The organism is Natrialbaceae archaeon AArc-T1-2 (assembly GCF_030273315.1).
Lineage (GTDB): Archaea > Halobacteriota > Halobacteria > Halobacteriales > Natrialbaceae > Tc-Br11-E2g1.
Window position 1 is genome coordinate 732437 of the sequence record NZ_CP127174.1, and the last position, 57671, is coordinate 790107.

The window sequence follows — 57671 nt, forward strand, 5'->3', positions numbered from 1 at the left end:
TCGTCCGGAAGGCCTACGGCGCGGGCATCTACGCGATGGCCGGTCCAGCCTACGACCCAGAAAGCGTCATCGCCCTTCCCTCGGGCGAGATTGCTATCATGGGTCCCGAAGCGGCGATCAACGCCGTCTACGCGAACGAGCTCGCAGCGATCGACGACGAGGACGAACGCGCACGAAGAGAACGGGAGCTACGCGAGGAGTACCGCGAGGACATCGACGTCCACCGGATGGCGAGCGAGGTCGTCATCGACGAGATCGTCCCTCCGTCGACGCTACGCGAGGAACTCGGGGCTCGCTTTGCGTTCTACGAGACGGTGGAGAAAGACCTGCCCGAGAAGAAACACGGCACCATCCTGTAACCATGACCGGTCAGTACTACGAGGAGTTTACGGTCGGAGAGACGATCGAACACGAACGCAGACGAACGATCAGCGAGAGCGACAATCAGCGATTCTGTGACATGACGATGAATCAGCAGCCGCTACATCTCGACGAGACGATCGCTGCCGACACCGAGTTCGGAAAGCGGCTGGTCAACGGCATCTACACGATGGCACTCGCCGTCGGCATCTCGATTCCGGAGACGACGGACGGTACGATCGTCGCGAATCTCTCCTACGACGATGTCGAACACCCCGAACCCGTCTTCCACGGCGATACGATCCGGGTCCAGTCGACGGTGACGGACAAACGGGAAACGACAGACGGCGACCGCGGCGTCGTGACGATGCACGTCGAGGTCTTCAAGGTAAACGATCCCGACGAACCACTTGTCTGTGAGTTCGACCGGACTGTTCTCTCGTTGAAACGTCGAGCGTCGAGCGAGTGAGACCGCTCGCCGGTCTCGTTCGACGGCTCCGCCGGGTGCCCGTGTCGGTCATCGACGCTCGGCGCTACAGACGAGGACAGGACGGTCGGTTCCGAGAACGACGTCCTGGGTGACGCTCCCGAAGATGGCCTTGCCCGTCGGCGATCGCTTCCGTCCGGCGACGGCGATCATCTCGGCGTCGTGGTCGTCCGCCGTGTCGATCAACTCGGGCGCTGCGTCGCCGCTTGTCCCTTCGAGTGTCACCTCGACGCCGTGGTCTTCGAGGATCTCGCGCGCTCGCCGGACCGAGGCCACCTGTTCGACGTCCGCATCGTCGGGGTTCTCGTCGAAAACGTGAACCAGAATCGCTTCGAGGTCGTCCGTCCCGGGGATCGTCACGATTCCCTCCGCGAGCGCCCGAGCCCGATTCGTGTCAGCGTCGGTTCCTGCGACGATAGTCGCCATACAAGGTGAACGGCTCCGTCGTGAATAGGTGTGTCGGCACCCACACCAGTCGCGCCTGGCTTTCGAAGTCGACCGCTGACTCGGACGGTCGGTCGGTACGCCCGGTGTGTCATGCTGTCGGCTGCACGTCGTGTCCGATTCTCGCCGCGACGAGGTGACGAGGATCTTCAGTGACAGTCGATACCATCAGGAGTAATCGACGTTCACCTGCACGACGTTTGCCCCACGCTGTACCGCGGTAGCGATCTCCTCGAGTCGATCATCGTCGACCCGGTGTGACGGGCTACAGACGCAGACGGCGGCCCGAACCTCGTCGTTTCGATCGAGAATCGGTGCCGCGATACACGTCATCCCCGACATCCGTTCACCTCGATCGACCGCGTACCCGCGTTCGCGGATCCGTACGACGTGGTCGTACAGCGTCTCCCGGTCGGTGATCGTGTTCTCCGTCAGCTGCTCGAGACCGTATCGATCGATGATTCCGTCGAGGCGGTCCCGTGGTAGGTGTGCGAGAATGGCCTTCCCAGCTGCGATCGTGTGAAGCGGCATCCGAACGCCGCGAAACGAGTCGAGATCGATCGCCTCGGCGCCAGTCTCGAGGTCGACCACTACGCCCAGTCCGTTCTCTTCTATCATGAGAGAGACGTGCTCGCCCGTCTCAGCGGCGAGTTTCGGGAGCGTCGACTCCGCAGCGCGGACGACCGTCATGCGCTGTCGCCGTCGCTCGCCGACCTCGAGAAAGCGTGTCCCGGGTCGGTAGACGGTGCCGGTGCGGACGACGAACCCGGTTTCGGTGAGCGTGTGGAGGTAGTTGTGGGCGGTGCTGACCGGAATGTCGAGTTCCGACGCCAGCTCCGACGCCGTCTGGCCCCCGTTGTGCGACAGCGACTCGACGATCTCGAACGCGTTGGCCACGGATTGGATGGTTCCGTCGTCGCTCATAATCCGTGTTACACATAGTCCAACATGATAGTTTCGGACATACGGGAACGACGGCAGATCGATATCGTACCGATACCCCCCATATGACGACCGAATAGCCGATGGCACTGTACCGGTTCATCGATTTTCACGATGCCGAAAAAATTCGCTGGTGTGTGCAGCGGGTACGGACGTCGCGTGCCGATATTCGGCGAATATTGCACCGTTATCATCCATACTCCGGAAACCACGTCGTCGCGATCGGTCACGATGACGGTTCGCTCGAGACGTACAGCCCCCGTTTCAGCAATGTCGAAACTCGTGTTACGGACGTATACGTGTAAGCCAGCCGAATGGCTCGTTGCAAGCGGAGAGTACTGGAAGCAGATTGCAATATCGAGGTCTACGAAACGCGAATACACTGGCAGCAGCTTTCCGTTACTGTTACACGGATACGCGTGTAACAGGAATGAAAGTAATTAAGGCAGTTCAGGCTCAAACCAGTAGCAATGAGTAAACAGCGAACGACTGGAGTAGAGCTTCGAGTGCAAAATATTGGCGGCATCGATTCGACGTCGGTCACGTTCGACTCTGGAATAACCGTTCTCTCCGGCCGGAACGCAACGAACCGGACGTCCCTGTTGAAGGCGACGATGGCTGCGCTTGGCAGCGACGAAACGGCACTGAAAAGTGACGCAGACCGGGGCGAGGTAGAACTCGCGCTCGACGGCGAAACGTACACCAGGACGCTAGCTCGACAGGGAACGACCATCCGAACGGACGGCGATCCCTACCTCGAGGACCCCGAACTCGCAGATCTATTCGCGTTCTTGCTCGAATCGAACGAGGCTCGCCAGGCGGTCGCCCGCGGCGACGACCTCCGCGAGATCATCATGCGTCCCGTCGACACGGACGAGATTCAGGCCCGTATCACCCAGATCCAGGCCGAACGACGCGACCTCGAGGACGAACTCGACGCGATCGACGAGCAAGCCGACCGCCTGCCTAGACTCGAAGAGCAACGGACCGAGCTGCAATCGGAAATCGAGTCGACGCGTTCCCAGCTCGAGGAACTGGAAGCGGAGATCGAGGAGTCAGACGTCGACGAGACGGCGACGGAGCAAGACGACGAACTCGAGGCGACGCTTGCGGAGTTGCGCTCGACGCGTGAATCGCTCGAGGACGTCCGGTACGAACTCGAGACCGAACGCGAGAGCCTCTCGTCGCTTGAGGACGAACTCGAAGGTCTCGAGGTCGACGACGTCGATCCCGACGAGATCGAAGAGGAACTCGAGTGGCTTCGAAGCCAACTCGACCGGCTGCGCTCTCGAAAGGGTGATCTCGACGCGCGACTCGACGACTTACAGAGCATCATCAGGTTCAACGAGGAGACACTCGAGGACCGCGATCCCGACGTTTCGCTCTCGGACGAGAGCGGGTCCGTCACGGAACAGCTCGCCGCCGATCGGACCGTCACCTGCTGGACCTGCGGGACGGACGTCGAGCGCGACCAGATCGAGTCGACGATCGGCCAGCTTCGCGAGCTGCGCCAGGATCTGCTGGGTGATCGCAAGGAGATCCAGGCCGAGATCAACGAACACAGCGACCGACGACGGGAGCTTCAGTCGACGCTCGACGAGCGCGAGCGGACGATCAACCGCCGGGAGTCGCTGCAGTCAGAGAGAGAAACCCGCCAGGACCGCATCGACGACCTCGAGGAGCAAGCGACGGAGCTCGAGGCGACGATCGACGAACTCGAAGCGGAAGTCGATACGCTCGACACCGACGACCGCAGCGAGGTCGTCGACAAACACAAGCAAGCGAACGAACTCGAGTTCCAACTGGGCCGGAGTCAACAACGGCTCGAGTCCGTCGAAGAGAAGATCGAGACGATCGAGAAACGGCTCGAGGACCGCGAATCGATGACCGACCGCGTTGACGAGATCAACGACGAACTCGAGTCGCTTCGTACGCGCGTCGAGGACATCGAACGCGAGGCAGTCGAACAGTTCAACTATCACATGGACGAGTTGGTCGACGTCCTCGGATACTCGAACATCGAACGGATCTGGATCGAGCGGCTCAAACAGGAGGGAAGACGAGGAACGCCGGAGTCGTCGTTCGAACTCCACGTCGTTCGGGCGACCGACGACGGGACGACCTACGAGGACGTCGTCGACAACTTGAGCGAGAGCGAACGGGAGATCACCGGATTGGTATTTGCGCTCGCCGGCTACCTGGTCCACGACGTCTACGAGACGGTTCCGTTCATGCTGCTCGACTCGCTCGAGGCGATCGACGCCGAACGAATCGCGACGCTGCTCGAGTACCTCGCCGACTACGCCGAGTACCTGGTCGTCGCCTTGCTTACCGAGGACGCTCAGGCCGTCGACGAGAGACACCAGCGCATCGAGACGATCTAGTACCTTCCAAGCGTCGATTACAGCCGTGGACCGTCACTAGCGGTATCGACGCCCGATCCGGTACGATCGACGTCCGATCTGACGCGTTGGTATGCGAACGAGCCAGACGATTTCGCTCTCGTCGGATCTCTCGACCCACTCGTCGAACCAGCCTCGGTTTCACTTCGACCATATCTACCTTCTCAAAATAATACTTTGTAAACAGACATGTGTGAAACATCTCATATTTATACAGACCAAATCGGTATTTGATACGAGAGTCAAAAGTTGACAAGTGAGACTCTCTATCCCCCAATGATCCTACATTCGATCGTCGGTTTCGCTTCGACAGCTACTCGGAAGTCGTTCGCAATGCTGCCAGATCTATCAGTCGTCGACGGCTCGGGGACCGCTCGCCTGCTGTACGATGCGACGGCACAGTCCGTGAACCGTCACGGCCTCGTTGTATCCAATCAGAATTAGCATATGAATAAATACAATTTAGATGTGAAGACACTTCTGTGATATTATTCTCGAGACGGCAAGCGCTGTCGCCGGAGTCGATCGTACGTGGTCGTGGCCGACGGTCTGACGGCTGGGCCGGCGTGAGAGTCGGAAACGACCACCAATATTTATAACATGTCGGCTAATACGGTAAATGGCCGCAGGAACGACACACCACGCGGCGACCGATCGCACTAGCGATCCAGGGAAACGCAGGGACACGGCATGCCGTGTCGTTTTTTGGCCGGGCGACGGACAGCGGTCCGTAGCGGGAGTCGATCGCCGACTGGCGCGAGGTCGTCGTCGTGACGGCACACGGGCGATTCCCGAGCGTATTTCGACAACCGTTTTAGGGCGTACCTGCTTGGGTCGAATAGATGGGTAACTGTATCATCTGCGGCAAGCCCGTCGATGGCTTGGTCTGTGCGACCCACGAGGAGGACGTCGTCTTCGAGTTCGACGGCGACGACCCCTCGCAGCTTACCCCCGACCGGTACTATCGGGGGGTCGTCGACGGATACGCCGACTTCGGCGTCTTCGTCGACCTGGGCGACCACGTCACCGGGCTGTTGCACCGAAGCGAACTCGACCGCCGGCTCGAGAGTTTAGACTGGGAGCCCGGCGACACCGTCTACGTACAGGTACTGGACGTCAGAGACAACGGCAACGTCGACCTCGGCTGGTCGATCCGTCAGGACGACCGCGAGTTCCGCGGGACGTTGATCGACGCCCCCGACGGCGAGTACCGTCTGGACGACGTCGAGGGAGAGGAAGACGAATACGAGACAGACGAGTCGACGCCAGCGGAATCGCCCGCCGACGAACCGGCTCCCGACGAGTCGGCCACCACCACGAACGGTGGGGATACGACGCCGGCCGAAGAGGGAGAGAGCGAGCCCGCCACGCCGACGATGGAGATCGAAGAGCCCGAGCCGCCGCTCAAACGAACGACGATCGACGCCCTCGCCGAGCAGGTCGGCTCCGTCGTCCGCCTCGAGGGCGAGATCACCGGCGCACGCCAGACCAGCGGACCGACGGTGTTCGAACTCAGCGACGAGACCGCCACCGTCGAGTGTGCCGCCTTCGAGGAGGCCGGCGTTCGCGCGTATCCGGCCGTCGAGGTCGGCGACGTCGTCCGTCTCGAGGGCGAGGTCGAACGCCACCAGGGCGATCTGCAGGTCGAGACCGAAACCCTCGAAATCCTCGAGGACGAGGATCGAGAGGACGTCCGGGCTCGACTCGAGGACGCCATCGAACAGCAAGCCCGCCCCGAGCGCGTCGAACCACTCGCCGGCCACGACGCCATCGTCGCGATCGAAGACGAACTCGTCGAGGCGGCGACCGCGATCCGCCGGGCCGTCACGGAGGCCCGTCCGATCGTGGTTCGTCACACTGCCACTGCCGACGGCTACGTCGCCGGCGCGGCACTCGAGCGAGCCGTCCTGCCGCTGATCCGTGAGAAACACACCCGCGACGACGCCGAGTACCACTACTTCGAACGGCGACCGCTCGACGGACAGGTCTACGACATGGACGCCGCCACCGACGACGTCACCTCGATGCTCGAGGCCCGCGACCGTCACGGCGAACAGCTGCCGCTCGTCGTTCTCGTCGACGCCGGTTCGACCGTCGAGTCGGCGGACGGCTACGACCTGCTCGAGGTCTACGGCGCGGATCGACTGGTGATCGACGACAGCCACGCCGACGAGGCGATCCTCGAAGACGTCTCGCTCGCGGTCAATCCGACGCTTGCCGACGCCGGCGACGTGACCACCACGGCGGTGGCCGTCAACGTCGCCGTCCACGTCAACGACGAGGTGTACGAGGATCTCGGCCACCTCCCCGCCGTCAGCTACTGGGAGGACACGCCCGAGGTCTACGCCGAGCTCGCGGCCGAGGCCGGCTACGACGAGACCGACATCTCCGAACGCCGCGAGGCCGTCGCGCTCGAGGCGTACTACCAGTCTTACAAGGACAAACGCGAGCTGATCGCGGACCTGCTGTTCGACGACGCCGGCGACCTCGCGTCCCACGTCTCCGGGCAGTTCCGTGACAAACTCGAGACCGAACTCGAGACGGCCCGAGAGAACTTGGAGACGGAGTCGGTCGGTGACGTCACCGTCGCGGTGCTTGACACCGAGGCGTTTACACACCGGTTCGACTTCCCGCCGACGGATCTGTTGCTCGACGAGTTACACCGTCGCGACCGCGAGGGCGACCGGTTCGTCACCCTCGGACTCGACGAAGACGAACTCCACGTTCGTTCGACCACGTCGGTCGACGTCCGCGAACTCGGCGAGACGATCGCCGAGACGACTCCCGACGCCGGCGTCCGCGTCGTCGGCGGTCACGACGGCTACATCGAGTTCCTCGCGGGCGAACGCGACGCGGTTCGGGAAGCCGCACTCGAGGCGCTCGGCGAGACGCTCGCGTAGACGTAGAGTCGGGTCCATTCTCCGGTCGCCGATGGCTCAGTGGCGAGTCCGACACGCTTATTCACGAACGGCGACGAAACACCGATAGTGAGTACCGAGTCGTCTGATCCGACCGAGACCGAAGCGTTCGAGAAGGTCTGTGAGACGCTCGTCGAGCGCATTCTGGCGGGTGAGATCGAACGCGACGAGGTCGAAAAAGCCAAACTCGAGGCCTGTTCGGAACACTCGGCACCGAAGGTACCGAAGAACTCGGAATTGCTGGACTACGCGCCCAAGGAGTACCGCGAGGACTTAGAGGCGGTGCTCCAGCGCAAACCCGTTCGTACGGCCTCGGGCGTCTCGCCGGTCGCGATCATGACCTCGCCAGAGCGCTGTCCCCACGGGAAGTGTCTGTACTGCCCCGGCGGCCCCGATTCGGAGTTTTCCTCCTCGCAGAGCTACACCGGCGAGGAACCCGCCGCCGCTCGCGGCGTCCAGAACGATTACGATCCGTACGGGCAGGTGACCCTGCGCTTAGAGCAACTCCGTGAGATCGGCCACCCGGTCGACAAGGTCGAACTCATCCTGATGGGCGGGACGATGACCGCCCGTTCTCACGACTACCAGGAGTGGTTCGTCAAGCGGGCCTTAGAGGCGATGAACGACTACGACGTCGAGAAAGCGCCCGAGCCCGCCGAAGGAGTCAGCTTCGCCCAGGACCCCGAGGAGTACGAGTTCAAATACCTCGAGGACGTTATCGCCGAAAACGAGCGGGGCGACGTTCGCAACATCGGGACGACCTTCGAGACGAAACCCGACTGGTGTGATCCCGAGCAGATCGACCGGATGCTTGAGCTGGGCGGGACGAAAGTCGAGGTCGGCGTCCAGACGACCTACGAGCGGATAAACCGCGAGATGCACCGCGGCCACGGCGTCGCCGAGTCGATCGATGCCAATCACCGGCTTCGCGACGCCGCGTTCAAGGTCGGCTTTCACATGATGCCGGGCCAGCCCGGGATGTCGACGGAGATGTGTCTCGAGGACTTCCGGCGGCTGTTCGAACACGAGCAGTGGAAACCCGACTACCTCAAGATCTACCCCACCCTCGTCGTCCGCGGGACGGCGACGTACGACTGGTGGTACAGAGACGAGTACGACCCCCTCGACAACGAGGAGGCCGCTGAACTGATCGCCGAGATCAAGGAGATGATTCCCCGTTATACGCGTCTTCAGCGCGTCCAGCGGGACATCCCCGCCGACTTCATCGACGCTGGCGTCTGGAAGTCGAACCTCCGCCAGCTCGCCCGAAAGCGAATGGACGAACACGGCTGGAACTGTGAGTGTATCCGCTGTCGTGAGGTCGGGATGAACGACGCCGAGCCAGAGACGGTCGAACTCGACGTGATGGAGTACGAGGCCTGTGGCGGTACCGAACAGTTCATCTCGTTCGAAGACTTCGAGACGGACCTGCTCGTGGGCTTCTGTCGGCTGCGTTTTCCGAACGAGCCGGTACGACCCGAACTCGAGAACGCCGCCTTGGTCCGCGAACTACACGTCTACGGCTCGGAAGTCACCATGGGCGACGAGAGCGAGAGCGGCCAGCACCAGCATCAGGGGTACGGTCGTCAGCTGATGGAACGCGCCGAGGAACTCGCCGCCGACGCCGGCTACGACAAACTCAGCGTGATCTCGGGGATCGGTGCCCGGGAGTACTACCGCGAGAAACTCGGCTATCACCAGGACGGGCCGTACGTGAGCAAACGGCTTTGAGGACTGCCGTCGAAGGCCGTTGTCCCCTCGAACCCCGACCCTCGCGTCGGGTCGAGTGGACGTGACGGAAACCGCTATTACGCAGTCGGCCGAACGACGACGACAACCCGTTGCCAGCATGTCTCGAGTACTCGTCCCGTACGACGGAAGCGAGCTCTCGACGGCGGCACTCGAGTTCGCACTCGAGGACGCAGTCGAGACGGACGCGACCGTCGTCGCTCTGTACGTCGTGGAACCGTTTCCGGACCACACCGACGCCGCCCTGACCGACAGGGAAGGAAAGTGGCAAGACCGGGTCGAAGAGCGTGCCGAGGCGGTGTTCGAGGTGATCCGAACGGTCGCGGACGAGACCGTCGACGACGACGTCGACCTCGAGATGGAGTGGCGCTACGGGAGTCCACGGTACAAGATCATCGACGCGCTCGAGGGCGAGGACGTCGACCAGGTCGTGATGGGGAGTCACGGCCGCGACGGGATCGAACGGCTCATTCTGGGAAGCGTCGCCGAGCACGTCATGCGTCGTGCGGACGTCCCGGTCACCGTGGTCCGGTGATCGATCGACCGCACGCCGTTCGTGACTCCCGGATCCAGCAGCTATTTGCCCCTCGAGCGGTCCCAGTTCGGGTATGGATCCGGCGTGTGGCCCGCCCGAAGAGATGGCCGAGAAACGCGACGAGCTGACGCCGATGATGCGCCAGTATCACGACCTCTGTGCGCGTTATGACGACGCGATCGTCCTCTTTCAGGTCGGGGACTTCTATGAAACCTTCTGTGGTGCGGCCGAACGCACCGCTCGCCTGCTCGAACTCACCCTCACGAGTCGCGAGGACTCGACGGGCGAGTACCCGATGACGGGGATCCCGATCGACAACGCCGAGTCCTACATCGAGGGGCTGCTCGAGGCGGGGTATCGCGTCGCGGTCGCGGACCAGGTTCAGGATCCAGCGGAGACGACGGGCGTCGTCGACCGTGCCGTGACGCGGGTGATCACGCCCGGGACGCTCACGGAGGACGAACTGCTCGCGAGCGACGACAACAACTTCGTGGCGGCGGTCGCCCGCGACGGGGACGAGCTCGGACTCGCCGTGCTCGACGTCTCCACCGGCGACTTCCTCGCGACGAGTGCGACCGACGCGAGGACGATCGTCGACGAACTCAGCCGGTTCGATCCCGCCGAGGCACTCCTGGGACCGGACGTCTCGAGCGAGCTGTTGCCCGATGACGTCGTGGTGTCGCCGTACGACCAGACCGCGTTCGATCGCGAGCTGGCCGACGAGTACGTCACGGCCTACCTCGGCGATTCTGACGCGACCCTCGCGAGCGCGGTCGAGCGTCGTGTCTGTGGCGCGTTGCTCGCCTACGCGGAGTACGCTCGCGGCGGCGTCAGCGAGGACGAACCGGCCGACGCGGGCGAACGCGATCCGTCCGACGCCGACGGTCCGACGGAAGACAGCCGCCTCGAGTACATCACCCACCTCCGGCGGTACGATCCCCGGGAGTACCTGCTGCTCGATTCGGTCGCCGTCGACAGTCTCGAGCTGTTCGAACCCCGCACCGTCCGGGGGACCGAGGAGGCGACGCTCGTCGGCGTCCTCGACGAGACGGCAAGCGCACTCGGCGGACGCACACTCAGAGACTGGCTCCGTCGGCCGCTGCTCGAGCCCGACGCGATCGAAGCCAGACTCGACGCCGTCGCCGAGTTGACGACTGCAGTCCGGACTCGCGAGGAGCTTCACGAACTGTTGTGTGAGGTCTACGACCTCGAGCGCCTCATCGGCCGGATCTCCCGCGAGCGGGCGAACGCCCGCGATCTCAGATCGCTGCAGGATACCCTCGCCGTCGTCCCCGACGTCCGCGAACTGCTCACAGACGCCGAGAGCGACCGTCTCGAGCAGCTTCACGCCGAGCTCGACCCCCTCGACGACGTCCGGGAGCTGATCGACCGGGCGGTCGTCGAGAATCCGCCGATGGAGATCACCGACGGTGGGGTGATCGCGGAGGGGTACGACGACAACCTGGACGCGCTTCGGGAGACCGCCCGCGAGGGCAAACGCTGGATCGACGACCTCGAGGAACGCGAACGCGAGCGAACCGGCATCGACTCGCTGAAGGTCGGCCACAACTCCGTTCACGGCTACTACATCGAGGTGACGAACCCGAACCTCGAGGCGGTCCCCGAGAACTACGAGCGCCGACAGACGCTGAAAAACTCAGAACGGTTCGTCACGCCCGAGCTCAAAGCGCGGGAGGACGAGATCGTCAGCGCGGAGGGACGAGCCGACGAGTACGAGTACGAGCTGTTTCGGGAGGTCCGGAGCGACGTCGCCGACGAGGTTGAACGCGTCCAGGCGCTGGCCGAGGCGCTTTCGGCGCTCGATGCGTTCGTCTCGCTCGCGACGGTCGCTGCCCGGTACGACTACTGTCGTCCCGAGATCCGTGAACACGGGGACGGCGGCCTCGGCCTCGAGATCGACATCGAAGACGGTCGCCACCCCGTCGTCGAGCGCACCCAGTCCTCGTTCGTCCCGAACGGTGCCGCCTTCGCGCCCGACCGCCGACTCGCCATCATCACGGGTCCGAACATGTCCGGGAAGTCGACGTACATGCGCCAGGTCGCGTTGATCGTCCTCCTCGCCCAGGTCGGCAGTTTCGTTCCGGCGCGTGCGGCGTCGATCACGCCCGTCGACCGGATCTTCACCCGCGTCGGGGCCAGCGACGACATCGCCGGCGGACGCTCGACGTTCATGGTCGAGATGGACGAGCTCGCGACCATCCTCGAGGAAGCCGACGAGCGGTCACTCGTCGTGCTCGACGAGGTCGGCCGTGGCACCTCGACGGCCGACGGCATGGCGATCGCGGGCGCGATGGCCGAACACCTCCACGACGAGGTGGGGGCGACGACGCTGTTTGCCACCCACCACCACCCCCTGACCGAACTCGCCGACGACCTCGAGGCCGCCGTCCGGCTGCACTTCGCGGCGAGCCAGGACGACGGCGAGGTCGTCTTCAGCCACGTACTCGAGCCCGGCGCGGCCGACGGCTCCTACGGCATCGAGGTGGCGACGGCCGCCGGCGTCCCCGGACCGGTTCTCGAGCGCGCTCGAGAGCTCGTCGCCGATCACGCCGACGACGATCCCGAAACGGCCCTGGCAACGTCGGTAGCGGCCTCCGACGGCGGCTCGCCTACCTCTCACTCGGGCGAACTCGACGATCTCGCGGCCGTCGCGAGCGAACTCCGCGAACTCGAACTCGCCCACATGACGCCCGTCGAAGCGATGACCGCGCTCGATCGGCTGAAACGGCTGCTCGAGGAGTGACAACGACGGCTATGCGTCGTTACTCCATGTAGCCGAGTCCCTTCAGCCGATCCTCGACGTCCGAGAAGTCGTCGTCGACGTCGTCGCCTCCCGTCGCGCGCGAGACGTCGGCGCGTTCGACGCCGGTGGTCGCCGGGGGCGAGCCGTCACGGAACGCGTCGAACAGCACGCGCCCGTCGGCGTTCGAGGGGACAGGTTCGCCGATGCCGTGTAACAGCGTGGGGGCGACGTCGACGACGCGAGCGCTCCGGAGGTCGCTGCCGGGTTCGATCGCAGGCCCCCGACAGAGCACGACGCCTTCGCTTCGGTGACTCGCAGTGTACGTTCCCGTCTCGCCGAACGGCTCGTCGGTGAGGGCGGTCCGGATCTCGCGGGCGCCGCGACCGTTGACGACCAGATCCGGCGAGCCGTCGTCGGTCGGAAACAGCTCGTCGCCGTCGAAGACACACAGCGCCTGCTCGCCCGTTTCCGGATCGACGACGGACTCGAGCAGGTCGGTAAGCTCCCGTTTGATCCGTGGCACCTGCTCGGGTGGAACGATCCCGCGCTCGAAGCGGTCGACGTCGTTGACGTACAGCGAACCCGCTCCGTGGACGAACGCCGTCGTCTCCTCGTAGTCGACGTCGTAGAGCTCGTGATCGCCCGGTAGCTGGCTGGCGACGGAGTCGACGAACTCCCGTGGCAGCATCGAGACGAGTTGTTCTTCGGAGATGCCAACCGCGTTCAACACGCGCCTGACGGCGTCCCGCGAGACGCCGAGACTCGCGAGCGCGCCACGGGTTCCGTCCTCGTCGCGACGTGTCAGGTAGCCCTCACGCTCGAGGATCCGGTTGACGTAGACGAGTCGCTCGAGCGGACCGAAGCCGTGGTCGGAGACGACGTAGAGGTCGGCGTCGTGGTCGTCGGCGTAGGCGATAGCGTCGCCGACGATCTCGTCGAGCTGGCGGTAGTGTGCACGGAGCGTCGTCTCGTCCCAGATCAGGTGCTGGAGGCGATCGGGTGCGGTGAACACGAAGAAACACAGCTGCCAGTCGTCGGTCCGGTCCATCAGCAATTGCATGAGTTCGCGTCGGTTCGCGAGTAGCTCGTCGATCGCGACCTGAAACTCCTCGAGGCGGTCGGCGTACTCGGGGTACTCGAGGCTGATCTGGTAGTCGGGAATCTGCCGCTCGATCTCGTCGGCGAACGCCGGCGGGTGGGTAAACTCCGCGTCCGTCGACGGCGTCATCATTCCGGCGACGACGGTCCCGTCGATCTCGGTCGGCGGATACGTCATCGGCACGTTTCCGACCAGCGCGGGCGAGAGCTGTTCCCACAGTGGTGGCTGCGTACAGTCCCGACTGGTGTGCATTCGGTGGGTGTAATCCGAAGCGAGATTCTGGAAGCCGTAAATCCCGTGTTTATCCGGCCAGACACCGGTCGCGATCGACGGCCAGGCAAGCGGCGTCGTCGGCGGCCGCGTGCTCTCGAGCGGGCCGGCGGCACCCTCCTCGCGCAGCCGCGCGAAGTTGGGCAACTCGCCCGCGTCGGTCCATCGCTCGATGAATCGCCACGGTACGCCGTCGATTCCGAGTACGAACGCTCGGTCGGACGAATAGGTAGATCCACTCATGATTGCCGTCGAGTCAGGGAGGCGTCTCGCACGCCTGCTGTCGAGGGCGTCGTGAGGTGACCGCTTTGTTATGGATCGACTTTGGGGCCGAAATCGTCACGAACAGCGGACACTCCGTCGGTGCTGTCGGTCGGATCGCCGGGACGGTTCGGATCGACTGACGGCGACCGACCGTCCGTTCGGAGGCGAACGGACGGAAAAGCCATCCATAACAAAACCGTCGGTCGGGAAACGACACAGCACGCATGTCAACCGATGACGGGAGGGGTATCCCATGGGAAGTGTAGTGGTCTCGCTGGATGCCGAACTCGGCTGGGGGTTTCACGATCTCGCGGATCCGCCGACCGACCGCATCGAGAACGCACGCCGAGGGTGGCAGACGCTGCTCGAGCTGTTCGAGCGGTTCGAGGTGCCGGCGACCTGGGCCGTCGTCGGTCACCTCATGCTCGAGACGTGCAACGGTGAACACGCCGACCACCCGGCACCGGACGGCTGGTTCGAACGCGAACGAACGAGCTGGCGCGACCGCGAAGATCTGCGATTCGGTCCCGACCTCGTCCGGGCAGTGCTCGCATCGGACGTCGAACACGAACTTGGCTGTCACTCCTTCTCGCACGTCCTCTTCGGCGAGGCAGACACCTCGAGCGACCTCGCTCGCGCCGAACTCAGACGCTGTCACGAGCTCGCCGCCGAGTGGGGCCTCGAGCTCGAGTCGTTCGTCTATCCGCGAAACGACGTCGGTCACCGCGAAGCACTTTCGGAGGCAGGGATCAGGGCGTACCGAGGGTCGACACCGACGCCCGAGGGCGTTCGTGGCGTACTCGGAACGCTCGCCGGCCAGTCGTTGCTGGTCGAGCCCCACGTCGACGAGTACGGACTCGTGAACGTACCGGCGTCGACGTTTCTGTTCGGGTTCGAGGGACCGATCCGGACCGTCGCGGAGTCCGTCTGGGAGGATCCGATGGTGGCGACGGCGCGTCGGGGCATCGACCAGGCGACGGCAAACGACGGCGTCTATCACCTGTGGCTCCACCCGAACAACCTCGTCGACGACCGCGACCGCGAGCGCATGCGTGCGGTTCTCGCGTACCTCGCCCGACGGCGGGACGAGACCGATCTCACGGTCGAGACGATGGGCGAGGTGGCTCGCCGGGTCCAGAACGACTCGAGCGTTGACGGTGGATCTCCCGTCCGTCGACCCGTCTCGCGGTGAAGCGAGCCCGACGTCGGCACTCGGACCGCGTAGCGGTCGATCTCAGACCGATCGATCGTCAGTTTCCGATCGGCGTCACGTTTCGCATCTCGCCCCCGCAGCGCGGACAGGTGCTGAAAAGCGCGTTCGTCGACGTCTCCCGGCGTCGACACTGGAGACACTCGTACTCGATCTCCTGGTGTGCGCCCATAGGTAACTGTTACCAACGTAGTGTGTTAACTCTTTGCACAATCGCAGGGGTTGCGGTAGTAACCGCGGACTCGCCCGCGGACGCGTTCCAACGACGGCCGTGAGTCGGTACCGGTGCGATCGAGACGGTTCGCGGTTGTACGCGAATACAGTCGTATCAGGCGTGGTCCTCGAGGAACGCCTCGATGCGAGCCAGCGCCTCCCGGAGGTCGGCAAGCCCCGTCGCATAGGACACCCGGAGGTGGCCGGCGCCGCCGTCGCCGAAGACGTCACCAGGGACGGCCGCGACGCCCTGTTCGTGCAGCAGGTCCTCGGCGAACTCCGATGCGGTCCAGCCCTCGGGTACCTCGGGGAAGACGTAGAAGGCGCCTTTGGCCTCGAAACAGGGCATGCCGATCTCGGAAAAGCGCGAGAGAACGAACCGGCGGCGACGGTCGTACTGGGAGACCATCTCCTCGACGTCGTCGTCACAGGAGGCAAGCGCCTCGAGGGCGGCGTGCTGGGCGGTCGTCGGCGCAGAAAGCATGCCGTACTGGTGGATGCGGTTCATCGCGGCGATCGCGTCGGCGGGGGCGAGCGCATAGCCCAGCCGCAGGCCGGTCATCGCGTAGGCCTTCGAGAAGCCGTTGAAGACGACGGTGCGTTCGCGCATCCCCTCGAACGTCGCGATCGAGGTGTGTTCGCCCTCGTAGGTGAGTTCGGCGTAGATCTCGTCGGAAAAGACCGTCAGGTCGTGCTCGCGGGCGAAGTCGGCGATCGGCTCGAGGTCGTCTTCGGGCATGATCGCACCCGTCGGGTTGTTCGGATAACAGAGCACGAGCGCGTCGGCCTCGGCCGCGCCGGCGTCGGCGAGGGCGTCGACGGTGAGCCGAAAGTCGTCTTCCTCGAACGTCGGCACCGGCAGCGCCTCGCCGCCGGCGAAGATGACGCCGGGCTCGTAGGAGATGTACGACGGCTGGGCGATCGCGACGGTGTCGCCGGGATCGACGAACGCCCGGAACGCCAGGTCGACGGCCTCGCTCGCGCCCGCGGTGACGAGGATCTCCTCGTCGGGGTCATAGCCCAGATCGAATCGGTCGGCGACGTACTCTGCGATCGCCTCCCGGAGCTCGCGCATGCCACGGTTCGCGGTGTAGGAGGTCTTGCCCTGCTCGAGAGAGGTGATCGCAGCGTCGCGGGCGGCCCACGGCGTCGCGAAGTCGGGTTCGCCGACGCCCAGCGAGATAACGTCGTCGCGTTCTTCGGCAATCTCGAAGAAGCGACGGATACCCGACGGCGGAACCGCCTGGACACGCTCGGACGGCTCGAGCGTCATGGCGAGATCGAGAGCCGGTCGTCGTCGTCGCCGTCGCCGAGTTCGACCCCGCTTTCCTTGTAGGAGGTCATTATGTAGTGGGTGACCGTCTGTGTGATCTCGGGCACCGGCGCGACCTTCTCGCTTATGAACTGGGAGACCTCGCGGATCGAGTCGCCCTCGACTTCCATGTCGAAGTCGTAATCGCCGCTGACCAGCCGGAGCGCACGGACCTGCGGGAACCGGGCGAGCCGTTCTGCGATGTCGCCGTAGCTCGTCTCGCGGTCGAGTTTCACGTTGAGTTCGACCTCCGCGCGGACGCGCTCGTCCTCGAGTTTGTCCCAGTCGACGACGGCCCGGTACCCCCGGATGACGCCTGCCGACTCGAGTTCCTCGATCACTGCCTCGACCTCGTCTTCCTCGAGGTCGGTCATCCGCGCGATGTCCGCGACGTCGTATCGCGCGTTCTCCCGAAGCAACTCGAGCACCTCGCGTTGGCTCATATCCTGCCCCAGCGCGAGCGCAACCAAAAGGATTTCCTCACGAGCAACACTCACACATTTGATACATCCGTCACGCGGCGGGTGTCGACAGTAGACGAGCGGCTCCGACCGCCGGCTCAGGGCGCAAGCGCCTCGATCGTCGTCCGGACCTCCTCGGACGAAGCGCCGCGAGGGAAACTCACCGCGATCGCGTCGAGGCCGTCGACCGCCTCGAACCGCGCCAGTTGCTCGCGTGCCCGGTCGGGCGTGCCGGCGGCCCCGAGTTCGTCCAGCAACTCGGCGGCGAGGGCGCTCGCCCGCTGGCGGTCGCCGCTTCCCCACGCCGTCGCGATCTCGGTCGCGACGTCCTCGTACCCTTGTCTGGCCAGCGACTCGCGGTAGTACGTTCCCATCGCACCCACGTAGAAGGCGACGTGTCCGGCGACGAGTTCGCGGGCGCGCTCGCCGTCCTCGAGGGCACACGCCGTGACCGACAGCGTCGTTCGCACGTCGTCGGGATCGCGATCGCCGAGCGTTGCACCGCGACGGAGGTCCTCGAGTCGGTCCCGGAGCCCGTCGGGCGTGAAGACGGTGGCGTGCCAGCCGTCGGCGAATCGGCCGGCGAGTTCGACCGCCGTCGGTCCCATTCCCGCGACGTCGATCGGGACGGGTTCGTCGGGGGGATCACACCGCAACCGGAAGCCACCGAGCGTGAAGAGCTCGCCGTTGTAGTCGACGGTCTCGCCGCTCATGACCGCCCGCATGACCTCGAGACACTCGCGGGTGCGACGCAGTGGGCGGTCGAAGTCGTCCCCGTGCCAGCCCTCGATCACGGCGGGGCCGCTGGGGCCGATGCCGACGCGCAGGCGTCCGTCGGCGATCTCTTGCAGCGTGGTCGCAGTCTGGGCGAGCAACGCCGGCGAGCGCGAGTAGACGTTACAGATGCTCGGCCCGAGGCCGATCTCGTCGGTTTCGGTGGCCACGCGCGTCAGGACGGAGACGGCGTCACGACCCCAGGTCTCGGGGAGCCAGACGCGCTCGTAGCCACAGTCTTCGCCACGGACGGCGTACTCGAGAAGCGTCTCGACGCGTGGCTGTGCGGCGACGGGGAGGTGAAGCGTTCTGTCTGTCATGATCGAGGTGGGGAGCCGGCCGCCGAACCCGCAGTTCCGGCTCGAAACGCACAGTCGGGGTGGACGGGAAAAGAGGTTCGGACTGCCCCTTTCAGACGAACTGGCGCTCGAATCGACTCACGCTCTCGTCGGTGCCGGCCAGTACGAGTTCGTCCTCGACCACGAGCTCGAGCGTGTCGGGATCGAACTCCGTACGCACCTCGTCATCTCTGACGATGGCGAGAACGGTCGCGCCGGTCTCGTTGCGGACGTCGGCGTCGACGATCGTTCGTCCCGCCAGTTCGCCGGCGGGCGTCGTCACCACCCGGATCTGCTTGTCGAACCCGAGCGCTGCCTCGTCTTCGAAGACAGTCGCGGCCAGCATGCGGCCGCTGACCGTCGCCAGCGACTGGACGTCATCTGCGCCCGCCCGGTAGAGTTTTGCCACGTCCTCCTCCTGGACCGCCCGGACGAAGACGTCGACGTCCGGGTTCAGATCCCGGACGATCAGCGTGGTGAAGATCGCAGTCGTGTCGTCGCCGACGGTGACGATCACCGCGTCGGCGTCCTCGACGCCGGCTTCCTGTAACGTCTCGGGATCGCGGGCGTCTCCGACCACGTCCACGCCCGGCCGGTCCTCGACGTCGAGAACGGTCACCGCCGAACTCGTGTCGGCGAACGCCTCGACGGCTGCTGCCCCCGACTCGCCGTAGCCGGCGATCAGCACCTCCCGAGGCGACAGCTCGCGAACCGTCGACAGCGCCGTCGATCGGAGATCGTCGACGCCGTCCGGATCGCCGGCGGCGAGCAGTCGGGTGCCGGCGTCTAGCTCGAGGTCGGGACCGACCGGACTCACGAACTCGCCGTCGAGCCAGGCGCCGACGACCGTCACTCCGAACCGGTCCTGGAGGCGACACTCGGCGACGGACCGGCCACAGAGCTCACATCTGCCCGTGATGGAGACCTCGACTAGCTCGAGGTCCTCGCCGAGTTCGACGCGTTCGTCGGCCGCGGTCGTCACGGCCGTCGGCACCCGTTCCGCGAGGCTCTGACCGAGTAGCTGGCGTGGTGAGAGCACCTCGTCGGCACCCGCGATCCGATGATAGGCGGCCAGCTCTTCGTCCTCGACGACCGTGACAATCCGGACGTCCCCGTCGACTTCCCTGGCCGAGAGCACGATGCTCGCGTTCTCGTCGTCCGCCGCGTCCGCGACGACCGCCGTCGCCCGTTCGGTCCCTGCCCGCTCGAGGACGTCGACGGATTCGGGGTCGCCGTGGACGACGTCGATCCCGGACTCGTAAAGCTCGGTCGCCGTCTCATCGTCGGATTCGACGACGACGAACTCGTAGTCTCGAGATGCCAGCTCCGTCGTGAACGCCTCGGTCCGGGGCGTGTAACCACAGACCACGACGTGGTTCTCGACGGCGACCGCTTCGGTCGGCGGCGACGCCTCGAAGGCAGCCCGGATCAGCGGAACGGCGAATGCCTGTATCGCCGCCACGATCAGCCCGATCCCGGCCAGTTGCATCGCGATCACCAGCACGTTCATCTGGAACGTCTCCCAGGGGGCGTCCTGGCCGTACCCCGTCGTCGTGAAACTCTGGAAGACGACCTCGAGAGAGCGAATCAACGACTGGGGACGCCCCTCCCAGATCGCCATACCGAGATTGTACGCGACCGTAAAGACCGCCGTCGTCAGCGCGACCAGCGCGAGGTAGTTGAGAGTACGACGGGACCGCCACAGCGCCATGCGTGTTGCCACGTGTGTCCGGATGTAGAAGCTGTTGGTCGGACTCTCATCGCTGGTCGCCGTGGCGGTCTCGTCGGCCAGCGCTCGATCGACGGCGGGAGAAAGCGTCAGGGGGACCGATTGACCGGCGAACTCGAGCGTTCGTTCTCGAGACCAGCCCGCTGTCGGGGTATCGCCCTAGAAGAGCGCGTCGAGCTCGCCGCCCGTGTCCACCAGGGCGGCGGTTTCGTCCCGACTTCGCGCGCGGATGTCCTCGGTCGTCTCCTTGGCCTCGATGGCGACCTGCTGGAGCTGGTCGACCCGTTCGACGTCGGTGACGCCCGAGAGGAGGACGATCGACTTGACCTCGTCGTGGCCGGGAAGCGGGTAGTCCCCGCCCCGGACCTCCATACTGCTCGTTTCCTCCTCGAGCCACGTCCGACCGCGTTCGATGCCTTTCCGGTTCAGCTCGTTCGGCGGACCGGCAGCGACGACCAGCGCACGGCTGGTACTCGAGACGTTACAGGGAAGCGTGAGCCGTCCGAGCGTCGCCTTCCGGACGAGACTCGTCATCCGATTCGTCTCGGTGACCTCCTGTTTGTTCGAGGTGTCGTCGCTGCCGAACCGCGAGAGCAAGCCGCCGCTTTGCTCGACCGTCTCGGTCGCGTAGCCGACGGTAGAGATGCCCCCACCCTCGAGCGTGTTGATGATCTCGGAGGAGTCGACGATGCTCTCGGCGACGTGATCTTGCGAATCGACCTCGCCGGCCGCGAACAGGCGACCGAACCGTTCGACGATCTCCTGGTTGATCCGATCGTAGCCCGATCCAACCGATTCGCCGTTGCGTCGCCAGACGTCGTTGTCGAAGACGAGCAGGTTGTCGACTTCGCGGACGAACGTCTGGAACGAGCGCGCGGCGTTTAACGTGTAGATGCTTCCCTCGTCGGTTCCGGGGAGGATACCGAGTCCGTACACCGGTTCCGAGTAGATCCGTTTCAGGTGCTTCGCGAGGACGGGTGCGCCGCCCGAGCCGGTGCCACCGCCCATCCCGGCGACGATGAGAAACGCGTCGAGTTCGTGAACCGGCACCGCGTCGACCGCGTTCTGGATCTCGTCGATGTCCGCCTCGGCGATCTCCGCGCCGAGTTCGTTGTCCGCGCCGACGCCGTGACCTTTCACGCGTGCGCCGCCGATCAACACCTGTTTTTCCTGCGGGACGTGTTCGAGCCCCTGTAGATCGACGCTCGCGGAGTTGACCGCGATCGCATCGCCGACGAAGCCACCGTCGATCGCCTCGTCGTACTCGATGAACGCGTCGACGACCTTTCCGCCTGCCTGACCGAAGCCGATGAGTGCGAGTTTCATGGGTTCTCACGTGTACCGCGTCCCTTTCCCCGCCGCGTCGTCGCCCCACGACGGCTCATCTGCCGGGGTCCGGGAACGGATACCACGTCCGGTCACAACTCGATCAGAGCCATTGTTATGCCCCAGTTAGTGACTGTCATGGGACCCATACTTTCACGTTAACTGATCACTGTCTGTTCCTAACAGGTGGCTACTGTATCGGAGCCCGACGGCGGATCCGCAAAAACCGGGGCCGTTCAGAACGTTTACGTGATGGGGACGCGGACGTCTCGCGTATGGAAGCGGAGACCGATCACGACTCGGCGGCCGACGTCGGACACGACCTCGAGGCCGACAGAACCACAGCACCGATGAGCGAGTATACGGTCCGTGACGTCGCCGTCGGCGTGGTGATCATGGCCATCGGACTGGCAGTCGCGTTCGGCGTTCCGGTACTGATCGGGATCTAAGGAACGGGAGACGTGAGAAAGGCTAGAAGACGTACTCGTCGTCGTGTCCCATCATTCCGTCGTCTTCGAACCCCGGTTCCTCTTCGTCCTGTGGCCCGCTGGTCTTGTACGCTTTGATGCCAGTCGAGAGAAGCTCTTCGACGGCTTCCTCCCGATTGACGAACTCGCCTCGCTCGACCATCTGGGCGATCTGCATCTCGAGATGTTCCGGTATGGTGATCTCTACTTTCGGCATCTGGTTCGGCTTTCGGTGAGGGGGTATTTAAGTTTGACGGGGATAATACCCGGCCGGGAAAGAAAAACTTCAGAATGTAAAAGAGCATTCGCCGATTCCCGCTAAATTGTTCGAGGGAAACGGCCGGTTCGGAGGTCAGAACGAACTCCCTGGTCGGTAAGGCGAATATCCGATCGGATTCGTCTCCCCGTCGCATGCGCCATCGCGAACAGGCGCTATCGGTTGCTACCGGTTACCCATCATCGAATCGATCGCGTTCTTGAGCGTCGTCCCCGGCCGTGTGAGCGTCTCGAGTTGCTGGCGCATCTTTCGCTGGTTGATGTAACTCGCGAACGCGAGGATCGTCGGCGGCCAGAGTCCGACGAACAGCCCGCGCTGTTTCTCGCCCCGGATGAAAAAGTAGTACCACGAGAGGCCGACCGACGCCGCCGACACGAGAAGGGCAGGGCCAAACGCCTGTTCGCTTACTTCCTGTGCAGCCTCTCCGGACACGTCTCGTTCCGCTAGCTGTTGTCTACTCGCCATACACGACGGCAGTCGGCAAGCGCACACTTCGTTATAGCGAGGGTATCAACTGACGCCGGCGCTGCCGATCGATCGATAGACCGTTACGCTCGGTTTCGAGGCGCATCCCGTCCCTGGAACTGGAGGTTTATCTGACGGCGATCGTGGAAGTCGTCGCATCATACGGATTGCTGTACCGATGTCCCGGTGCAACCGCAGAACGGTCGCTGTTTCGCCGGGACAGACGGACAACGGCCCGTATCAGAACACTTCCGCGTCGGGTGGACTCGTGATGGGGCAAAGGGTAGGTGGTGAAACGAGTATCCCGTTTGCGCGCCCCACCAGTCGAGCCTGTTGCCCGACAGGATAGTACCGTTATTGGTTCGTCTCTCGAATCGAACGCAAGAACCTCCGAACACCGACCGAAGCGGCCCTGGCCGTTGGCTCGCGTGACGATCCAGAGACGGGTACAGATAGTTAGGCTGAAGGCGGCGGCGTCCCGAGTCCGGTCCAATGGATCGAGCGTCGGGCGACGGACGGCTTGCGGGGGGGCCGGAGTTGGATGGGTCGCTCGTGAGCCGAAGCTGTGAACTCGAGGACGTCTCCTTCGGTGCCGTCCTCGAGGTCGACGGCCATCCCCGCGTGCAGTGGGCGACGCCACACGGACTCGAAGCCGCCGGCTGTGGCGTCGCGATGCGATTCGAAACGTCCGGTCCCGACCGGTTCGAGACGGTTCGATCGGCTGCCGCCGACCGGCTCACGGCACTGGAACACGACGGTGCGCCGGCGAGCCGACCGCGGGCCTTCGGCGGCCTCTCCTTTCACGACAGCTACGATCACGACCACGACCACGACCCTGCAGAGCCGTGGCAGGGCTTCGCCGGAGCGTCGTTCGTCGTGCCTCGCGTCCAGGTGACCAGAACCGACGACGGCACGTGGCTGACGGTCGTCGCCGAAAGTGACGCGGCGGCGGCCGACGCGCTCGAGACGTGGCGAACGCGATTCGCGACGCTTCCATCGATGCGTCCAAGCGGCTCCGCGCCCGGAATCGACGCGACTCGACGGACGACGGACCGGGAGGCCTGGACTGACGGCGTCGAAACCGCCCTCGGGCGGATCGAGGCGGGTGACCTCGAGAAGGTCGTTCTCGCACTCTCGCTCATCGCAGACCTCGAGACGCCGATCGACGTCGCTGCGACGCTCGAACGACTGCGCCGGCGGTATCCGGACTGTTATCGATTTATGATCGATCGCGGTGACGACGGTATCTTCTTCGGTGCACCGCCGGAGCGGCTCGTCGCGGTCCACGGCGACCACGTCGAAACCGAAGCGCTCGCGGGATCGGTCCCGCGCGGGGAGACGCCCGTCGAAGACGACACGCTCGTCGACCGACTCTGTGACAGCGAGAAGTTCCAGCACGAACACCGCCTCGTCGCCGAGACGATTCGCGACCAGCTCGAGCCGCTTTCGAGTGAGGTGAGCGTCGGCGAACGGACCGTCCGCCGGCTTGCGACGATTCAACACCTGCAGACGCCGATCGAGGCGACGCTGTCGACGGATCGTCACGTCCTCGAGCTCGTCGAGGCGTTGCACCCGACGCCGGCAGTCGGCGGGATCCCGCTTTCGGCGGCCTTCGAGACGATTCGAGAGGTCGAGTGCTTCGACCGCGGCTGGTATGCGGCACCCGTCGGCTGGTTCGACGCCGACGGCAACGGCGAGTTCGCCGTCGGAATCCGCTCGGGCGTCGCGACCGACGATGCGGTCACGCTGTTTGCCGGCAACGGCATCGTCGCCGACAGCGACCCCGGCGAGGAGTGGGAGGAAGTTCAGCTGAAGTTCCGGCCGATCCTCGACGAACTCAGATGACGGCACCGAATCGCGCCACGCTGTGGGGACGGGTTCTCGTCGACGAGCTCGCCGCGGGCGGACTCGAGGCGGTCTGTCTCGCCCCTGGGAGTCGGTCGACGCCGCTTACCGTCGCGTTCGCCGCCCACCCCGACGTCGAGGTCTACTCGCATCTCGACGAACGATCCGCGGCCTTCTTCGCGCTCGGGCGGGGCCGTCGGACGGGCGAGCCGACGGCGCTCGTCTGTACCTCCGGCACGGCGGCGGCGAACTTCCACCCCGCGGTGATCGAGGCGAGCCAGGCACGGGTGCCCCTGCTCGTGCTCACGGCCGACCGCCCGCCCGAGCTACGCGACAGCGGCGCGAACCAGACGATCGACCAGCTCGACCTCTACGGCGACGCCGTCCGCTGGGAGGGGCAACTCCCCGAACCGGAGGCCGACGAACGAAAAGTCCGATCGGTACGGACGACAGCCGCGCGAGCGCTCGCGAAGACCACGCAGACGCCCGCGGGGCCGGTTCATCTCAACTGTCCGTTTCGCAAACCCCTCGAGCCCGTCGAGGTGCCCAGTGACGTCCCCGAAGACTTCGGGGAGACGCTCGCGGGTGGAGGACGGGACGGCCCGTTCGTCGAGACGTCCGGCGGGCGAACGAGGCCGGATCAGCCCGACGTCGAACTGGTCGCGAACGCGCTCGAGGACGCGGCCCGGCCGCTTCTCGTCGCCGGCCCCGCCGACCCGCCTGGGCTCGACGCGGACGCGCTCGCGGAGCTCGCGACTGCCGTCGACGCGCCGATCCTGGCCGATCCACTCTCGGGCGTCCGATTCGGCTCCCACGTCGTCGACGTACCCGTCTTCGGGGGGTACGACGCCTACCTCGAGGCCGTGCCCGATCCGGACGTCGTCGTGCGAACGGGCGCGTCGCCGACCTCGAAATCCCTCCGGCAGTACCTCCGCGACGCCGACGCCCGGCAGTTCCTGGTCGATCCCGCCGGCGAGTGGCGCGAGGCGACGTTTACCGCCACCGACCTGCTCGCGGTCGACCCCGAACTCCTGCTCGCGGCGGTGTGTGAGACCCTCGCCGACTGCGACGCCACGAGTGCGACCGAGGACGGCTGGCTCGAGCGGTTCCGCGTGGCCGAGGATCGTCACTGGGCCGTCACCGACGAGGCCTGCGAGCCCGGAGCGGTTGCGGACGCGCCGTTCGAGGGTGCGATCCTCGCGGCCGTCCTCGAGGGCGCGCCCGACCCCGCGACGGTGTTCGTCTCCAACAGCATGCCCGTCCGCGACGCCGACCGGTTCGGCCGGCCGCGCGAGGCCGCGCTTACGGTGCTGGCGAATCGTGGGGCAAGCGGCATCGACGGCATCACGAGCACGGCCCTGGGTGCCGGTAGCGCGACGACGGAGCCACTCGTCTGTGTGCTCGGCGACCTCGCCTTCTATCACGACATGAACGGCCTGCTCGCACTCTCGCGGTGTGGCGTCGATGCGACGATCGTCCTCCTGGACAACGACGGCGGCGGCATCTTCCATCAGCTCCCAATCGAGGCGTTCGATCCGCCCTTCACCGAGCAGTTCAAGACGCCTCACGGTCTCGCGTTCGACCCCGTCGCAGAGCTGTACGACCTCGAGTTCGAACGCATCTCGCCCTCGGCGTTCGCAGACGCCTACCGAGCGTCGCTTTCGGCGCCGGGGACGCAGGTACTTGCCGTCGAGTTCGACGCCGAGGCGAGCCACCGACGACGGGAAGAACTGCAGCGACGGGTTCGTGACGCGCTCGAGACGTAGCCGAAAGAAATCCGGAATGGGGCGATCGTGGTCGGACGTTCAACCGTCGTACTCGTCATCGAGGACGCTCTTGACGCGGTGTACCGTGTCCCGAGTCGGGCTCCCTGAACACGAGAAACGGTGTCGCCCACGTACCGGGTCAGCGTTTCGACCGTAGCTGTTGGCCCGAGACGTCTCGAGTGTGGATGGCCGAACGACTTAAATTCGGCTACCCCATACTGGGTTTCGAGAATAGCACAATACGTCCAAACGTGCGTGCCGGATCCGACGCATCCTCTTCCATGTCGACTCCACCCACCCACACGACCGACGTCGAACTGCTCGAACGAGATGCAGACGAGGGTACAGCCGTCCTGTCGTACGACCTGGCGGACCGACCCACGGTCGCCGTCGTCGACGCCGTCGCGACCGTCGAGGGCGTCGATCCGATCTCGCTCGAACCGCTTCACGACGCCGTCGATACCGACGCGCTCGATCGGCTGGTCGGGCACACACGTTCGAACGGAGACGTTCGCGTTACGTTCGCCTTCGCCGGATACGAAGTCGAAATCGAAATCGGATCTGCCGGGCGGATCCGTCTCGAGCCACGCGACCGGTAACTGACGGATTTCGAGCCCCGAACGGATCACAGTTAGGGAGTAACCATTGTTACAGTCCGCCCCCAACACGCAGTTACGACGAACACGAACATGAACACTGGAATCGTCCTGTTGAACTTCGGCGAACCGCCGGAGCCGGATCGCGACATCGTCGTCGAGTATCTCACGAACATCTTCTACAACAACGCCGACCTCGAGGACGCAGCCACCGACGAGGAGGCGAGAGAACGCTCCCGGGAGCTGGCCCGCCGGCGCGCGCCGGGACTGATCGAGGAGTACGAAGAAATCGGCGGCTCGCCGCTGAACGAGCAATCACGGGCCCAGGCGACGCTGCTCGAGGAGACGCTCGAAGAGCGAGGTCACGACGTCGAGACCTACGTCGGCATGCAGTTTCTCGAACCCTACATCGACGACGCCGTCTCCCAGGCCGCCGCGGACGGGATCGACCACCTGATCGGACTCCCGATCTACCCCCTGTGTGGTCCCTCGACGACCGTCGCCGCACTCGAGGAGTTGCGCGAGTCAGTCGACGCCCGCGACGACTGGGACGTCGAGGTCGACGAGATCACCGGCTGGCACCGCCACCCCACCTACAACCGCCTCCGAGCCGACGCGATCGCGACCTTCGTCGACGAACAGGGTCTCGAGCTGACCGAAGACGGGACGACGCTCGTCTTCTCGGCACACGGCACGCCCCAGCACTACCTCGAAGAGGGGAGCCGGTACGTGATCTACGTCGAGGAGTACTGCGAGACGATCGCCTCCCTGGTCGGCGTCGACGACTACGAACTTGGATATCAGAACCACGAAAACCGCGACATTCCCTGGACCGAGCCCGACGTCGAGACGCTGATCGAGGATCTCGAGACCGACCGCGTCGTCGTCGACCCGGTGAGTTTCATGCACGAGCAATCGGAGACGCTGTCGGAACTGGACGACGACCTCCGCGAGGAGGCCACAGACGTCGGCCTCGAGTTCCACCGGGTGCCGATTCCTCACGACGATCCCCGCTTCGGCGCGGTACTCGCGGATCTGCTCGAGCCGTTCGTCGCGGACTTTGGGCCCGACTACTACGGCTTCCGGCAGTGTCAGTGTCGCGACGAACCGGGGACGATGTGTCTCAACGCGCCACTGCGGCCGGTCGGCGAGCCGTCCGGCGACCGGTAGCCGTCCGGAGCCGAGACGAACGACTCGCCGGTCGGACCTCTCCGTTCCCGAAACCTTTTGCTGGATGCGGCCCGGGCTTGTACCATGAAGGAATCGTTGCTTGATATCCTCTGTTGTCCGCTCGACAAACACGATCTCGACCTCGAAGACGCCGAGTACGAGGGCGACGAGATCATCTCGGGAACGCTCGTCTGTACCGAATGTGGCGAACGCTACCCGATCGAGGACGGCATCCCGAACCTGCTCCCGCCGGATATGCGCGAGCAAGCGCCGGCCTAAGGTGACGACCGTGCCCGGGGAGGAGATCACCGTCCACGTGAGTCACGAGGGGCCGGATACCATCGCGGCTGCGACCGATTCTCTCGAGGTACGCGAGTCGTTCGGTATCGTCCTCGAGAGCCACGGGGGACCGGCTCACGTCCACTGCCGGCTCGACGACGCCCTCGACCGGGTCGTCACGCTCGAGAACACGAACTACTACGTCGAACCGCCCGAGGAGACGTACGTGCCGGTGTTCGTCGACGACGTCGACGAGCCCGTTACGGGCAGGCTCGAGGTCTCGACCGGCTACGGTGCGACGGCGACGACGGTCGCGGTCACCGTCGCCCCGTCGCCCGCCGGCGTCGAGGTCGACGAGAGTCTCTCGCGTCCGCGCGAGCCGGAGCCGGAGCCGACGCCGCTCGAGCGGATAGTAGCTGGCGTCGACTCCGGAACGCTCGGCGTACTCGCTCTGGGGGCGGTCGCGATCGGGACGGCAGCCGTGACGGCCGCCGTCGTCGGTGGATTCGTCGCGTTCGTCGGCTTTCTCGTCGTTGCCGTCGGCGTCGGCGTCGCACTCGTCTTGCTCCTTCGGTAACCGGTAACCGCGGTCGGGCGACGTCGGCGGCCGATCCTGGGTCACGCCGTGTGTGAAAATCACTCCCTTTACGGTCTCGGTCATCGAACCGGACCGACATGGAGGTTTCAGACGAGCAACAGCTCATCCAGGAGACGGTGCGGGCGTTCGTCGACGAGCGAGTCCGTCCCGTCGTCGACGAGGCCGACGAGAGCCAGACGTTTCCAGAGGACGTCTGGGACGCACTCGCGGAACTCGATCTGACCGGTCTGACGGTCCCCGAATCCTACGGCGGGTTCGACGCCGATGGGCTGACGAAAAGCATCGTCAACGAGGAACTCGCGTACGGACACCTCTCGATTGCGACCGCACTCTCCGTACACTCGCTCACGACGTCGTGTATCGCCGAGTTCGGCTCCGACGAACAGAAAGAGCGGTGGCTCCCCGAGATGACGACCGGACGTCCGGTCGGTGCGTTCGCGCTGTCGGAGGCCGACGCCGGCTCGAATCCCGCGGAAATGACCACCGAAGCCCGGAGAGCGGGCGACGAGTACGTCATCGAGGGACAGAAACAGTGGATCACCAACGGTCAGCGTGCGGGCGTCGTCGTCCTCTTCGCCAAGACCGACCGCGACGATCCGGACACCGTCACGCAGTTTCTCGTTCCCGCGGACGTCGACGGCCTCGAGGTCGGCAAGAAAGAGGACAAACTGGGACTGCGTGCCAGCGACACGACGACGCTGCTTTTCGACGACGTTCGGATCCCCGCCGAAAACCGGCTAACGGCGGTCGGCGAGGGGCTGAAAGCGGCCTTTTCGATCCTGACCGGGGGACGTATCGCCATCGCCAGCCAGGCCGTCGGCCTCGCGCAGGCGGCGCTGGACGACGCCGTTGCCTACGCCAACGAACGCGAGCAGTTCGGCGAGCCCATCATCGAACACCAGGCCATCGCCCACAAGCTCGCTGACATGCAGACGAACGTCCAGGCCGCACGGCTGCTTACCCGCGATGCCGCCCGGAAAAACGACGACGCCCTCGATCCGATGGCCGCGAGCATGGCGAAGTACTTCGCCAGCGAGACCGCCGTCGAGGTCGCGAACGAGGCAGTGCAAGTCCACGGCGGCTACGGCTACACCAAAGACTTCGACGTCGAACGCTACTACCGCGACGCCAAGGTCACGACGATCTACGAAGGGACCTCGGAAATTCAGCAGACGATCATCGCTCGGCACCTGAAAGAGTGACCCCCCGCAGCTGGGTGCTTTCGAGCGCGCTCATACGGGCCGCTGTACGTCAGTGCCGGCGAACCCACGACCTGTCTGTGATTTCGCCAGTACATCGGTACAGCAGTCAGTATCACTCCTCGCTTTCGTCGTCACCGGTGGCGGCTCCCTCGAGCGACTCCTCCTCGTCGTCGGACTCGGCGTCGGTCGTCGACGGCCCCTCGTCCTCGATGCCGACCGCGGGTTCGAACTCGTCGATTGGTTCCCACTCGTCTTCCTCCGAGGAACGGAGCCGCCGCCGTAGGAGTACGATCGCGCCGACGATCCCGAGGGCGACGAGTAGCCGTCGGAGACGGCTGCCACCTCCCTCGGTCGGTTCCTCACCGACGTCGACGTCAGCATGCTCATCTGCTGACTCCTCGTCCGACAGCTCTTCCGGTACGTCTTCGATGATTTCGGGCGTCTCCTCGTCCACCGACCGCTCCTCGAGTTCGCCGCTTCGGCGCGTGCCGACGAGGTAGCCCACCGCGGCACCGAGCCCGAGCACCGCACCCACTACCGGTAGCCGGCGTCTGCTCGCCCGCTCGGCGTCGGACTCCTCGACGGCCTCGACGATCGAATCCCGCATCGGTGACTCCATTCCCTTGCCGACGGCTTCTTTTACGACACGCTCGGAGAGGCGTTCGTCCTGTTGGCTCTTGTCGGACATATCGTGGTCGACGACAACACTGTAAATAGTTCTGTCCAACGTTTCGATTATTTTTTGCAGACAGTAATCCGTTACTCGCTACCTAACGACGTCGTTCCGAGCGACAATCGCCGACTACCCACCGTTCGCCGTCCGGGAACGTCGTCGGCGGAATCGACTCCCGTGCCGGGCCGGTTCGAAACCTCGAGCCGAGGCGGACAGTCGTCGGAGACAGTCCGACCTCGGAACTGGCTACGTGACGGTTTGTGTGGCTGCAACCGTGCTAGCTAATGCCTTCCATAACGAAACGGGTAGAGTCCAACGTGGTGGTATGAGCGTCATTCGACGGCCGGGCATGCTCGGTCGAACGACACAGCGCCGCCTCGTCGGAACGACGGCAGCACTGTCGGCCGCGCTGGTCGAGACGCTCGCCGTCGGCGCGTGGTTCGTTCTCGTCACGGAAGCACGAACGGTCTCGACGGCGATGGCCGGTCTCGGTGTTCTCTTCTGTGGTTCGTTGCTCCGGGTGAGCGTCTTCGGGGCGGCGACGAAACAGCCCGTCGACGTGTTGCGTCCGCGACGGCTCGTGGCCGTTCCCACCCTGGCGGGCTGTTGGCTCGTCTGGCTGCTCGTCGCCGAACGCGTGTCCGGACTCGCTGGAATCGGCGTCGCCAGCGTCGTCCTCGCGGCCGTCCTTACCGGTCAGTTCGCCCTCGAACGACGGGTGTTCCGCGTCGGTCGGGTATATGATACCGCCTCACACACGGGCCTCGTTCCGGTCCTGATCGCCGTTCCGGGCGTCCTCGTCGCCGTCGGTGCGACGGCCTTGCTCTCGACGGCGTGGCTTCTCGACTGGACGCTCACGGCGACGGCGTTCTCGCTCGAGGGAATGACGCTCGTCCTCGAGCTCCAGTCACTTCACGCCGGCGTTCTCGCGTTCGGCTGTGCCTCGTTTCTCGCCCAGCAGCGGCGGTTGTACCGTCTTCTGACTTCGTAGCTGGCCACGCCCTACGCACCGACGTTCTGGTCGCTCTCGAACGAGTCCGGGTCCGGTTCGATGGCCGCGTACTCGACGGCTCGCCGACCGAGCGTGGCGACCCGCTGCTCGAGGCTCTCCTCGACGAACGCGCCGTCTTCGAACGCCTCGCTGGCGTTCGGAACGACCGCCTGGTGTGGGAGCACCCACGCGTTGAGCGCCCGGCAGACGGATCGCAGGTGCTCGAGGGTCGTCACCGGGAACGAGCCACCCGAGACGGCGAGCAGCCCTACCGTCTTGTCCTCGAACTCCTCGAAGCCACAGTAATCGAGTGCGGTCTTCAGCGGCGAGGAGTACGAGCCGTGATACATCGGCGAGCCCAGCAGGACCGAATCCGCCTCGCGTACGCGGGCGGCGAACGCGGCGGCGTCGCCGGCGTCCTCGCGGTCGACGTCGGCGTCGAAAAGCGGCAGTTCCCACTCGCGCAAATCGAGCAGTTCCGTCTCGGCACCCAGCCGGGACGCCTCCTCGAGGGCGCGCTCGAGGGCGAGCCGGGTGTAACTCTCCTCGCGCAGGCTGCCACAGATCGCGACCACGCGAACGGACTCTCCACTCCCATCCGAATCGGTCTCTGTCACGGTCGACCACTCGACTCCCCACGTGAAAAACCCCGCCGGCGGGCCGTCGGCGGACCGGTCAGCGACGGAGCCGTGCGACCGTCTCCTCGCTGCCGTCCTCGAGGGTGACCAGCCCGTCCTCGGCCAGGTCCTCGAGTAGCCCTCGCAGCCACGACCGGCCGTACTCGCCGTCGGGGGCGTAATCGACTCAGATCCGGTGGCCGAGCGCGTCGAGCTCGAGGTCGTCGTACTCCCGAAGCGTGGCGATCACCCGACCCCGGAACTGGCGACGGCTCCCCTCGAACCTGGGCTGGGTGGGGACGTCGGGCGCAGTGAAGTCGCCGGTGGCGTAGGCGGTACACCACTCGCGCCAGGGACAGCCGACCTCGTCACAGCGAGGAGTCTGCTGACAGGCGACGCCGCCCAGTTCCATGATCGCGTTGTTCCAGACGCGTGACTCGCCGGCGGGCATGAGCTCGTTCGCTGCTCGCTCGAAGGCCCGATCGTCATCCGGGACGTCGAAGGCGCGATATTTGCGGAAATATATTGGTCGTGTCCCAAACTCGTCTAGAGTCGTAACTGACTCCTGTGGAAACAGGGTCACCTCTGGTACCTACCCCGAAGTGACCCATGCACGCCACAATCGACGCGCAAGTCACGGTTAGCATCGACTTAGACAAAACGCTACCGCTTGCCACTCTCGCTGAATCTCTCACAGAGCTTCACCTCGAGGCGACGATCCTCGAGGAGCTTGTCAAAAGCCTCGACGAGCGCCTCGTCGAGGCGTACTGTGGGGAGAAACACGCGCGCGGAAACGGCGATCGCCGTTTCCAGCGCGCCGGAACCACAACACGAACAGCTGTGACAACCGCAGGAGAGCACGAATTTTCCCTTCATCACGTCAAAGACACCGCTGCCACCGGTGACGATCCTACCTACTTCCGCCCTCTCGAAGATCTCATCAAATTCGACGGGCAGCGCATCTATCAAGAGGATATTTCGCTCCAGAGTACCGAACTCGCTACGTCGCTCAGCTTTCGTGATGCCGTTGCCCACGGCGACGGCTTCACTCCGATGCCTTCGAGAACCACGATCAACCGCCGAGTCCGTGAGTACGGCAGCAAACTCGGTGACTTCGTTCGTGATCGGCTTCCTGGGACGAATGCAGACACTGTCGTTCCTGACGGAACGAAGTGTCATAGCCAGGACGATCACTGCACGTACCACGACGTCAACGTCACTCTCGGACAGATCACCGAAGACAACGCGGAAACCACGCTCTTAGACGTCAATGTCAACGAACCGTGGGACGATACAGCAGAAGATCTCGAAGAGAACGAGGCGATCACTGACGACGCGACGGTCGTCAGTGACGCCGAGGAATCCCTCGTCGACGCCTTCGAGACCAGCTATCGATCTCATCAGCTCGATCTCGTTCATGTCGGTCGAACGCTTGGATACAAGCTGTGGAAGGACGGTACCTTTTCGCTCGAAACGCGGAAAGCGATCGCCTCAGACGTCACAAACGACTTGTTCCATCTGAAAAACTCGGTTGCGCTCCATGCACCGAGGAATGAGCGTTTGGCGATCCGCGAGCGGATCGACCAAACGCTCGAGAACCTCACGAAGGAGGCGTGGCGCTTAGTGGCGTTCAAAGCCTGAACTGATGGGTGAAACCGAGTGCGGTTGACCGGTTTCACTCATCAGTCGACGCTTGGAACGGTACTTAGAGCAACAGGACTCTCCAAAAGCAGCGGCGTACCTCCGAAAATGGGCACAAGCAACCGTCACATTCGCCGAACTCGCACTCGAGGGACAAGAGGTTCTGTGGACATCGAACGTGGTTGAACGAGCCATGGGCGAAATCTCGAAGCGGTGTAAAAACCAGTGGATGAGATGGACAGAGTCCGGCTTAGAATCGCTCCTCTGGCTCAATCTCGTGAGATATGCCGATTCCGAGCAGTTCGCGGCGTTCGCCGACGAACTGCTCGAGCGTTCAGCCAAAACAGCCATGACATTGGAGGTGTCAGTTGACGCTACCAGAGGCGAACTCTAGACGAGTTTGTGACGGGACCAGTAGCTATCCGCGAGTTTCTTGTATGCCCAGGGATCCTCGGGATACTCCTCGATGAGCGCCTCGAACTCGGCCCTGCTGTCAGCGGTTCTACCCAGTTCCGCGAGCGAGTCGGCGACGAAGTGGCGAAAGTCGAGAAGAAACTCGTCGTCTGCGTCCGGAAACTGCTCGCAGACCTCCCGGCAGAACTCGAGTCGGTGCTCGTGATACGCCGGATCGTTCTCAGCGACGGTGGCAAGATCGCTATCGAGCGTTCGAATGAACGCCTCGAGTGAGAGAAACGTCGGTAATGTTCGGTCTGCCTCTCCGATGGTCGTACTGTCGTCGGGTATGACGGCGAGGATGTACTCCCAAGCAGTTAGCCACTGATCGCAGGCCTCAGCGCGGTTTCCCTTCTCCCGGAGATCGCGTCCCTCCTGTACGAAGTCGTATATCCGTTCTTCATTCGGAACCTCGGGTGCCCAGCGCTCACAGAGTTCCTGTGCCGCCATCCAGATAAAGTCCTGATCGTAGCCTGTGGCATCGACCTCGTATTCGGCTTCCCACTGCTCAGAGAGTGTCGTCGCCGAAGCGAGGTCTTCTGCTCGGTCCCGAAACGCCGCCTCGTTTGTTTCGATGCCGTGATCCGCGAGCTTCTCAACGATTTCGTCCGTCGAGAGTGCTTCGACATCACTGAGTTCCCACGCATCTGCAGGATAGGTACCGTCTGTTGCATTGGCTGTTCGTTGCTCACGCTGGATGGATTGACTGGCGTCCGTGTCTGCGTCGTTACTGCTCTCATCTACGCCGTGTTCGTCGACGTATTGCTCGACACGCTTTCGATCGATTCGGCTCAGTTCGTCACGTTCGTGGGACTCGTAGAGATGCTCTCGGAGCGCAGTCTTCTCATCGAAAGTTTGTTCGCAGTAGCGACAGTCGCTCATTGGTCGAAATACGTAGGGAGGGCGGTAAAACAACTGGTGTCAATGGGACATCCCCGACAAAGCGGCCAAGAATCATTGTGGCCTGTGATATAGTCTCCACCAAAGAACCACCTTACCAATCGATTCGAAGGAGGATTCCAATCATTTGGTAAGGTAAGTACTTTAGAACGAAGTGTGTTTTAATTACCTTCACGGGCTACGTCTATTGGATGACTGCCTACATCTATTACCATTATCCAGATGATCCCCAATACTCTCTCGCATACGTTACTCAGGATCAAGACGAAATAACCGCTGGACAGAACGCAATTATTGAGCGTTATGAGCTTGATGAAGAGTTCTTCGTGTTGTATACGAATCAAGGGGCCAGTGGGACAGTCGAAAATCTCGACGATGATTTCGAAGATGCACTCGATGAGATGTCACCACAGAACCGGACGATAGCTATACGACTACTCCAGATTTTCGAAGAGATAATCGAAGAGAAAGAACTTGAAGAGGATGCAAAGCTCGAGATATACAAACAGATCGAACTTGAGCGGATCCCCGATGCGATCGACCGAATCAATTGGGACTGCGCAGCTGTCGATGTTGCTGGTCAGCTGATGTCTACCCTCATTCTCAAGCATGCGCTTCCCAATGCAAATCATCGGACATCGATCAGTATGGCAAAGTGGTATCTAGAAAGTATCGAAACAGGATTCTCATTCCCGGAATTTGCCACTGAAGAGTACGACTGGAAGAAATGGGTCAACGAGTATATTATCGAATCTAAGCGGATCCTCACTGTTCGACGAAATACCACGGCATTTTCTCTGCTTGCAGAATGGGGTTGTGACGTCGTCAAACGAAAGAACGATATTGAGATCAATCTCGCGGAGTATAATCTTGATCTGTCGCAGTCAGATGCCTACGAGTATTACGGGGACAAGCATACTGATCTCTGTACAGAGTTCCTTATTGAGTCGGTTACACGGGCTGGACACGATGAACTGATTAGTACTGATGGAATCAGTAAAATGGAATTTGTCACGTATCTCGAAGAGTCAGAATAGCGGCGCTAATCCTGAAGATGAGCGACTGTACGCCCGAGTTCACGGGCATGTTCGCTTTCGCCTACATCGTACCGCTCTTCTATTGAGCGGAGTCGTTCTTGGAAGGTCATTTGGTGAAGCCTCCAATAGCTCCTGTTCTAAAGGAGACGGTTCTGACATAAGAACGTTTTCCTAGCTCTTATACTTAGAACCAGCCGGCCTTGCTTAGACATCAGTAACAACGTTCTTTGGCAGTCAAACAAGCTCGAATGTCGTGTGTAGGTTTCGTGGATAGATTGAGATTCAGACTAATTTTACCTTGCGCCAATCCTGTTTCAGCATCAATAAACCGCAGCTACTGCTGGAGTCTAGCAATAGTCTTCCCATCTCGTTCAAGAGTTTGAACCATCCCATCATCAGAAAGATCGTCTAATAAGTCCTGAAGCCAGTCCTGTCCATAGTCACCGTCGGAGGTGTAATCGACTCGAATCCGTGGTCCAAGCTCATCTAACGATAGTTCACCGTATTCACTTAGAGTACGGATGACCCGGCCACGGAACTGTCGACGGCTCCCCTCAAAACTGGGCTGAGTTGGTACATCAGGGGCAGTAAAGTCACCTGTTTCGTAGGCGTCGCACCACTCTCGCCACGGACAGTCGGCTTCATCACATCGGGGTGTTTTCTTGCAGGCGACGGCACCAAGTTCCATAATAGCGTTATTCCAAACGCGAGATCGGCCATCCGGCATTAACTCGTCCGCCAGCTTCTGATACGGTGGATCTTCTGTATTATGTATTTCCGAAAATGCGCGATAACAGACCCGCTCGACGTTCGTGTCGACGACCGCGTCGCCCGCGTTGAACGCGAAACTCGCCACCGCGTTGGCGGTGTAGGGGCCGACCCCCATCAGCTCCTCGAGCCCCCCGGGCGTCGTCGGGAACTCGCCGTCGAACTCCGTCTCGACCTGTCCGGCCGCCTCGTGGAGGTATTTCGCGCGGTTGTTGTAGCCGAGGCTGTGGTCGGTCCAGAAGCCGACGACGTCCGCGCGGTCGGCCGCCGCGAGCTCGGCTGTCGTCGGCCAGCGCTCGAGAAAGCCCTCCCAGGCCTCGACGACGCGCTCGAGCTGGGTCTGCTGGCTCATCACCTCACAGACGAGGATCTCGTAGGGGTCGTCGGTCCGTCGCCACGGGAACTCGCGGTGGTCGTCTTCGTACCACGCGAGCAGGGCCTGGCGGACGGCCGCGAGGTCCTCGGGCAGGGTCCACTCGGTGTCCGGATCGGTCATCGCCCGTCGTTGGGAACGAACGCCCTTTAGGCCTGCCGATAACGCTGTCATAGCGGGGCGTACTGACCGCCAGTCAACGTACCAGATTCAGATACTGTCTTTCGTGGCGTGCAAGAGACAGGGCGAATATACAACACCAGCGTACGGTCAACGATCTGCCAACACAGCACGAGTTGAGACAACCACCAGTGCAAGACAAAGGACGATCATACTCCCTTGCGAAGCCACGGCGACAGCGGAGTCAACCTCTTCGCCGGTCGCAAACGCGATTATGTCGGGAACGGCACGGAGTGAGCCCAGAACACCTAACGCTCCCAGTGCACCGAGCCCGTAGACTGCAAGACGCTCGCGGTCGGTCTCCTGACCTACAGTTGCAAATCCAACGACGAGAATGCCAAAGAGAGCCGGGATGAGCGCCGTCATACTGGCGAAGTCGGTGAGAACCCAAGCGCCGATGCCAAGCACGACCAACACAACGCCGATGATGAGTCCACTCGTGAATGCGAACGGCGTACTGTCTGTCATAGCTGGATGTTTTGCCACCAGCCCTTATAGGTTAGTCATATTATCGATAAGATCGGCAAGTCAGCTACCAACGGCTGAAGCCGTTGGCTTGTCAGTGGACTCCCGTTCTGCCGACACGTAGGCGTCGGACGCCACTTCAGTAGCGTTCACGGTCATCGTTCCCGACTTCAGGGCGTACTGACAGAACGCCCCTCCAGCGGGGGACTTCTGCCCTCGCTGGAGTTTCAGTGCCAATTTTCGGGCCACGTTCTTCGCTGCGTTGTAGTCAGCGTTTGCCGAGTACGAGCAGTCAAGACACTTGAACTGTTGCCCGTCGCGGTTTTCTTCGAGTGTACACCCACACTTCGAGCATTGCTGGCTGGTGTAGGACGGTTCGACTGTTTCGACCACGATGCCAGCCAGTTCTGCTTTGTTCGCGGTTTGTTCTTGCAGCTCGCGGAACGCCCACTGCTGAAACCTCTTGTCGTCGCTGATACGCTCTCGAATCCGCTCCAAGTCCTCGAAGGCGATGTGCGTACAGCCGTGGCGCTTGGCTTCCGCGACGATCTCTTTGGAACACCGATGAAGATAGTCTTCGCTCCACCGACCGAACCTATCACCGATCCGTTGGAACGTCAGATGGGCGCTCCGTGTTCCAGTCTGTTGGAGGCTGGCACGTCGTTTTTCGAACTCGCGGCGTTGGTGGTTGAGGTAGTCGGCGTTCCCGACGAATGCACCCGTTGAGGTCACTGCAATGTGGTCATCAACGTTGCAGTCCACGCCAAGCACGTTCGAATGCTCGGCTTTCTCAGGACGAGTAACGTCGAGTTCCCGTTCCATCACTGCGTGCAGGTAGAACTCGTCGGCTTCGCTGTCGTAGTGGACGGTGCTGGTCGAAAAAGAGTACTCGTCGTTCAGCAAGTACTCGCCATGTGGTGTGCCGTCTGGGTCGTCGGGTAGGTCGTATTCGCATTCGACTCTGCCGTTGACGGTGGCGAGACTTACTTTATCGCGGTAGTAGGTCGCTGCCCGCTTATCGTAGACGATGCTGAACGTGTCGTAATGGGGTTTGCTGGTGTTCTCACCGTCTGCCAGCCGGTCAACGCAGTTGTCAATGTCGTCGGTGGCGCGTTTGATAGCCTTCTGGACGAGATTCGCGTGCAGGTAGTCGGTTTCTTCACGAAGGTCGTCGTAGATAGCGGCTTCGGCTTCGCTCGCAGGTTTCCAGTAGAGGAGTATGCGAACGTTCTGTGAGACTCCTCCAGTCGACGGCTCGCTCGAAAGCGATATGGGGCCGTGGCTGGTTGTCCCGGCCATGAGCCTCGAGGAGTTGAACGAGGAGATGCAGGACAGCTACTCCGAACTGGGCGAGGAACTCACCGTCTCGCTGGATCGGGAGACCAGGAACGAGCTCGCCTTGCTCGAGACCGCACTCGAGCCCGACGAGACCGACGAACTCGTCCGGCGGGCGGTCCACATGCTCTTTCAGACGGCCGTCGACACCGGTAACCTCGATTTCCACCTGCGGTCGGGCTACGACGTCACCTACGACGAGTACCTCACGGGGATGACCTTCGAGGAGATGACCGGTGAGGACCGGTATCCGTCGATGGACGACGAACGTCGGTACCAGTTCTAGCTCTCAATCAATCGTCGCCACGCGCGCGTTCGAACGTCTCGATCGCAAGCTCCCGCCGGTCTGCGTGATCGACGATCGGCGCGGGATAGTCGGGCGCGAGGTCGCGCCGTCGGGTCGGCTCGAGGTCGTCCCAGGCGTGGATCGCCTCGGCCGGGACGCCCTCGAGTTCGGGGACGTACTCCCTGATGTAGGCGGCGTCGGGGTCGTATCGCTCGCCCTGTGTCATCGGGTTGAACACCCGGAAGTACGGCTGGGCGTCTGTGCCAGTCGAGGCGGCCCACTGCCAGCCGCCGACGTCGTTCGCCGTGTCGTGGTCGACGAGTTTCCGTCGGAACCAGTCGTAGCCCGCCCGCCAGTCGATCAGGAGGTCTTTCGTGAGAAACGAGGCGACGAGCATCCGCACGCGGTTGTGCATCCACCCCTCCGCACGGAGCTGGCGCATCCCCGCGTCGACGATCGGGTAGCCGGTCTCCCCGCGTTGCCAGGCCGCGAATTCGTCGGGGGCGGTTCGCCACTCGATCTCGCGTTCGTACCTCGAGACGTTCTCGCGGACGATCTCGGGGTTGTAGGCGAGGACGTGGGCGTAGAACTCCCGCCAGGCGAGCTGACGTCGGAACTCCCAGACCGACTCGCGGTCGGCGTCGGACCGGGCACGCGCTATCGCGTCCTCGGTCGCGGCGTACACTTCCCGGACCCCGAGCGTTCCCCACGTGAGGTGTGCCGAGAGTCGCGAGGTTCCCTCTCTGGCCGGGTAGTCCCGATCCTCGGCGTAGCGGTAGATGTCTTCCCGACAGAACGACTCGAGGCGGGCCTGCCCGGCCGGCCGGGTGACGGCCGGCAGTGATGCCTCGGGCTCGTCGAATCCCAGCTCCGCGACCGTCGGCAGGGGCTCGCCCTCGACGGCCGCGAGCTCGTCGGCGGCGGGCGGGTCGACCGGATCGGCTTTCGTCCGGTCGCGCCACTTCGTCCAGAAGTACGAGAAGACGGAGTAGTGCTCGCCCTGGTTCGGCGTGATCGAGCCCGGCTCGTGGGCGATGGCGTCCTGACAGGTCGTGACCTCGAGGTCGGCGTCCTCGAGTGAAGCGGTCACCGCCCGGTCGCGCTCGCGGGCGAGGCCGCTGTAGTCGTCGTTCCAGCTCACGCCGTTGGCCCCGTACTCGGAAGCGAGGTCGGGCAACACCGCGCTCGGCTCCCCGTGGGCGACGACGAGGTCGCTGTCGTGTGCACGGTAGCTATCCCGGAGTGTGGACAGGGCTTCGAGCATGGCGGCCACGCGGACGGACGAGGCGTGTGTGAGAATCGTCGGGTCGAAGACGAAGACCGGGACGACCGGGCCACGCTCGGTGCCGGCCGAGAGTCCGCGGTTGTCCGCCGGCCGAAGGTCCCGCCGGTGCCAGTGGATATGCATACGCGTGACAACGACCGCACGACGGAAAACGTGATCTGCTATCCGCCGGGTGGGATGCCGCCCTCGAGCGAGCGTCGTGCCGATTCGAGGACGCCTTCGACCGTGTAGTTGACGCCGATGTGAACGCTGACGGCGGCGAGGATGGTCCCGGCGACGACGTCCGAGAACCAGTGGATACCGAGATACATCGTCGAGAGGACGACGCTGCCTGCGAGTACGCCCGCGACGGGTACCCACAGCGGGTACTCCTCGCGGGTGAGCCACGCCAGCAGGAAGACGGTCACCGACAGCGACGTGTGCAACGACGGAAAGACGTTCACGCTCTGGTTGACCGTGTGTGTCAGGTAGCCGTACTGCGGAACCGTCTCGTACAGCAACCCGTCGAAGGCAATGTTGTCGAAGTTTCGCGGACCGTACGCGATGAACAGGGCATAACAGACCAGCCCGATCCCGTAGTTGGCCGTGAACGCGACGATCAGCGTCGAGAGATAGTCGGTCTCTTCGAGCGCGAAGTACGCGATAAACGGGAACGAAAGCAAGAACGCGTAGCCGTAGATGTAGACGAAGACGAAAAACGAGGTGAGTTCGGGCGTCTGGAACGATTGCAGTACCAGGACGGGGTTCTCACCGAAGACCGTCCGCTCAAGCGCGTAGATGTACGGCGTGATGTTCTGGCCGATGATCCGCCAGGAGAGCCACGGCATCACGTCCTGCGTGCTCCAGCGAACGAACAACACGCCGGCGAGCACCGAAAGCGAAAGCGCACAGGCGCGGACGCGGGGTCTGAACTCCCGGAGTGCGGTCGTGAACCGCCGTGGACCGACGAAGACGAGCGTCGCCGTGACGAGCATCGTCGCGACGACCACCGCGAGCTCGAGCAAGACCCCGGCGAGCACCATACCGAACCGATGGACGTCCAGCAGTTTAAACGGTGAGATTCACAGACCCTGCCGGGACGTTCACGCGAGGAGGTTTCCGTCCTCGTCGTAGCGATACCCCCCGGCCTCCTCGAACCGAGTGCGGACCACGTCTGGGTCTATCTCGCCGTCCGTGCCTGGAAAGGTCAGGACGTCCGGGCGCTGTGATCGCCACTCGTCGCCGAACACGCCGACCAGTGCATCGGGGGTAAGCGCCGGCTCGGCACGTCCGTCGCAGAACTCGTCGACGACGTATCGACGGTCGACCAGCTGTGAGACGACCTCGCGGAACCGATGATTCCCGAGCTCCGGGCGACGGGTGTTGTAGCCGACGAGATAGAACGATCGCGTCGACGTCCCCATCGTGGACGTGCCGGGGTCGTCCGCGACGGGCTCGAGCGTACTCGGCGTGAACGACCCACGAACGAGGTCGACGTCGTCCGCGAGCAACGTCTCGACCACCGTGGTCGCGGTCGGCGAGACTCGAAACTCGAGTCCGGCGTCCCCGTGATCTCCCTCGAGCAGGTCTTCGTAGCCGGGAACGCCGTCCCGCCGAAGGACGTGGTCGTCGTACGGCTGGAGTTCGAGTCGGTCGCCGCTCGCGTCCGCGAACGTGAACAGACCGGAACCGACCGGCTCCTCGTTGTCCCAGGCCAACGCCTCGGTGAGCGACTCGTCGATCGGTTCGGTGCGGTCGGCCCAGACGTGTTCGGGAAGCAGCGGGATCGTCAGCGCCCGCCGGGCGACTGCCCTCGAGCGATCGTCAAACGAGAACCGGACGGCCCTCCGACCGACTCTCGAGACGCCGTCGATGGCGGTCACGAGTCCTCGGTGTCGTGGCGCGGGGAGTGGACTCTCGGTCGCACCGTCTGCGGTATCCTCGAGGAACGCGACGGTGAACGTGACGTCTCCGGGCGTGATCGACGTCCCGTCGTGCCAGGTCAAGCCGTCTCGTAACGGGACAGTCGCCTCGAGTTCGCCGTCTTCGTCCCACCTGACGTCGTCGGCCAGCCAGGGGACGTAGCCTCGAGGCGTTTCGCGAACGAGGGGATCGTACAGCAGATCACAGACGAACTCGACGTCCGCGACGTCGACGGCGACGGGGTTGAGCCGGTCGATGCTTACCTGGCCGAACAGCCCGGCCCGGACCGGCTCCTCTCGGTCGTGCTGTGAGGAGACGTGCTCGAGCAACTGCACGAACTCCACCGGCCGACGTGGTGGCGCCGAGAGTCCGAGCGACGAGTTGGCCGCGCCGAGACGATCCGGGAAGACGATCGCGGTGTACGGCGACGTCGCTAACAGATACTCGAACAGTTCGGTGAGCGGCTCCTCGCGGTCGTCGTCGGTCGCTTGCCGCTCGAGCAGCTCGTCGACCGTCGGATCCGAGAACCCGAACGGGTTCTGCCATCCCCGTTCGCCGGCGAAATCGGAGTGTAACAGCGCTCGAAGCGCATCGGGATCGTCGAACCCCGGATGGCGCGTCACGAAGAGATCGAAGTCGTGCTCGAGGAGGACCTCGCGGTACAGCTCCGGCGGATCGACCGGTTCCGGAACGGCGTCTACTCCCGCTGCCCGAAGGTTTTCGGCGTGCTGGCTGGCGATCTTCGCCGCGATCGGATCGTCGTCCGGCGGCGGCGTCTTGACGGTCAGTGACACCTGCTCGGGTGCGGAGTTGCCGGCTCGAAACCGGAGGTCGTCCGAACAGCCGGCCAACGCGGTCGCCGCCGCTCCCGCAGCCGCGAGCAGCCGCCGTCGGCCGATCGATTCACTCGTCACTGTCGACACGTTGGCCACCGCGAGGTATAGACGTTTCTTCGGCCGGCGGAGTCTCTGTCCCTGTGGGCGTCACGGCGTTTCACAGAAATTGTGCGTCGCGAACACCTGTCCGTCCTCGGTCAGATAGATACCGACGCCGCCTCGATCCCACGACGCTTCGAGGATGGCCTCCCGGTGTGGCGGCGAATTCATCCACTGGTCGACGAGTCCCGCGGCGAGTTGCTCCGGCGTCTCGTGTCTGGTCGTCCCGCCGTCGGGCTGGGCGATCGGCCGCTCGAGGTGGGTCATCGCGATGTTCTCGCCGTAGGCCCGACAGTAGCCGGCGACGTCGGTAAAGCGATCCATCGGATCCTCGCCGTCGGGGTTCGTGTGCTCGAAGTACGCACGCTCGTGCATGTCGGCGCTGTGGGCTCGCGAGACCGACGCGATAGTGCCGTCCCACTCGATGGGATCGAGACCGCGTTCGGCCCGCCGATCGTTGACCTCGTGGTGGACGTAGTCTTCGACGGCGGCCGACGAGACCGTTCCGCCGGCGGCCTCGTAGGTCGACTCACCGGGATCTGCCGGATCGACCCGGTCGGGGTCGCGGTCGCCGGCCGGTGGTGGATCCTCGAAGCCGACCGGACCCGTCCGATCCTCGAGGTCGTCGATCAGTCCCGGGCCGACGAGGACGGCACCGGCGACGAGCGCCGCGAGAACGACGGCGACGACGAGCATCCGGAGGATAGCGAAGAGGACGCGGGCGACGGCACGAACGGGGCCGGAACCGTCGCTCGAGGCGGCCGACGGAGCGTCGACGCGGCGGGGACCGGGCATTCGTCTGCCGTTCGTCGGCCGAGGACAAGTCAGTGCCGTTGACTCGCGGACAGTGCGAGCAATCTCGTCGCGGCGGACGACGGCTCGAGTGCAGTCCGTGTGTCGATCCGTTCGGACGGGTATCGTACGGACCGTTGTACGTCTGTACCGGCGCAACCGCGACCGTTCTGGGTTGCACCGGTACATCGGTACAGCAATCCGTATCAGCCCGTCTCGCCGAATATCGTCTCGTGGACGCCGACGACCAGTCCTGGCACGACGGCCATGAAGAGGTGTTCCTCGAGCGGGATACCGGCGACGTCGATCCCCGTCCGGAGATCGATCGAGAAGACACCGACGGCGAGGGTGTACCGGTCCCAGAGATACGCGATCGGATACAGCGCAGCGATCGTGACGGCGGCCCTGTCTATGGCGTCGGCACGCCACAGGAGGGCGGCGGCGACCGTCCCCCAGACGACCTCCGTGACGAGGTAGGTGTACCGGCCGAAGACGCTAATGTCGGGAACCATGACACACCGATTCGACGGCCATCCGGAAAAAGGCGTGTGCTCGCCACACAGTCACCCAGACGTGTGCGGGCGGTACGTTGAATACCGTCGCGCGAGTAGCCTCGCGCGAAACGATGGATATCGCCGAGATCGCCACCACGGACTACGTCGAGGTCGATGCCGGGACGCGAATGGGACAGGTTCGTTCTCTCTTCGAAAACGGAAATCCGAAGGGGCTCATCGTCACGAACGACGGTGAGTACGAGGGAGTGATCGGCGAGCGCGAGGTGCTTCAGTCACACGTCGAAGACGACGCCACGGTGGCGGCGCTCACGAAACCGAGCCGGACGGATCCGGCCCCGACGGTCGGCCGAGAGGAAAACGTCCGCGAGGTCGCCCGCAAACTCATCGAGGGGAACGCAAAGATCGCACCCGTCATGGAGAACGACGACCTCTGGGGGATCGTCAGCACGGACGCCATCCTCGAGGGCGTCCTCGAGAATCTCGACGCGATCACCGTCGCGGACGTCTACACCGACGATCCGGTCACGCTCGAGGAAGACGACGGCATCGGGAAGGCGATCAACTACCTGCGAGAACACGGCATCTCCAGGCTGCCCGTGCGCAACGAGAACGGCTATCTCACCGGTGTCGTGACGACCCACGACATCGCCGACTTCGCCATCCGGAAAAACGAGACGACGACGACCGGCGACCGCGTCGGCGACACCGACCGAATGCTCGACGTGCCGGTCTACGACATCATGAACAGCCCCGTCGAGACGGCCTCGATCGAGGAGACCGCCCGCGAGGCCGTCGAACGGATGCTCGAGAGCGACTACGGCGGGCTCGTGGTCACGCCCGACCACGACGACCGCGCCATCGAAGGCATCATCACCAAGACCGACGTGCTCCGGGCGCTTACCTACACCGAACGCGAGCACATGGACGTCCAGATCACGAACATCTCACTGATCGATACGATCTCGCGTCAGTCGATCGTCCAGCACATCGAGGAAGTCTCCGATAAGTACGCCGACATGCAGGTGTTTCACGCTCACGTGCGCTTTCACGAACACAAGGAGAAACTGCGTGGCACGCCGCTTATCGCCTGCCAGATCCGCCTGCGGACCAACAAGGGCCAGGTCGCCGGCTCCGGCGAGGGCTACGGCGCGGAGAACGCCTTCCGGGTCGCGATGGACAAACTCGAGCGCAACGTCCTCGAGCTGAAAGGGCTCGAACACGACGAGGAGTATCGCGGCCAGTTGTTGCGAAAGCTGAACGAGCTGTAGGCGTCGGCGCTCGGTCCGCGTTTCGTTTCGTCCGTCCACACACGGTCGAAGCGTACGGACGGGAGGTGCCGATCGAGTCGTCGTGATTATTTATCTATGCGAATATGTTCGCCCGGATTCTCTCGAGATAGGAATCGACTCCAACCACTTATATCTCGAATCTGGGTTTGAGTATCATGAACAAGAACAAATACCGACGGCGTATCGAAGACGGCGAATCCGCGACGGTGGCAGTCACGAGAGCCGTTGCGAGAGTCAGCAACACTCCTAGCGAAGAGCTTCCCACGCTCTATGGATCGATACCCACGAACGCCCTCGATGCGCTCGTCGACCGCGGCGACGACGTGCAGATTCGATTCGAGTACGACGGCTTCGACGTCGAGGTGACGGCGGAGGAAGTTCGCCTCGAGAAACGCCACTAGCGACTCGTCGCCGGTCGTTCCGGAACCGACTCTGCGAACGCGACACGTCCGAAGCGTCGGTTACACTCTCTCCGTCGCATCGCTCCCTTCGAGTCCCGTCTCCGTGATTCGGAACTGGACGGACTCGCCGGCGGGTTTCGAGCGGTGTTTCGCGAGCGTCGCCCGACGGTTGCCGCCACGGAAGCGCTCGAGGCGGACGACGGCTCCGGTCCAGTGTTCTAAGGTGTTGCCGCCAAGCGGCCGGGTTCGGTCGGCGTCGGGGTCGGCGAACACCTGGTTTGTGACGACGACCGCCAGATCGTGTTTGCGTGCAAGCGAGAGCAGGTGTGTCACCTGTCGCGTGACCCGTCGTAAGGCGTCGCCTTCTGCGTCGTCGTCGCCGCGTTCGAGCCGGTAGAAGCCGGTCGCGCTGTCGAGGACGATCAGGTCCGCCCGGTCGGCGAACTCCTCGGCGTCCCGGACGGCTTCTGCCTGCTCGTCGAAATCGAGGGCGTCCTCGATCACGATCCGGGACGCGACCGCCTCGACGTCGTCGGTTCGGGCCTCGAGCAGCTGGTGAAACCGATCGACGGAGACGCCTTCGGTGTCGACGTAGACCGTCGTCCCCCCGGCGGCGGCAGCCTCGATCGAGCCGCTCAACGCGAGATTCGTCTTGCCGGACGCCGGCGGGCCGTACAGCTGGGTCACGGTGCCGCGTTCGAACCCTCCCCCCAACAGTTCGTCGACCGGCGCACAGCCGGTCGGAATCGCCTCGTCGTTCACGCCCGGACCTGAGGTGCAGGCGAGCAAAAAGCTCCCGGACACGCGTCGTCCGTGCGGAACACGTTTATCCGCCGGCGACGCAACTGCATCCGTGATCGTCGTCGCCACCGATGACTTCGAAGTCTACCACGGCGTCGTCAACGAGCTGCGCGAACGCGGCGTGACGTTCACGACGATCGAACCCGACGAGGAGCTTCCCGAGCGAACGAGCGTCGTCGTCACCGACGCCGAGTACGCCGGGGCCTTTCCCGAGGCACAGACGGTCGTCGCCGACCCCGACGGGGCGAGACGAGCCGTCGACGGCGCGCTCGCGACGCTTCGGAGCGGGAGTGGCCGCACCGTCGTCGGCGTCGACCCCGGCCGAAAGCCAGGCATCGCCGTTCTCACCGGCGAGACCGTCGTCGCGGCGTTTCAGGTTCCGCTGGCCGACGCCGTCGACGTCGTCGAACGCGAGATCACCGACGCTCCCGATCCAGTCGTCAGGATCGGCGACGGCGCACGTCTCCAGGGAGCACAGCTGATCACCGACCTCGAGGACGTCCGGGTCGAACTCGTCGACGAAACCGGGACGACGCCCTACCTGGGGACCGGAACGCGGGGGATGGGCGACGTGCTCGCGGCGGTCAACATCGCCCGCCTCGAGGGCGAGCCAGTCGACGCCCGCGAGATCGAGCCGACAGAAGGCGAACTCCGCCGGATCAAGGAACGCTCGCGCGAACACAGCGAGACGAACCGGGCGATCGACGACGGGCTCGCCAGACGCGTCGCTGCCGGCGAGTTGACGATCGGAGAGGCACTTTCCGAACATCGGCGACGGGATACCGACACCGATCTCGAGCCAGAGCCCGGCGACGAGAACGGTTGAACGCCAGTCGTCGTCCGTTTCCCGATCCCGGAACGTCGTCCTCGACCCCGGCAAAAAATAACGATCGTCGGAGTCACCCGGTCGCGCTCGAGCGGCCGTCACCGACGGTGACAGACCGCGAGATGGGACCGGGTTTCAGCGTCCGTTGACCGACACTGTCGCGTCGTCGACTCACCGCTTTGTGTGCAGTCCGAGCATCGCAGCGGCGAGCATTGCGACGAGGGCGACGGCGACGCCGAATCCGGGCATCGCCTCCTCTTTCGTTTCGTCGGCCGCTTCGGTATCGGCTTTCTCGTCGTCGTAGTCGTTCGTGGCCTCGTCTTTCTTATCGTCTTTCTCGGCCTCGTCTTTCTTATCGTCTTTCTCGGCCTCGTCTTTCTTATCGTCTCGTTCGTCGTCGATCGACCCCTCTTCGACTGCCGTCGCCTCACTCGAGGCGATCTGGACGTTCTCGTTTTCCTGTATAGTCATCTGGAACGCGGAGGCGTTACCGTCGTCCTCGGCGACTGCGAGCGCGTTGTTCGAGTTCTGGTTCACCTGCGTCACGTCCTGGCTCTGTTCGATCTCCGCGGTCGAGTACTGATCGACGTCGTTGAGCTGGTCGTTGTCGCCGTCGTAGTCGAAGGTGGTCCGGTCGGCGTCCTCGACGCCGTCACCGCCGATCGTCGCGCTCGTCGTTTCGGTCAGCACGGCTCCATCGTAGTCGTATCCGTCCTCGTACTCGCAGTCGTCGGTCGCGTCCTCGAAGAAGACGTTCAGCGCCTCGGCGGAGCCGACCTGCGCGTTGACGTTCTGCTGGAAGGTCAGCTGGATCGCTTCGGCCTCGCTGCCGTTCGTAGCGATCGCCGTGGCCGAACTGTTGAGTTCGACGTTCAGCTGCTCGGCGCTTTGGTACTGCGTGACGCTGGCCTCGGCAGTCTGGCTCACGTCACCGTCGTGGGGATCGTCGTCGTTCTTGTCCGTTGGCTTGGGATACTCCGTGCTATCCTGGTCCACGACGTCGGTGCCGCCGTCGGTGTTCGCGGTCGCGACGTTCATCCCAGCGGCGTCCATCAGGACGTTCATCGCTTCGGCCGTGCCGATCTGTTCGTTGAGGTTCGACTGTTCGGCGATCTGGGCAGCCGTCGCAACGGAGTCTTCACCCACCGCGATCGCGACTGCGCTTCCGTCGAAGGAGTTCACCTGGTCGACTTCCTGAATCTGTTCGACGTCTGCGTCGGCCGATTGCTGGGCGTTCGGGCGGTCGTCGTCGCCTTTCTTGTGCTCGTCGTATCGGTCCGTCTCCCCGTCCTCGAGGTCGCTGGCGTAAACGTTCGTCGCGTTCGCCGAGCCCTCCTGGAGGTTCAGGTTGGACTGTTGGGTCTGTTGCAGCGCATTCGCCGTACTCTCGTTTTCGGCGAGCGCAAACGCGGTGGTGTTCTGGTTGACGTTCGCCTGGCTCACGTCCTGCGTCTGGGAGACAGCCGCTTCGGCGGCCTGGGTGACCGTCGAGTCACCGTCGTCGACGATTCCCCAGCCGTCGAACTGCTTGTCGGAGCCGTTGCCCACGACCACGTAGACGTTACCGACGTCCTCGAACGTCGTCTCGTGGTTCTCCGCGGTGGCGTCAGCTTCCTGTACGTTGTCATTTTGCTGGGCCACGTCCTGGATGGCCGTCGCATCACCGCCATCGATCGAGATGGCGACGGCTTGACCCTGTTCGTGGACGTTCACCTGGCTAACGTCCTGGTACTGGACGACCTCCGCGTTCGCGTCGTCGCTCGGGTTGTCGTCTGCGTACTTCTCGATGTATTCCTCGAGACTCTCGTCGTCGAAGTCGGCACCGAACGAGAGGTAGAGATCCTCTCCGTTCTCCATCGCGTGTACGTCGCTCGTCGGAGCTGTACCGTCGTTCGCGCCGGCGGGGATGGCCATCCCGGTCATAGCGATGGCCACCATCGCGGCGACGAGAACCGTCGTGAATCGTATGCTACGTTTCATGTGTTTGTCGCAACAGCATTGATACGACCCGTGAGAGTCGCCGATTGCTGAACGTCTGCGACGCGAACCGGTCTATTTCGATGACCGTCTTTGTTATCTGGAAGCTGCCATGAGCAACAAGACGACACACGTATCGGCTACCGAACTGGACAAAAGCCTTCGAATACAGAATATATACAAATATTTGTTCTCTTGAATAAATCAGAGCGTTGAGACAGCGAGATCGTCGTTGCAGGGAACACAACGGTTGCAGGTGCGACAACAGCAGTATGCCTTCGCCGACGTGTAAACCCGCGCTCGAGCCCGTATAGCCGTCGCACAGACAGCTGTCATCCATCCCGACGTACGCTCTGAGAGCACGGGCTAGAATGTGACTACCCACAGTTTAGTATACAGAACAGTCGACGGAAGCTGAAACGGCACAAGTCTCAGTTTGAATGAGTGATCTACGATAACGAAACCGAGGATATAGTTAGTGGAACGGTATTTTGGCTATATCATCCCCTCTGTTGTGACGAGAACCTGGGCAACGCGTCGGGGATCGCCGATTTCCCTGCTCCCGGGCGCACAACCGTGCCCACCGAGTGACAACTATGAAACGCACACTCACGATCACGTTGACAATGGCGTTGATTGGCGGCCTCATGTTCATGGGGTTTGCCGGAACGGCAGCTGCACAGGATGTAAGTATCGACGCCAGTCAAGAGACCGGCGATGCAACGAACAACGCCGAGGTGAGCCAAGAGAATAACAATGCTCAGGTCGGTATCAGCGGTGCGTTCGCTGCAGGGGACGCGGCCGATAACAACGATCACAAGAAAGACTACTACAACGACGACAACAACGACGGCGACGGCGTGTCTGCCACCGCCAGCGTCGACCAGACACAAGACGTCGCTCAGGGTAACGAGGCTAACGTAGACCAGACTGCCGAAACTGGTGACGCCGCTGTCGGCGACATCACTATTGATCTCGGCGAAGAGCCCGTCGACGATAACGACGATAACAATAACGAAGAGTAACGGAACGGGATTGCTACCGAGCGGGTACTCGTCCGAGTTCCCCATTTTTATCGTCCGGCTCGGGACCGTATCTGTACCTGCACCCGTACCACACACCGTGTCAAACATACCATGCTAACGGATGCACCGATGTCCACCGACGGGGAGAATAACGTATGAATCGACTGGCAGTGACGGGAATCGTACTGGTCGTCTGTCTGCTCGTCGTGGCCACCACCGGTGTCGCCGACAGCGTCGTCGACGATCCGAACGACTCGAGCGGATCTCTCGGCGACTGTGAAGAGAGCCTCGAGACCACGAGCGATGATACCATCGCCGTGAACGTCTCCGTCGACGCGGACGACCACCTCGAGTGTCACGTGACCGAGAACGAATCCCCGTCCGAAATCGCCGTCCACTCCGGCGACCCGGACGAGTCTCGGAGTACGACCGTGAGCGTCGATGCCCACACCGAAAGCGAACACCGCAGTGTCTCGAGCGTACAGAACGTGACGTCGAACGTTTCGGTACACACCCACGCAGAGAGCGCCGAGGGTGACGAGATCGACGTTGACGTCGACGTCGGCGATGGCGATCCCGGTTCGGACGAGTGAGCCCCGGTAACCGGGTGCCGAATCGCCACTCCATCGGCGTCGCTGGCGATCTGTACGACCGCCGCATACGCGTTTCTCTCGCGTTCTACGCCGCACTAGCCGGAAGGCGGGATCAGTCTCGAGGGCTGTCGCCGAACCGTCGAGTCAGTCGTCTTTCTTCCCGCACGAGCGGTCGTCGGCTTTTTTCTTCTCGTCTTTCTTGCGGCGAGTCCGGGTTTTTTCCGTTCGCTTTCGCTTTCGTTTCTTTTTCTTCGGCCTCGGCTTGACACACGGCGCATCGACCGCCTCGACGAACATGTCGAATATTTCCGTTTCCTCGAACGTCACGACGAGATGGGCCGGATCTCGATCTCCTGGGAGGTCGACGACTGCAACGCCGTCCGCATCGACATCGGGCAGGAACGTTAACACGGTATCATCCGCGAACGTAACTGTCACGTTCAGCGTCGATCCCGGGTCGATGTTCTCGGTTTCGATCGTGATCCTGTCACAGGTGACCTTGAAGTCGACCACCGCTGGCTGGAGTCCACACGGAGCGTCCTTCGCCATCACGCCCGCATCGAACAGGATCATACCTAGATACTCGATCCGAACCCATATCGGATCAACATCGCCGGGCAGCCCGACTGTTGCCAGTCCGTCTTCGTCGACCGTTGGCGTGTAGAGCTCAGTGCTCCCGTCCGCAAACGTTACCGTCACGGCTAGCTCGGTTCCTGCGGGGATGTTTGCGGTCTCGATGGTGATGAAATCGCACGTAACCTTCACGACGTTGGCAGTCGGTGGATCCTCGCCTTCACACGAGTAGAACGTCGCGTTACTGATGTCCTGTAACCGCTCCGGATTCCCCTCCGCGTCTTGTGTCAAACGGAACGTAACGTCCCCGCTCGGTGCAGCAGGCACCTCCGCGAGGAAGCAGTTCGGACCCGCCTTGAGAGTCAGATAGTCGGCACCGGCCGGAATCTCCGCCGCCGGAATCGTGAAATCGATCCCGTCAAAGTAGTCGGGTTGGTCGTCCGTATTGAACAACGGGTCCAGCGCAACTGGCCCTTCACAGACCGCCGCGACACAGTTGATACACTGTCCCGCCTGTCCGCCTGGTGGGCTAACCGGTGGCAGGCTGGCCTCGCCACAGAACGTCGCCGGAATCGGATCGTTTTCCTGCGCGAATGCACTCACGGGAAGGCCGGCCAACCCGGCGATACCGATGCCCGCTGCAGTTCCTTTCAAGGCCCTTCTTCGAGTAATGTTCTCTGTCGGATTACTGTCTTCCATCTGCAACCGTTCGGATTCCAGTACTGGCATTTGTTATTCGGCAACTGGACCGCGTGGTCTCGGCGTAGACGGTGGCTTCCTTGATCCCGTTCGCGATCCGCTCGAGAACGGTCCGGTTACCCGGATTTCGAGATCCGTCGGTCGAAGTGAAACGCGTCCGTACGGTGTCCGGTCGAAAGCGGCCGTTTCGCAACGGTAGCGATAGATGTCGACGACGACGCGAGTTCGTCTCGCGGTCCGCTACCCCTCGAGTAGCTCCCGTTCGGCCCGTCTGGTGACCTCCCGGATCGGGAGGGCGGTCTCTCGAGCCACGGCGAGAGCGTCGTCGTACTCCGCACTCACGTCGTAGACCTCGCCGTTTTCGTCGCTCGCCACCTTCACGGTCACCTCGTACGTTTCGCCGTCGGCCTCGAGGGTGACCGTCTCGAACTCCCGCTCGGCGATCCAACGGGAGGTCACGCCCGTCTCGCGGATCCCCAGCGTCCCCGTCTCTTCGGCGAGGGCTCGAGCCACGCGCTCGCGATCCTCGGGTTTGCAGATCACCTTCACGAGGTGGCCCGGCCGGGACTTCTTCATCGTCACCGGGAGGACCGAAACGTCCCGCGCGCCTGTGCCCCCGAGCGTCTCCTGCAGCCCGCCGAGTACCTCCGGGGTGGCGTCGTCGAGAGTCGTCTCGAGAACGGCGATCTCCTCGCGGACCAGTTCGCCCGCGGTTTCGCCGACGAGCGCCCGGAGGACGTTCGGGTGGGGATCGAGGTCGTAGCCGCCCGCACCGTAGCCCGAGGCCTCGAGTTCGAGAGTCGGCAGCGTTGCGACGCCGTCGGCGAGGTGGCCGAGGATCGCCGCTCCCGTCGGCGTGAGCAGCTCCCGCTCGACGGGGCCGCCCGACAGCGACCAGTCGGCGCGTTCGGCGATCTCGACGACCGCCGGCGTCGGGACGGGGTACTCGCCGTGGCTCATCGAGACCGTCCCCCCGCCGGTCGAAAGTGGCGTGGTGACGATCCGGTCGGGCTCGAGGTCGGCGACCAGAAGCGCCGCGCCGACGACGTCTGCGATGGCGTCGTCCGCGCCGACCTCGTGAAAGTGGGTCTCCTCGAGGTCGGTGCCGTGGACGCCCGCTTCGGCCCGCCCGAGCAGTTCGAAGATCTCGCGGGCGTCGGTCTCGACGTCGGCAGGCAGGTCCAGTCCCTCGACGATCTCGACGACCTCGGCGTAGCTTCGGTGGGGGCCGTGGCCCTCGGCGTGGACGTGGTCGTGCTCGTGATCGCCGTGATCGTGGTGATGATCGTGGCCGTCGTCGCGGTCGTGGTGGTCGTGTTCGCCACCGTGTCCGTGCTCGTATCCGTCGCCGCGGTCGGTCAACAGCACGTCGACGGCCGTTGCCTCGATCCCACACGTGACAGTTCGATCGACGCGATACTCGAGCTCGAGTGCGTCTTCGACGGGGGAAAGCGTCTCGCGATCGGCCCCGGCGGCCAGCAGGGATGCGAGGATCATGTCACCGCTTGCGCCCATGCGCCCGTCGAACGCCAGTACTCGCATGGGTACACCGGGGGGAGACAGCGCCAAAAACCCATCCGTGCACTGGAGACTGGTAGTGAAAAATCGGACGACGACACCCGGGTCGGTACATCTATGTAGCTCCGTCACCGAGGTCTATGTGCTAATGACTGCCACGGTGGGAGCCTGTTACGGTAACAAAAAACCTATCCGCGCACGAATCGGAGTCACGAGTATCCCCGTCCATCGAGAACCATGAACGAAGTTCAACTGGAGGTCGCGAAGGCGTACCCGAACGACTCGGGTCGTGGCATCGCCCGACTCGACCCGGACACGCTCTTGCATCTGAAGCTCAGTCCGGGCGACATCATCGAGATCGAAGGGGCCGATACGACTGCCGCGAAAGTCTGGCGGGCCGACCGGCAGGACTGGAACACCGACACGGTCCGCATCGACGGCTTCACGCGACAGAACGCCGACGTCGGCATCGGCGAGCGCGTCACCATCCGGAAAGCCGAGGCGACGAAAGCCGACTCGCTCGTGCTCGCGCCGCCGGAGGAGGCGTCCGTCCAGTTCGGCTCCGACGCCGCTGGCATGGTCAAACGCCAGATCCTCAAGCGACCCGTCGTCGAACGAGACATCGTCCCCGTCATGTCCTCGACGAACCACCCGTTCATGCGCTCGCCGGGTCAGGCGATTCCGCTGATCGCCGTCGAGACCGAGCCCGAAGGCGTCGTTCTCATCACCGAGGACACGGACGTCGAACTCCGCGAGGAGCCGATCTCGGGCTTCGAGAAGACCGGCGGCGGGATCACCTACGAGGACATCGGCGGCCTGCAAAACGAGATCCAGCGCGTCCGGGAGATGGTCGAACTCCCGATGAAACACCCCCAGATCTTCAAGAAACTGGGGATCGAGCCGCCACAGGGCGTCTTACTCCACGGACCGCCCGGAACGGGTAAGACGCTGCTGGCGAAAGCGGTGGCGAACGAAACCGCCGCGAGTTTCTTCTCTATCGCCGGCCCGGAGATCATCTCGAAGTACTACGGGGAGTCCGAACAGCAACTGCGGGAGATCTTCGAGGACGCCCAGGAGGAGTCGCCCTCGATCATCTTCATCGACGAGCTCGACTCGATCGCGCCCAAACGCGAGGACGTCACCGGCGAGGTCGAACGTCGCGTCGTCGCTCAGCTGTTGACGATGATGGACGGCTTAGAGTCCCGGGGTCAGGTCATCGTCATCGCCGCGACGAACCGCGTCGACAGCGTCGACCCCGCACTTCGCCGTCCCGGTCGGTTCGACCGAGAGATCGAAATCGGCGTCCCGGACGAGACGGGCCGCGAGGAGATCCTCCAGATCCACACCCGCGGAATGCCGCTCTCGGACGACGTCAACCTCTCGCATCTGGCTGATGAGACCCACGGCTTCGTCGGCGCGGACATCGAGAGCCTGACCAAAGAGGCCGCGATGAAGGCGCTGCGACGATACCTCCCCGAGATCGATCTGGACGAGGAAGACATCCCGCCGTCGCTGATCGACCGGATGATCGTCAAACGCGAGGACTTCGGTGGCGCGTTAAACGAGGTCGAGCCCTCCGCGATGCGAGAGGTGCTCGTCGAGTTGCCGAAGATCTCCTGGGACGACGTCGGCGGCCTCCACGAGGCCAAAGACCAGGTCAAAGAGTCCGTCGAGTGGCCCCTGTCTCAGCCCGAGAAGTTCGACCGGATGGGGATCGATCCACCCGCAGGCGTCTTGCTGTACGGCCCACCCGGCACCGGCAAGACGCTGATGGCGAAAGCCGTCGCCAACGAGACCAACGCCAACTTCATCTCGGTGCGCGGACCACAGCTACTCTCGAAGTGGGTCGGCGAATCGGAGAAGGCGATCCGTCAGACCTTCCGGAAGGCCAGACAGGTCTCCCCGACGGTGATCTTCTTCGACGAACTCGACTCGCTCGCGCCGGGTCGGGGCGGCGACGTCGGCTCGAACGTCTCCGAACGGGTCGTCAACCAGCTGTTGACCGAGCTCGATGGGTTAGAGGAGATGGGCAACGTGATGGTCATCGGCGCGACCAACCGTCCCGACATGATCGACCCCGCACTTCTGCGCTCGGGCCGGTTCGACCGGCTCGTGATGATCGGCGAACCCGACGTCGACGGTCGCGAGCGCATCCTCGAGATCCACACCGCCGACACGCCGCTTGCAGAAGACGTCAGTCTGAAGGAGATCGCCGAGATCACCGACGGCTACGTCGGCAGCGACCTCGAGTCGATCGCCCGCGAGGCCGCGATCGAGGCGCTGCGGGAGGACGACGACGCAGACGCCGTCGAGATGCGTCACTTCCGACAGGCCCTCGAGAACGTCAGGCCGACGATCACCGACGACATCCTCGATTACTACGAGCAGATGGAAGAGGAGTTCAAAGGCGGCTCGAGTGCCATCGAACCGACTGGACGACGGGGCAGTCGCATCGGGTTCCAGTAGCGGAGCCGGTCTGATACGGGCGGTCGTACGTCGTTTTCGACGCAGCCGGGAACCACCTTCGGTTGACCGGTACAGCGTTACAGCACACCGTGT

Annotated in this window: 51 protein-coding genes and 2 pseudogenes (1 of these 53 cut by a window edge); 26 read left to right on the forward strand and 27 right to left on the reverse strand. The window is 63.6% G+C overall.

Annotated elements, in window-relative coordinates; translation table 11 throughout:
• Both QQ977_RS03700 and QQ977_RS03705 read left to right on the forward strand, forming a co-directional pair.
• Positions 1-359, forward strand: partial view of an acyl-CoA carboxylase subunit beta gene (locus QQ977_RS03700; protein WP_285927602.1) — the 3' portion only. It extends 1387 nt beyond the left edge of the window; 359 of the gene's 1746 nt are visible here — the last part of the coding sequence; the start codon falls outside the window, past its left edge; the stop codon is at positions 357-359.
• Positions 360-361: 2 nt separating this feature from the next.
• Positions 362-829, forward strand: a complete 468-nt coding sequence (locus tag QQ977_RS03705; protein ID WP_285927604.1) for a MaoC family dehydratase — start codon at positions 362-364, stop codon at positions 827-829.
• A 48-nt stretch (positions 830-877) separates the two neighbouring features.
• Here QQ977_RS03705 and QQ977_RS03710 read toward each other — a convergent pair whose 3' ends face one another.
• The gene (locus QQ977_RS03710) at positions 878-1273 is read right to left on the reverse strand and encodes a universal stress protein (RefSeq protein ID WP_285927605.1); all 396 of its coding nucleotides are present in this window, start codon (positions 1271-1273) and stop codon (positions 878-880) included.
• 186 nt (positions 1274-1459) lie between these two features.
• Positions 1460-2215 (reverse strand): IclR family transcriptional regulator, encoded by a 756-nt coding sequence (locus QQ977_RS03715; RefSeq protein WP_285927606.1) that lies wholly within the window; start codon positions 2213-2215, stop codon positions 1460-1462.
• A gap of 488 nt (positions 2216-2703) precedes the next feature.
• Here QQ977_RS03715 and QQ977_RS03720 point away from each other — a divergent pair, with 488 nt between their 5' ends.
• The 5 genes from QQ977_RS03720 to mutS all read left to right on the forward strand — a co-directional run bounded on the left by QQ977_RS03720 (position 2704) and on the right by mutS (position 12601).
• The gene (locus QQ977_RS03720) at positions 2704-4617 is read left to right on the forward strand and encodes an archaea-specific SMC-related protein (RefSeq protein WP_285927607.1); all 1914 of its coding nucleotides are present in this window, start codon (positions 2704-2706) and stop codon (positions 4615-4617) included.
• An 860-nt stretch (positions 4618-5477) separates the two neighbouring features.
• Positions 5478-7535, forward strand: a complete 2058-nt coding sequence (locus QQ977_RS03725; RefSeq protein WP_285927608.1) for a DHH family phosphoesterase — start codon at positions 5478-5480, stop codon at positions 7533-7535.
• Between the two features lie 87 nt (positions 7536-7622).
• Positions 7623-9284, forward strand: a complete 1662-nt coding sequence (locus QQ977_RS03730; protein WP_285927609.1) for a tRNA uridine(34) 5-carboxymethylaminomethyl modification radical SAM/GNAT enzyme Elp3 — start codon at positions 7623-7625, stop codon at positions 9282-9284.
• A 118-nt stretch (positions 9285-9402) separates the two neighbouring features.
• Positions 9403-9837 carry a universal stress protein gene (locus tag QQ977_RS03735; protein WP_285927610.1) on the forward strand — a complete coding sequence of 145 codons (435 nt, stop codon included), beginning with the start codon at positions 9403-9405 and terminating at the stop codon, positions 9835-9837.
• Positions 9838-9910: 73 nt separating this feature from the next.
• Positions 9911-12601, forward strand: coding sequence for a DNA mismatch repair protein MutS (gene mutS / locus QQ977_RS03740; RefSeq protein WP_285927611.1), 2691 nt, complete (start codon positions 9911-9913; stop codon positions 12599-12601).
• A 19-nt stretch (positions 12602-12620) separates the two neighbouring features.
• On the opposite strand, the gene QQ977_RS03745 is transcribed toward mutS, so the two are convergent.
• Positions 12621-14213: an alkaline phosphatase family protein gene (locus QQ977_RS03745; RefSeq protein ID WP_285927612.1), complete on the reverse strand. Its 1593-nt coding sequence runs from the start codon at positions 14211-14213 to the stop codon at positions 12621-12623.
• Positions 14214-14487: 274 nt separating this feature from the next.
• Here QQ977_RS03745 and QQ977_RS03750 point away from each other — a divergent pair, with 274 nt between their 5' ends.
• Positions 14488-15426, forward strand: coding sequence for a polysaccharide deacetylase family protein (locus QQ977_RS03750; protein WP_285927613.1), 939 nt, complete (start codon positions 14488-14490; stop codon positions 15424-15426).
• A 58-nt stretch (positions 15427-15484) separates the two neighbouring features.
• Here QQ977_RS03750 and QQ977_RS03755 read toward each other — a convergent pair whose 3' ends face one another.
• From QQ977_RS03755 to QQ977_RS03780, 6 genes are all read right to left on the reverse strand, one after another.
• A complete protein-coding gene (locus tag QQ977_RS03755; RefSeq protein ID WP_285927614.1) occupies positions 15485-15616 on the reverse strand; it encodes a rubrerythrin-like domain-containing protein in 132 nt (43 codons plus the stop codon).
• 156 nt (positions 15617-15772) lie between these two features.
• Positions 15773-16930 carry an aminotransferase class I/II-fold pyridoxal phosphate-dependent enzyme gene (locus tag QQ977_RS03760; protein WP_285927615.1) on the reverse strand — a complete coding sequence of 386 codons (1158 nt, stop codon included), beginning with the start codon at positions 16928-16930 and terminating at the stop codon, positions 15773-15775.
• Positions 16927-17412 carry an Lrp/AsnC family transcriptional regulator gene (locus QQ977_RS03765; RefSeq protein ID WP_285927616.1) on the reverse strand — a complete coding sequence of 162 codons (486 nt, stop codon included), beginning with the start codon at positions 17410-17412 and terminating at the stop codon, positions 16927-16929. Before QQ977_RS03765 ends, QQ977_RS03760 begins: the two co-directional genes overlap by 4 nt.
• Before the next feature lie 116 nt (positions 17413-17528).
• Entirely contained in the window at positions 17529-18524 is a 996-nt protein-coding gene (locus tag QQ977_RS03770) for a TIGR04024 family LLM class F420-dependent oxidoreductase (protein ID WP_285927617.1), read from the reverse strand.
• Positions 18525-18615: 91 nt separating this feature from the next.
• Complete coding sequence (locus QQ977_RS03775; RefSeq protein WP_285927618.1) at positions 18616-20253, reverse strand: potassium channel family protein; 1638 nt, start codon at positions 20251-20253, stop codon at positions 18616-18618.
• 177 nt (positions 20254-20430) lie between these two features.
• The gene (locus tag QQ977_RS03780) at positions 20431-21597 is read right to left on the reverse strand and encodes a tubulin/FtsZ family protein (protein ID WP_285927619.1); all 1167 of its coding nucleotides are present in this window, start codon (positions 21595-21597) and stop codon (positions 20431-20433) included.
• A 275-nt stretch (positions 21598-21872) separates the two neighbouring features.
• Between QQ977_RS03780 and QQ977_RS03785 the strand changes: the two genes are divergently transcribed.
• Positions 21873-22046, forward strand: a complete 174-nt coding sequence (locus tag QQ977_RS03785; protein ID WP_285927620.1) for a DUF7550 family protein — start codon at positions 21873-21875, stop codon at positions 22044-22046.
• Positions 22047-22068: 22 nt separating this feature from the next.
• Here the strand turns inward: QQ977_RS03785 and QQ977_RS03790 are convergent, their stop codons facing one another.
• Both QQ977_RS03790 and QQ977_RS03795 read right to left on the reverse strand, forming a co-directional pair.
• Complete coding sequence (locus tag QQ977_RS03790) at positions 22069-22281, reverse strand: DUF7120 family protein (protein ID WP_285927621.1); 213 nt, start codon at positions 22279-22281, stop codon at positions 22069-22071.
• A 225-nt stretch (positions 22282-22506) separates the two neighbouring features.
• A complete protein-coding gene (locus QQ977_RS03795) occupies positions 22507-22806 on the reverse strand; it encodes a hypothetical protein (RefSeq protein ID WP_285927622.1) in 300 nt (99 codons plus the stop codon).
• A 492-nt stretch (positions 22807-23298) separates the two neighbouring features.
• Between QQ977_RS03795 and QQ977_RS03800 the strand changes: the two genes are divergently transcribed.
• From QQ977_RS03800 to QQ977_RS03830, 7 genes are all read left to right on the forward strand, one after another.
• On the forward strand, positions 23299-24651 hold the full coding sequence (locus QQ977_RS03800) for an isochorismate synthase (protein ID WP_285927623.1): 1353 nt from the start codon (positions 23299-23301) through the stop codon (positions 24649-24651).
• Complete coding sequence (gene menD, locus QQ977_RS03805; RefSeq protein WP_285927624.1) at positions 24648-26417, forward strand: 2-succinyl-5-enolpyruvyl-6-hydroxy-3-cyclohexene-1-carboxylic-acid synthase; 1770 nt, start codon at positions 24648-24650, stop codon at positions 26415-26417. Before QQ977_RS03800 ends, menD begins: the two co-directional genes overlap by 4 nt.
• 281 nt (positions 26418-26698) lie before the next feature.
• Positions 26699-27016, forward strand: coding sequence for a HalOD1 output domain-containing protein (locus tag QQ977_RS03810; RefSeq protein ID WP_285927625.1), 318 nt, complete (start codon positions 26699-26701; stop codon positions 27014-27016).
• A gap of 90 nt (positions 27017-27106) precedes the next feature.
• A complete protein-coding gene (gene hemH, locus QQ977_RS03815) occupies positions 27107-28183 on the forward strand; it encodes a ferrochelatase (RefSeq protein WP_285927626.1) in 1077 nt (358 codons plus the stop codon).
• A gap of 84 nt (positions 28184-28267) precedes the next feature.
• A complete protein-coding gene (locus QQ977_RS03820) occupies positions 28268-28462 on the forward strand; it encodes a methytransferase partner Trm112 (RefSeq protein ID WP_285927627.1) in 195 nt (64 codons plus the stop codon).
• A gap of 1 nt (position 28463) precedes the next feature.
• The gene (locus QQ977_RS03825; protein ID WP_345783352.1) at positions 28464-29039 is read left to right on the forward strand and encodes a DUF7524 family protein; all 576 of its coding nucleotides are present in this window, start codon (positions 28464-28466) and stop codon (positions 29037-29039) included.
• Positions 29040-29137: 98 nt separating this feature from the next.
• The gene (locus QQ977_RS03830; RefSeq protein ID WP_285927628.1) at positions 29138-30262 is read left to right on the forward strand and encodes an acyl-CoA dehydrogenase family protein; all 1125 of its coding nucleotides are present in this window, start codon (positions 29138-29140) and stop codon (positions 30260-30262) included.
• A gap of 112 nt (positions 30263-30374) precedes the next feature.
• Here the strand turns inward: QQ977_RS03830 and QQ977_RS03835 are convergent, their stop codons facing one another.
• Positions 30375-30950: a hypothetical protein gene (locus QQ977_RS03835; protein WP_285927630.1), complete on the reverse strand. Its 576-nt coding sequence runs from the start codon at positions 30948-30950 to the stop codon at positions 30375-30377.
• Between the two features lie 310 nt (positions 30951-31260).
• On the opposite strand from QQ977_RS03835, the gene QQ977_RS03840 reads away from it, so the two are divergent.
• A complete protein-coding gene (locus QQ977_RS03840; protein WP_285927631.1) occupies positions 31261-31926 on the forward strand; it encodes a hypothetical protein in 666 nt (221 codons plus the stop codon).
• 11 nt (positions 31927-31937) lie between these two features.
• Here QQ977_RS03840 and QQ977_RS03845 read toward each other — a convergent pair whose 3' ends face one another.
• Both QQ977_RS03845 and QQ977_RS03850 read right to left on the reverse strand, forming a co-directional pair.
• Entirely contained in the window at positions 31938-32543 is a 606-nt protein-coding gene (locus tag QQ977_RS03845) for an NADPH-dependent FMN reductase (protein ID WP_285927632.1), read from the reverse strand.
• A gap of 58 nt (positions 32544-32601) precedes the next feature.
• Positions 32602-33054 (reverse strand): annotated as a pseudogene (locus tag QQ977_RS03850) (A/G-specific adenine glycosylase); the annotation flags it as partial.
• 98 nt (positions 33055-33152) lie between these two features.
• Between QQ977_RS03850 and QQ977_RS03855 the strand changes: the two are divergent.
• Positions 33153-34578 (forward strand): annotated as a pseudogene (locus QQ977_RS03855) (ISH6 family transposase).
• Here QQ977_RS03855 and QQ977_RS03860 read toward each other — a convergent pair.
• Positions 34575-35519 (reverse strand): tetratricopeptide repeat protein, encoded by a 945-nt coding sequence (locus tag QQ977_RS03860; RefSeq protein WP_285927633.1) that lies wholly within the window; start codon positions 35517-35519, stop codon positions 34575-34577. The pseudogene QQ977_RS03855 and the gene QQ977_RS03860 overlap by 4 nt on opposite strands.
• Positions 35520-35728: 209 nt before the next feature.
• Between QQ977_RS03860 and QQ977_RS03865 the strand changes: the two genes are divergently transcribed.
• On the forward strand, positions 35729-36574 hold the full coding sequence (locus tag QQ977_RS03865; RefSeq protein WP_285927634.1) for a hypothetical protein: 846 nt from the start codon (positions 35729-35731) through the stop codon (positions 36572-36574).
• A gap of 334 nt (positions 36575-36908) precedes the next feature.
• On the opposite strand, the gene QQ977_RS03870 is transcribed toward QQ977_RS03865, so the two are convergent.
• From QQ977_RS03870 to QQ977_RS03880, 3 genes are all read right to left on the reverse strand, one after another.
• Complete coding sequence (locus QQ977_RS03870) at positions 36909-37838, reverse strand: A/G-specific adenine glycosylase (protein WP_285927635.1); 930 nt, start codon at positions 37836-37838, stop codon at positions 36909-36911.
• Positions 37839-37985: 147 nt separating this feature from the next.
• On the reverse strand, positions 37986-38363 hold the full coding sequence (locus tag QQ977_RS03875; protein ID WP_285927637.1) for a hypothetical protein: 378 nt from the start codon (positions 38361-38363) through the stop codon (positions 37986-37988).
• A 60-nt stretch (positions 38364-38423) separates the two neighbouring features.
• The gene (locus QQ977_RS03880; RefSeq protein ID WP_285927638.1) at positions 38424-39659 is read right to left on the reverse strand and encodes an RNA-guided endonuclease InsQ/TnpB family protein; all 1236 of its coding nucleotides are present in this window, start codon (positions 39657-39659) and stop codon (positions 38424-38426) included.
• Between QQ977_RS03880 and QQ977_RS03885 the strand changes: the two genes are divergently transcribed.
• Positions 39658-39981 carry a hypothetical protein gene (locus tag QQ977_RS03885; protein ID WP_285927640.1) on the forward strand — a complete coding sequence of 108 codons (324 nt, stop codon included), beginning with the start codon at positions 39658-39660 and terminating at the stop codon, positions 39979-39981. The two genes, QQ977_RS03880 and QQ977_RS03885, sit on opposite strands and share 2 nt — an antisense overlap.
• A gap of 7 nt (positions 39982-39988) precedes the next feature.
• Here the strand turns inward: QQ977_RS03885 and QQ977_RS03890 are convergent, their stop codons facing one another.
• The 5 genes from QQ977_RS03890 to QQ977_RS03910 form a co-directional block, all read right to left on the reverse strand.
• Positions 39989-41389, reverse strand: a complete 1401-nt coding sequence (locus QQ977_RS03890) for a cryptochrome/photolyase family protein (RefSeq protein WP_285927642.1) — start codon at positions 41387-41389, stop codon at positions 39989-39991.
• A gap of 38 nt (positions 41390-41427) precedes the next feature.
• Positions 41428-42288 carry a phosphatase PAP2 family protein gene (locus QQ977_RS03895; RefSeq protein WP_285927643.1) on the reverse strand — a complete coding sequence of 287 codons (861 nt, stop codon included), beginning with the start codon at positions 42286-42288 and terminating at the stop codon, positions 41428-41430.
• A gap of 60 nt (positions 42289-42348) precedes the next feature.
• Complete coding sequence (locus tag QQ977_RS03900; RefSeq protein WP_285927645.1) at positions 42349-44082, reverse strand: ABC transporter substrate-binding protein; 1734 nt, start codon at positions 44080-44082, stop codon at positions 42349-42351.
• 69 nt (positions 44083-44151) lie between these two features.
• A complete protein-coding gene (locus QQ977_RS03905) occupies positions 44152-44898 on the reverse strand; it encodes a CAP domain-containing protein (protein WP_285927647.1) in 747 nt (248 codons plus the stop codon).
• Between the two features lie 203 nt (positions 44899-45101).
• On the reverse strand, positions 45102-45407 hold the full coding sequence (locus QQ977_RS03910; RefSeq protein ID WP_285927648.1) for a lycopene cyclase domain-containing protein: 306 nt from the start codon (positions 45405-45407) through the stop codon (positions 45102-45104).
• 113 nt (positions 45408-45520) lie between these two features.
• On the opposite strand from QQ977_RS03910, the gene QQ977_RS03915 reads away from it, so the two are divergent.
• Together QQ977_RS03915 and QQ977_RS03920 are read left to right on the forward strand one after the other, a co-directional pair.
• Complete coding sequence (locus QQ977_RS03915; RefSeq protein ID WP_285927649.1) at positions 45521-46678, forward strand: CBS domain-containing protein; 1158 nt, start codon at positions 45521-45523, stop codon at positions 46676-46678.
• Positions 46679-46854: 176 nt separating this feature from the next.
• On the forward strand, positions 46855-47100 hold the full coding sequence (locus tag QQ977_RS03920; RefSeq protein ID WP_285927651.1) for a HalOD1 output domain-containing protein: 246 nt from the start codon (positions 46855-46857) through the stop codon (positions 47098-47100).
• A gap of 60 nt (positions 47101-47160) precedes the next feature.
• Here the strand turns inward: QQ977_RS03920 and radB are convergent, their stop codons facing one another.
• Positions 47161-47862, reverse strand: a complete 702-nt coding sequence (gene radB, locus QQ977_RS03925; RefSeq protein ID WP_285927653.1) for a DNA repair and recombination protein RadB — start codon at positions 47860-47862, stop codon at positions 47161-47163.
• 91 nt (positions 47863-47953) lie between these two features.
• On the opposite strand from radB, the gene QQ977_RS03930 reads away from it, so the two are divergent.
• Complete coding sequence (locus tag QQ977_RS03930) at positions 47954-48727, forward strand: hypothetical protein (protein WP_285927654.1); 774 nt, start codon at positions 47954-47956, stop codon at positions 48725-48727.
• A 171-nt stretch (positions 48728-48898) separates the two neighbouring features.
• Here QQ977_RS03930 and QQ977_RS03935 read toward each other — a convergent pair whose 3' ends face one another.
• Positions 48899-50707: a PGF-CTERM sorting domain-containing protein gene (locus QQ977_RS03935; RefSeq protein ID WP_285927656.1), complete on the reverse strand. Its 1809-nt coding sequence runs from the start codon at positions 50705-50707 to the stop codon at positions 48899-48901.
• A 593-nt stretch (positions 50708-51300) separates the two neighbouring features.
• Here QQ977_RS03935 and QQ977_RS03940 point away from each other — a divergent pair.
• Together QQ977_RS03940 and QQ977_RS03945 are read left to right on the forward strand one after the other, a co-directional pair.
• A complete protein-coding gene (locus tag QQ977_RS03940; protein ID WP_285927657.1) occupies positions 51301-51729 on the forward strand; it encodes a hypothetical protein in 429 nt (142 codons plus the stop codon).
• Between the two features lie 155 nt (positions 51730-51884).
• Positions 51885-52322, forward strand: a complete 438-nt coding sequence (locus tag QQ977_RS03945; RefSeq protein WP_285927659.1) for a hypothetical protein — start codon at positions 51885-51887, stop codon at positions 52320-52322.
• A gap of 144 nt (positions 52323-52466) precedes the next feature.
• Here QQ977_RS03945 and QQ977_RS03950 read toward each other — a convergent pair whose 3' ends face one another.
• Together QQ977_RS03950 and larC are read right to left on the reverse strand one after the other, a co-directional pair.
• On the reverse strand, positions 52467-53549 hold the full coding sequence (locus QQ977_RS03950) for a hypothetical protein (RefSeq protein WP_285927661.1): 1083 nt from the start codon (positions 53547-53549) through the stop codon (positions 52467-52469).
• A gap of 285 nt (positions 53550-53834) precedes the next feature.
• Positions 53835-55136, reverse strand: a complete 1302-nt coding sequence (gene larC, locus QQ977_RS03955; protein ID WP_285927662.1) for a nickel pincer cofactor biosynthesis protein LarC — start codon at positions 55134-55136, stop codon at positions 53835-53837.
• Positions 55137-55349: 213 nt separating this feature from the next.
• On the opposite strand from larC, the gene QQ977_RS03960 reads away from it, so the two are divergent.
• Positions 55350-57578: a CDC48 family AAA ATPase gene (locus tag QQ977_RS03960; RefSeq protein ID WP_285927663.1), complete on the forward strand. Its 2229-nt coding sequence runs from the start codon at positions 55350-55352 to the stop codon at positions 57576-57578.
• The last annotated feature ends 93 nt before the right edge of the window (positions 57579-57671 follow it).

Excerpts from the sequence above, each read along its gene's own strand:
- hemH (WP_285927626.1), top strand. The coding sequence starts at position 27,107 with ATGAACACTGGAATCGTCCTGTTGAACTTCGGCGAACCGCCGGAGCCG.
- QQ977_RS03880 (WP_285927638.1), bottom strand. The coding sequence starts at position 39,659 with ATGGCCGGGACAACCAGCCACGGCCCCATATCGCTTTCGAGCGAGCCG.
- QQ977_RS03705 (WP_285927604.1), top strand. The coding sequence starts at position 362 with ATGACCGGTCAGTACTACGAGGAGTTTACGGTCGGAGAGACGATCGAA.
- QQ977_RS03910 (WP_285927648.1), bottom strand. The coding sequence starts at position 45,407 with ATGGTTCCCGACATTAGCGTCTTCGGCCGGTACACCTACCTCGTCACG.
- QQ977_RS03720 (WP_285927607.1), top strand. The coding sequence starts at position 2,704 with ATGAGTAAACAGCGAACGACTGGAGTAGAGCTTCGAGTGCAAAATATT.
- QQ977_RS03905 (WP_285927647.1), bottom strand. The coding sequence starts at position 44,898 with ATGCCCGGTCCCCGCCGCGTCGACGCTCCGTCGGCCGCCTCGAGCGAC.
- QQ977_RS03885 (WP_285927640.1), top strand. The coding sequence starts at position 39,658 with ATGAGCCTCGAGGAGTTGAACGAGGAGATGCAGGACAGCTACTCCGAA.
- QQ977_RS03895 (WP_285927643.1), bottom strand. The coding sequence starts at position 42,288 with ATGGTGCTCGCCGGGGTCTTGCTCGAGCTCGCGGTGGTCGTCGCGACG.
- QQ977_RS03735 (WP_285927610.1), top strand. The coding sequence starts at position 9,403 with ATGTCTCGAGTACTCGTCCCGTACGACGGAAGCGAGCTCTCGACGGCG.
- QQ977_RS03935 (WP_285927656.1), bottom strand. The coding sequence starts at position 50,707 with ATGAAACGTAGCATACGATTCACGACGGTTCTCGTCGCCGCGATGGTG.
- QQ977_RS03960 (WP_285927663.1), top strand. The coding sequence starts at position 55,350 with ATGAACGAAGTTCAACTGGAGGTCGCGAAGGCGTACCCGAACGACTCG.
- QQ977_RS03820 (WP_285927627.1), top strand. The coding sequence starts at position 28,268 with ATGAAGGAATCGTTGCTTGATATCCTCTGTTGTCCGCTCGACAAACAC.
- QQ977_RS03920 (WP_285927651.1), top strand. The coding sequence starts at position 46,855 with ATGAACAAGAACAAATACCGACGGCGTATCGAAGACGGCGAATCCGCG.
- mutS (WP_285927611.1), top strand. The coding sequence starts at position 9,911 with ATGGATCCGGCGTGTGGCCCGCCCGAAGAGATGGCCGAGAAACGCGAC.
- QQ977_RS03770 (WP_285927617.1), bottom strand. The coding sequence starts at position 18,524 with ATGACAGACAGAACGCTTCACCTCCCCGTCGCCGCACAGCCACGCGTC.
- QQ977_RS03870 (WP_285927635.1), bottom strand. The coding sequence starts at position 37,838 with ATGACCGATCCGGACACCGAGTGGACCCTGCCCGAGGACCTCGCGGCC.
- menD (WP_285927624.1), top strand. The coding sequence starts at position 24,648 with ATGACGGCACCGAATCGCGCCACGCTGTGGGGACGGGTTCTCGTCGAC.
- QQ977_RS03725 (WP_285927608.1), top strand. The coding sequence starts at position 5,478 with ATGGGTAACTGTATCATCTGCGGCAAGCCCGTCGATGGCTTGGTCTGT.
- QQ977_RS03830 (WP_285927628.1), top strand. The coding sequence starts at position 29,138 with ATGGAGGTTTCAGACGAGCAACAGCTCATCCAGGAGACGGTGCGGGCG.
- QQ977_RS03760 (WP_285927615.1), bottom strand. The coding sequence starts at position 16,930 with ATGACGCTCGAGCCGTCCGAGCGTGTCCAGGCGGTTCCGCCGTCGGGT.
- QQ977_RS03800 (WP_285927623.1), top strand. The coding sequence starts at position 23,299 with ATGGATCGAGCGTCGGGCGACGGACGGCTTGCGGGGGGGCCGGAGTTG.
- QQ977_RS03780 (WP_285927619.1), bottom strand. The coding sequence starts at position 21,597 with ATGAAACTCGCACTCATCGGCTTCGGTCAGGCAGGCGGAAAGGTCGTC.
- QQ977_RS03715 (WP_285927606.1), bottom strand. The coding sequence starts at position 2,215 with ATGAGCGACGACGGAACCATCCAATCCGTGGCCAACGCGTTCGAGATC.
- QQ977_RS03810 (WP_285927625.1), top strand. The coding sequence starts at position 26,699 with ATGTCGACTCCACCCACCCACACGACCGACGTCGAACTGCTCGAACGA.
- QQ977_RS03865 (WP_285927634.1), top strand. The coding sequence starts at position 35,729 with ATGACTGCCTACATCTATTACCATTATCCAGATGATCCCCAATACTCT.
- QQ977_RS03835 (WP_285927630.1), bottom strand. The coding sequence starts at position 30,950 with ATGTCCGACAAGAGCCAACAGGACGAACGCCTCTCCGAGCGTGTCGTA.
- QQ977_RS03940 (WP_285927657.1), top strand. The coding sequence starts at position 51,301 with ATGAAACGCACACTCACGATCACGTTGACAATGGCGTTGATTGGCGGC.
- QQ977_RS03840 (WP_285927631.1), top strand. The coding sequence starts at position 31,261 with ATGAGCGTCATTCGACGGCCGGGCATGCTCGGTCGAACGACACAGCGC.
- QQ977_RS03755 (WP_285927614.1), bottom strand. The coding sequence starts at position 15,616 with ATGGGCGCACACCAGGAGATCGAGTACGAGTGTCTCCAGTGTCGACGC.
- QQ977_RS03790 (WP_285927621.1), bottom strand. The coding sequence starts at position 22,281 with ATGCCGAAAGTAGAGATCACCATACCGGAACATCTCGAGATGCAGATC.
- QQ977_RS03915 (WP_285927649.1), top strand. The coding sequence starts at position 45,521 with ATGGATATCGCCGAGATCGCCACCACGGACTACGTCGAGGTCGATGCC.
- larC (WP_285927662.1), bottom strand. The coding sequence starts at position 55,136 with ATGCGAGTACTGGCGTTCGACGGGCGCATGGGCGCAAGCGGTGACATG.
- QQ977_RS03875 (WP_285927637.1), bottom strand. The coding sequence starts at position 38,363 with ATGACAGACAGTACGCCGTTCGCATTCACGAGTGGACTCATCATCGGC.
- QQ977_RS03765 (WP_285927616.1), bottom strand. The coding sequence starts at position 17,412 with ATGAGCCAACGCGAGGTGCTCGAGTTGCTTCGGGAGAACGCGCGATAC.
- QQ977_RS03710 (WP_285927605.1), bottom strand. The coding sequence starts at position 1,273 with ATGGCGACTATCGTCGCAGGAACCGACGCTGACACGAATCGGGCTCGG.
- QQ977_RS03795 (WP_285927622.1), bottom strand. The coding sequence starts at position 22,806 with ATGGCGAGTAGACAACAGCTAGCGGAACGAGACGTGTCCGGAGAGGCT.
- QQ977_RS03890 (WP_285927642.1), bottom strand. The coding sequence starts at position 41,389 with ATGCATATCCACTGGCACCGGCGGGACCTTCGGCCGGCGGACAACCGC.
- QQ977_RS03785 (WP_285927620.1), top strand. The coding sequence starts at position 21,873 with ATGGAAGCGGAGACCGATCACGACTCGGCGGCCGACGTCGGACACGAC.
- QQ977_RS03745 (WP_285927612.1), bottom strand. The coding sequence starts at position 14,213 with ATGAGTGGATCTACCTATTCGTCCGACCGAGCGTTCGTACTCGGAATC.
- QQ977_RS03750 (WP_285927613.1), top strand. The coding sequence starts at position 14,488 with ATGGGAAGTGTAGTGGTCTCGCTGGATGCCGAACTCGGCTGGGGGTTT.
- QQ977_RS03945 (WP_285927659.1), top strand. The coding sequence starts at position 51,885 with ATGAATCGACTGGCAGTGACGGGAATCGTACTGGTCGTCTGTCTGCTC.
- QQ977_RS03860 (WP_285927633.1), bottom strand. The coding sequence starts at position 35,519 with ATGAGCGACTGTCGCTACTGCGAACAAACTTTCGATGAGAAGACTGCG.
- QQ977_RS03775 (WP_285927618.1), bottom strand. The coding sequence starts at position 20,253 with ATGGCGCTGTGGCGGTCCCGTCGTACTCTCAACTACCTCGCGCTGGTC.